This is a genomic window from Rhodococcus sp. APC 3903 (assembly GCF_030407755.1).
In the GTDB taxonomy this organism is placed as follows: domain Bacteria; phylum Actinomycetota; class Actinomycetes; order Mycobacteriales; family Mycobacteriaceae; genus Rhodococcus_F; species Rhodococcus_F erythropolis.
Window position 1 is genome coordinate 225037 of record NZ_JASDCV010000006.1, and the last position, 57671, is coordinate 282707.

Consider the following 57671-nt stretch of genomic DNA (forward strand, 5'->3'; position numbering starts at 1 on the left):
CCGGCAACCTGCCAACCGGAGAGGTAGATGGCCTTCAGGCCGGCGCGAACCTGCTGCACAGCCATGTTGCCGGTAAGTGCACCGAGGGAGTTGATGTAGTCCTCGTTGTTCACGAGATCCCACAGGATCTCGGATCCGCGACGAGCGAGGGTCTGCTCCTCGACGACGGTGCCCTGGAGCTTGACGACCTGATCGGCCGTGTAGTTACGAGTAACGCCCTTCCAGCGAGGGTTGGTGTCCCAATCCTGCTGGAGCTCAGCTGCGGTCTTCGGGGTGCCGGTGGTCGACATCAAGACTCCATCTCTTTGATCTGCTGGTCCGGCCTGTTGTGAGCAGTACGTGCGTACTACTTCACATACTTGCCAGGCCCTTCTTGTGTACTTACCGAGAATGGCACATCGAAAAAGTGCCGTCTACCTGTTGCTAATGCCAATCTTCGCTACCTTTTCAACACACTTTGCTAAGTCTGTGAAGATTCCTACACGGCTGGTACTACCCAATCGGACAGGTTCCGTACTGGCGAGTAGCAAAGAAACCGCAGGCTGTGAACGAAATGCACTCAACTCCGCCACTTGCGAATTCCGGCAGTTCGCGCGGCACTCGGAACAGGCCCATCCGCTACTTCGGAGCCAACTTCACGACTCGCAAGTGACCGCAATCACTTCGTGGCAACAGGCTTCGCTCGGGCAATTCCAGGGATCTACCCGCCAGAAAGCCACAGACAACCCATTCGCCGGCCATATGCTGTCGAACCATGACTTGTCGTTCGACGCCCCCGACCGGGCGATAAAGCGGTGCCGGACAACTATCAGCGGCCACCGAACAACCAGGCATGGTCGCAATCCGGTCCACAGCCGCCGCAGTTGGGCTACCGGGCCGCGCCGCAGTCGTATCCCCCGCCCCAGGGATTCCCGCCTGCACCGCCACGTGGAAATCCGCCGCGGCGTCGGCCCGGCTGGGTGATTCCGGTATCCGTAATCGGAGTCATCACTGTGTTGGCTCTCTTCGGCGGGCTTGCCTGGGTCCTCTGGCCGAAGGACGTCCCAAACTCAGCCGCCGGTGGCGCGGCCCAGACCACCATCACCGCCGCGAACACACCCGGCACCACGACAACCGCTCCCAGCACGACATCCCCGACGACCACACGCGCCGCGAACTTCCCCGCCGGTGCGTCCGCCTGCCCCGGCGGGCAGCCGGCCGGAAGTTACAAGGAGTCCGCGACAAGTGGGGGCAAAACTTCGTGCGAGTTTGCCGAGGCAGTTCGGATCGCCTACGGAAACTCCGGTGCCGCCGGTGCCTCCAGCACCGTGTCCGCACGTAGTCCGGTGACCGGCAAGGAGTACACGATGGCATGCAAGGTGACCTCCGGCATCGTCACCTGTACCGGCGGAGACAACGCGGTTGTGTACTTGCGCTGACGGGCGCAATTGCGGCATCGGCAACCCGGTGCGTGTCGTTCCAGTGTCGCACTTACGGATCCTCCGATAGCGTGACCGCATGCCTCTGTACGAGTTTCGCTGTACCGGCTGCGGCCCGCTCGAGCGGTCGTTCGCGATGGCCGAAGTGCCCCAGTCGATCCGTTGCCCCCAGTGCAGTCTCGAATCGAAGCGTGTTGTCTCGTCTCCCCGTTTGAGCCACCGCTCGTCAACCGCGATGGGTTTACTGGACAGCACTGCCCGATCAGCTCACGAGCCTGCCGTGGTCAGTGGGTCACTACCGGGCCGCGGCCGACAATCTGCCCCGACGACGTCCAATCCGTTGCACCGCAAGCTACCTCGCCCCTGAGCGTCCTCACCGCGCGTCCTGGCCGTGAGTCCCGATCCGACACGAAAGTCCTGCCGCCACGAGTTTTCCGTTTCTTCGAGAATGAGGAGTGCATATGCCTGAACTGCTGTTTCCACTCGATTCCGCCAAGAAATTCACCGACCAGGCGATCGTCGGCCACAATCGGTGGCACCCGGACATCCCGGCGGCGGTGACGGTGAAACCCGGTGATGCGTTTCGTGTCCATTGCCGCGAATGGTTCGACGGCGCAATACACAACGACGACTCGGCCGACGACATTCTCAATGCACCACTGACCACGGTCCACACGTTGTCCGGCCCCTTTTCCGTCGAAGGCGCAAAGCCCGGCGACCTCTTGATCGTCGACATCTTGGATATCGGGCCTATCCCCCAAGAAGATTCGGGTCCGTTGGCCGGCCAAGGCTGGGGGTACACGGGCATCTTCCCGCGAAACAACGGCGGCGGCTTCCTCACCGAACAGTTCCCCGACGCGTACAAGGCCGTCTGGGATTTCTCCGGCCAAACGGCGACGTCGCGTCACATTCCGCACGTCTCGTTCACGGGCATCGTCCACCCGGGACTCATGGGCACGGCTCCGTCGGCAGCCTTGCTCGCCAAGTGGAATGCCCGCGAGGGCGCCCTCATTGCCACCGATCCCAATCGGGTTCCCCCGCTTGCACTTCCGCCCGAGCCCCGCGATGCAGTACTGGGAACCTTGACCGGTGACGAGTACACCCGCGTGGCCGGCGAGGCGGCTCGCACCGCTCCCCCGCGTGAGAACGGCGGAAACCAGGACATCAAGAACCTCACCAAGGGCAGCCGAATCTTCTATCCGGTGTTCGTGGACGGTGCGAATCTGTCGGTCGGCGATCTTCACTTCTCCCAGGGCGACGGTGAGATCACTTTCTGCGGTGCCATCGAGATGGGCGGCTTCATCGATCTTCGTGTGGACATCATCAAGGGCGGAATGGATACCTACGGCGTTTCCGAGAACGCCATCTTCATGCCGGGCAACACGGATCCGCAGTATTCCGAGTGGCTTGCGTTCTCGGGCACTTCCGTCACGTTGGACGGCGAACAGAAGTACCTGGATTCACATCTGTCCTACCAGCGTGCGTGCCTGCATGCGATCGAGTACCTGACCAAGTTCGGGTACGCGCCGGAGCAGGCGTACCTGCTGCTGGGTGCGGCACCGATCGAGGGCCGCCTGTCTGGCGTCGTGGATATCCCCAACTCATGTTCGACGGTGTATCTCCCGACTGCGATCTTCGACTTCCCCCTCGCACCCTCGTCGAGCGGACCGTTCCAGATCGATCCCGGAATCGGCGCTCCGCGTTCGGAGAACAGGGTCTAGGCCTCCGGCCCCGTGAGTGGTTGAGGAGTGTGAGGACTCCTCAACCACTCACAGGGGGTACCGGTGCGAATTCTGCAAACCCACCTTTGCGAAGCCGGACTGTCACTCGTATCCTGGGAAAATGTCGAAAACCTTTGTCGGTGTCCGGCTCCGCCAACTGCGGACCGAGCGCGGGTTGAGTCAGGCTTCGCTGGCCAAGACGCTGGAGATCTCGGCAAGCTATCTCAATCAGATCGAGCACGACGTCCGGCCACTCACCGTGCCGGTCCTCCTGCGAATCAGTGAAGTCTTCGGCGTCGACACCACCTTCTTCTCCCCACAGGACGACACGCGCCTGATCGCGGAAATGCGTGAAGTTGCCCTCGATCAGGAGATGGGCATCGACGCCGACGCCCACGAAATCGCGGAGATGGTCTCCACGCACCCGGGCCTGGCCAAGGCGATGGTCAACATGCATCGCCGCTTCCGCAACACCACGGCGCAACTCGCCGCAGCGACGGAAGACCGCTTCTCGGACGGCAGCGGCAGCGGTTCGATCACCATGCCGCACGAGGAAGTGCGCGACTACTTCTATCAGCGGCAGAACTACATTCACGATCTCGACACCGCGGCCGAAGAACTCACTGCCCGGATGCGCTTTCATCGCGGCGACGTCGCCGGCGAGATCGCCAGGCGCCTGGAAACCGTCCACGGCGTGCAGATCGTTCGACGAGTCGACCTGGGCGAGAACATACTTCATCGTTACGACCCGGATACCAGGGTCCTGGAAATCTCCGCACGGCTCTCCGGCGGGCAACAGGTCTTCAAGTTCGCGACAGAACTCGCGTACCTCGAGCACGGCGATCTGCTCGACTCGTTGGTGGCCGAAGGCAACTTCACCAGCGAAGCGTCGGTCTCCCTGGCGCGACTTGGATTGGCCAACTACTTCGCGGCGGCCACCGTGCTCCCCTACAGCCAGTTCCACGACGTCGCCGAGGACTTCCGGTACGACATCGAGCGCATGTCCGCCTTCTATTCCGCGAGCTACGAGACGATCTGCCACCGCCTCTCGACCCTGCAGCGCCCCAAACTTCGCGGGGTTCCGTTCATGTTCGTCCGTGTCGACCGTGCCGGAAACATGTCGAAGCGTCAGTCCGCCACCGGATTCCACTTCTCCACCAGCGGCGGTACGTGCCCGCTGTGGAACGTCTACGAGACGTTCTCATATCCGGGCAAGATCATGCCCCAGATCGCACAGATGCCCGACGGCCGCCGATACCTCTGGGTTGCTCGCACGGTCGAACGTCGAGCGGCTCGATACGGACAGCCCGCAAAGATCTTCGCCATCGGATTGGGATGCGAGATTCGACACGCCCACCGACTCGTCTACAGCGACGGTCTGGATCTGGACGAGTCGAATCCGGGAACGCCGATCGGCTCGGGCTGCCGTGTCTGCGAACGCCTCAACTGTCCGCAGCGTGCCTTCCCGCCGTTGGGTAAAGACCTCGACATCAGCGAGCACCGGAGTTCGATTTCGCCTTACGTGATTCGCTGACCGCGCTAACGCACGTAGTTGCGCAGGAACGCGACTGTGCGATCGAACGCGATCATCCCGTCCACGGTATCGAGGTCGAACTGATATTCGTGGTCCAGCGCAGGCTCGTGATCTTCGGGGTAGAACAGTGCGTCTACTTCGACGCCCAGATCGGCGAGCCGTTCTGCCATGGGTTTCGACTGGCTGGCGGTCAGCGGGTCGACATTTCCGCCGGTGATGAACGTCGCTGGAAAGTCCGAGGTCACATGGCCCAGTGTCGACATCTGACCCACTGCAGTCGACCCGTCGAAGTCCCTCGTTCCGAGATACCCCCACAGCGACTGCTTGTCGACGCCCCAACCGAAGTACTTCCCCTGTGACAGCAGCGGTTTCAGATCGAAGACCCCACAGTCGAGGACAACTCCGCGTATCTGCTCGGGACGTAATGCCGGCTCCACACCCATTTCCGACGCGTAATCAGGGCTGGTCATGACCGTCGCCAACTGACTGGACAACTGCGCGCCTGCCGAATCTCCCGCAAGAAAGAGATTGTTCGAATCGACATGCAACCTGTCCGCATTGCTCACGATAAATCGATACGCGTCGTTCAGTTGATTCACTGCGGTGGGGTAATACGCATCTGGTCCCAGTGAGTAGTCCACCGAAATCACTGTGAAGCCTTGATTTGCCAACAGTTTGTAGTAACCGTCGGCATCAGTTCTCGATCCTGATATCCAGCCACCCCCGTGCACCCAGACCACCGTGGGTAGCGCCGAAGTGGACTCCGACGGGTAGTAAACGTCCAGTTGTGCATCGTCGTCGCCGTCGCGGTACGACTGATCGAGAATCGAGACGATTCCTGACGGTGCATGCCTGTCGAGTTGTGCGTGAGTCGCTTCGGAGCCACCCGCTGACATCCACCGTACGAGGAGAACTCCTGGCCACGGACTGACGATTGCCGCGGTTACCCCGGACAGCAGAATGACGACGAATACCGCCGCGATTCCGACAATGCGCCTTCGCCGTCTGTCGGGGGAAGACGCGCGCACAACAACTCCTGGGGTCGGATCGGATTCACCCAGGCTAGACCAAAAGGACTAGTCGAGAATTCCCCGGCAACACACCCGCGGCGCTTTGTCTGAAATGACCATTTCTTCAGCGTCTCAGCATCATCCGACAACTAGCTGGTGTGTGCGTCGAGAAACTGAACCGTGCGATCGAGGGCAGTGAGACCGTCGGCATTGTCCAGATCGAACTGATACTCGTGACCGAGCGCCGGAACGTGATCGGCCGGATAGAACAGTGTGTCGACCGCAACTCCCAACCCCGTCAATTTGTCAGCCAACGGTTTCGACTGAGAATCTGTCAAAGGATCCGCGTTGCCGCCGCTGATGTAGGCAGGCGGAAATTGAGCGCTGACGTAGTTCAAGGTCGACATCTGATCCGCTGCGTCGGTACTCATGAAGTCACGCACGCCGGTATACGCCCAGAGGGACCGATCAACCCCCCAACCGATGATGCCGGGTCCGCCGACCATGTTCCCGACGTCGTAGATTCCACAGTTCAGGATTACTCCACGTAACTGATCCGGCCGCAGCGACGGGACCACGCCCACACGGTTCGCATACGCGGGATCAGTGATGAGAGTGGCGAGCTGACTCGAGAGTTGCGCTCCCGCAGAATCACCGGCGAGAACGACCGTCGTCGGATCAACATGCAGCCGTTCCGCATTCGCGACGACGTACGCGTGAGCGTCGTTGAGCTGCCGCACCGCTGTCGGATAGTGGTGCTCAGGTCCGAGTGAGTAGTCCAGGGACACAACGGTGTAGCCACGAGAGGCCAGCAACTCGTAGTACGGCGCGTAGTTGGACTTGCTTCCCGAGATCCAGGCACCGCCATGAGTCCAGATCACCGTAGGCAATGCGGTCGTCGTCGCTGCGGGAAAGTAGACATCCAGGTATGCGTCGTCGTCATCGGCGCGGTACTGCTGGTCCTTGATCGAGTCGACGCCTTCGGGCGCGTGCTTCTCGAGCGCCTCGGTGACTTTCACGGCATCACGATCGAAGACCCATCGTACGGTGAGTGCGCCAGGTCTCGGGCTCAGAACGAAGGCCAGAACCACGGCTCCGACCAGAACGAACACAATTGCCAGAGCCCACAGCAAGCGCCTGCGCCACCGATGCGGTGAAGGGTTCGTCATCGGGTTTCCTTCACTCTCGGCAAAATGTCCGGATCAGCGTAACGCGACGCCGGTACTGTCAGGCGCGATCAGCCGAGTTCAGCGATCCGCCGCTGCGCGAGTGCCTTGACTTCGCCCTTGGCTACTTTGCCGCCTGCCGCCATCGGCAATTCGGCGACCGTCATCACGTACTCGGGTATGTACTCGCGGGTCACTCCTCGGCTCTGCAGCCAGGCGGTCAGGTCCACCGAACTCAGATCGTCATCGGCGGACACGACGACCGCACAGACCTTCTCACCGAACAGCGGATCGTCGACTCCGACCACGGCGACCAGTTCCACCGAAGGATGCGCGCGCACGTACTCCTCGACCTCGACCGCGGAAATGTTCTTGCCGCCTCGAATGATGATGTCGGCTTTGCGCCCGACCACACGCACCCGCCCGGTCTCGTCGATCTCGACGATGTCGCCGAGAAGCATCCAACCGTCGTCGGTGTACAACTCGTCGTTTGCATCGACGTCGCCCCAATAACCCTGGCACATCAGCGGGCCGTTGACCGCAGGCTGACCGCGACGGACGGAGCCGGTCACTTCCTTTGCCGCATCGTCGAATACACGAACTTGCATGCGATCGATGACGTGGCCGCACGTCTTCAGTCGGGTATCGGAACCGTCCGAAACCGTCGTCACCGAGACGGCGCCGGTTTCGTTTGATCCGTAGAACTGCAGGACAGCCGCTCCGGTACGTTGTTCGAAGGCCAGTGCCTCCGAATACGGCACGGCTTCACCACCGGTGAACATGAAACGAAGTGACGAGAGATCGGCCGATTCCGCGGCCTCCGAACGCAACAGCATCTTGAATTGTGTACTCACACAATTCAAAGCAGTCACCCGTTCGCGCTCGATCAACTCGATCATCACCGAAACGTCGAAGCGTTCCATGACGACATTGCGAGCACCGAGTAGCGCCGGCAGGAAATGCGAAGTCCAGAGGCCGAATCCGAAAGGTGCCGGAACCGCACCGAGGAACACCTCATCCGGACCGATCGCCGCCGCCTCGGCGGCAATCTCGGAGAAACCAACCCAACGATCCTCGGTTTGTGTGACCAGTTTGGGTAGGCCCGTTGTGCCGGACGTCGAGTTCAGCATCGAAACGGCTGACGTGACAAAACACGGGCTGGTTGCGGGGAACTGCTTTAGTTCGACCGACAACGAGGTGAGTTCGCCGTTTGCGCTCACGCGTTCGAAACTCACGTCGGCGCGTTCGTCGGCGAAGACGACGTCCAGTCCGGGATGCTCTGCCCGCAGACTCGCCACGAGTTCGGCGGTATCGACGCCGCGCAGCGTGCGTGTGGTGACGAGAACGGAGGCTTCCGAGCGGGCGATCAGATGAGAGATCTCGCGAATGCCCGAGCGCGAACCGATTCCGACGGCGACGCGGCCGGTACGAAATGCTGCGCAGAGAGCCGCATGGAATACAGCGGTGTCGGGGAGCAACACGGCTACATGTCCGTATCCCTCACCAGCTAGATCCAGCGCCGACGCGATCGCATCGGCAGCCGCGTCGTACTGTTTCCACGACACCCTCGATTCCGGAGTGACAAAGGCGGTTTCGTCCGGGATGGTCTCAGACCAATGCCTGACCATTTCGCTGATGCTGACGCCGGCGAACCGGTCCGGATTCGTGGCGAATTCACCGACGGTGAAGTCGAGTGTCTTCGTTTCAAGCATGATCGTGGATCATCTCCCGTCGGCGCTGAGTACGCCCATCGATTGTTTGTACGCGTTGTCCAGTGTCGCTGCGGAATCGCATTCGCGGACGAGTTCGCCGCGCTGCATGACATATCCGCGGTCGACAACCGATTTCAGTGCAGTAAGTGCCGGTTCCGTCACGATGACGGTCACACCCTCGGCGGCCAGACCCCCGACCAGCGCTCGCAGCTCCGCGACGATTTTCGGTGCCAGTCCTGTCATCATCTCGTCGAGGAGCAACACCTTCGGGGTTTCCAGAAGGGCCCGCCCCAGAACCAACATCTGCTGCTCACCACCGCTGAGGACCCCGGCATAACTCTCGGAGCGTTCACGCAGGATCGGGAACCTCTCGAAAGCTGTTTCCACGGCATCGGCTTTCAATCCCAGCAGGTCTGCGCCGACGCGTAGGTTCTCGCGAACGGACATTCGCATGAACAGTTGCCTGCCTTGGGGTACGTAGGCAAATCCGCTGCGGACACGATCCAGTGCCGATAATTTCTGGATCTCTCGACCATCGAATTTGATTGTCCCGGTGGCGGGAACCGAGCCGTAGATGGATCCCGCCAAGCTGGTCTTGCCTGCACCGTTCGGCCCGACGATCGCTGTCACTTCACCGGCGGGGGCGACAAGGGAGACTTCCCGGACGGCGACAGCGGATCCGTATCGAACTGTGACTCTGTCGAGTTCGAGCATGTCAGGCGCCTTCCTCGTATTCGGAACCGAAATAGACTTCTCGCATCGCGTCGCTGGCCAAGCACTCCTGCGGTGGTCCGTAGAACGCCACTGATCCGAAATTGAGCAGCACGATCTTGGTGGCGAGCGCCGCGATGAGATCGACGTTGTGATCGACCAGGACTACTCCCTTGCCCTGCGCGGCAATCGATCGCACGGCACCGGAGATGGCAGCGATGCCGTCGTGATCCGCGCCGGCAAACGGTTCGTCCAACAGGAGAACATCGGGTTCGGTCGCCATCGCCCGCGCCACCTCGACCAGACGCTGCGCCCCCAAACTGAGATCCCCGCAAGCACTCTCGACGTCGGTGACCGAGTATCGCGCAGCAATCTCCCGGGCCCGCTGTGCTGTCCGGTCCCAGTTCTCGAAAGGTCCTTTGATCGCCCACCACAGCGAGTGCAGAGGTGAGGTGATCTTGTGCCCGTACAGTCCCGGGATGATGTTGTCGACGGCGTCGAGTTCCGCCGCGAGCTGCGGATGTTGAAACGTGCGCGAGAGCCCTTGCCGTGCACGGCGCTCCGACGGCCCGGTCAAGGGAGCACCGGCGAGCGCGACGGTTCCGGAGTCTGCTTGCTGTGTGCCGAAGATGCAGTCCACCAGTGTGGTCTTGCCTGCCCCGTTCGGGCCGACCAGGCCGATCACCTCTCCCGGTCCGACGCTGAACGAGACATCGTCGACAGCGCGGACGCCGCCGTAGGACTTGTGGAGCCCGCTCACTTCGAGTAGCCGCGTCATCGATTGCCACGCTCCTTGTACAGACGGTTCATTCGACCGAGAACGTTCTGACTCCACCCGATCACCCCACCAGGCGCCACGATGAGGATCACCAGGACGGCTCCGGCAAGCAGGAGTTCGCCACTTCCCTGGTAGCCGGGCATGTTCAGCGTCACGATCACCACGATCAATGCACCGAGCGGAGCACCCCACGCCGAGCCGCGACCGCCGATGATCGGCATAAAGATTGCAAGGAAAACAATACTGAGAGTGAAGGTTTCAGGAGTGACAGCTTGCACCGACACGGTGAACAGCGATCCGCCGGTCGACGCGATCGCGGCACCGATCGCCAGCGCCACAACGGTCAGGTGCGCAGGATTGACGCCGGAAGACCGTGCGACATTACGATTGTCGCGGGCAGCTTGCAACATCAGCCCCCACACCGATTTCCGAAGTCGATCGACAGCGACCGCGATCAGACACACGAACAAGATCGCGAACACGACCAATGCGTAGCGCGGTGGCTCCCAGCCGAACATCGTCACAGTCTCGACGCCCGAGACCCCGGCCGACCCGCCGGTGAAACTCGGCCCGTCGATCAACCAGTGCTCGAAAGCGATACCGAACAACAAGGTCACAGCGGCAAGGTAGAAGCCGGAGAGTTTCTGCGTTGCCAAGCTGAGGAGTACTGCAACCGCTGCAGCGGCGAGGGCGCCGAGAATCCATCCCCACCACATCGACAACCCGGTCCGAACCGAGATCAGCGCAACGGCATACGCGCCGATCGCCGCATACGCGCTGTACGCCATCGACAGTGATCCCGCGAGCACGAATGGCACGTACATGCCGAGGGCGATCAGCGAATACGTCGCAGCGAGGAACACCAGATCCTGTCGGTACAGACTCGGCCCCATCCACAGCAGCACGGCAGCGACCACGACCACGGTGATCAGCGCTTCCCGTGACACAGCGAGCATCCTCGTCCGGGAACTGCCGGCCGGAGTGGGCGGATTTGACGTCAGCGGACTGGTAGAAAGCGAGGCCATCAGACGCGAACCTTCCTCGAGAGCAAGCCTTCCGGACGGAAAGCGAAGAACACCAGGGCAATCAACAGAATCGCGGTTTGAGCAGCACTCGCACCGAAGTAGTACGGGGCGAATACCTGGACGACGCCCAACACCATTCCGCCGATCAGCGGAGCCCAACTCCGGCCGGTACCACCGATGACGAGTGCGATGAATGCCGTCAGCGTCCATGACAGACCGCTCGTGAACTGAACACCGGCCTTGGGAGCGAACAGAAGTCCGGCGACGGCGGCGATCACACCCGCGAGGGTGAACGCGATGAGGCGTACCCGATCCACCGGCAAGCCCAGGACTCGGGCGGCATCCGGACTGTCGCCGACGGCGCGAAGCAGACGGCCCGAGGTGGACCGGTTCAGCCACAGTCCGATACCGACGAAGATCACTGCAGTTCCGACGACGAGTACAACGGTCGAACTGTCGACGGTGGCACCGAGCACCGATATCGGATCGAAGTCGAAGATCTTCTGCCCGGGAAGTGGTGTTCGGCCGAAGACAGTGCCGGCGAGCTGCTGGATCCCGAACAGTACTGCGGTCACAGCCACCAACGCCGGTAGTTCCCCACGACCCGATCGCTTCTGAACCTGTTTGACCACAAGCTTTTCCGTCAGGATCGACAGCGCCACCGCTACCGCGATCCCTAGCGGCATGGCAATCCAGAGAGCGAGCCCGTAATTGATCGCGACCCAACTCGACGCCAAGGCCGCAGCCATCGCATACGGACCCATCGCAAAATTGAAGAAATCGGCGCCGACCACCACGAGATACATTCCGAGGGCTATCAGTGAAAAGAATGCACCGATCTCGATGGCAGCGAGCCACAGTTGTGCGTCTGTCATGTCAAGGCTCCTCGGTTATCCACACGGGGGTTGGTAGGAATCCCACGGATGGGCCGGCTTGTTGTCCTCACCGAATTCGACGAGCACCAGTCCGCAGAGGCTGTCCGGAGCCAGGTGATCCTGCGAGGAGAACGACAGTGTCAATCCGTCCTGGCCGAAGCTGGCGGGAAGTGCCGAAACCTGTTGAAGAGCATCACGAACGGCCGTCCGATCTCGGTGGTCGCCGGCAATTTCGATTGCCTCGGCCAACATCATGACGGCGTCGTACGCCTGTGCGTCGTAGGCAGTCAGTTGATAATCAGGCCCCTTCACCGCCTGCACCTTGCGACGCAGTTCGGCGGTTCTCGGGTTGTTCTCACTGAGCGAGCCCATGTACACCATGCCGCTCAACGCCTTCGGGTCCGCCAAAGCCCAAGATGCGGGCTGGTTTCCGATGGAAGCGAGTGAGAAGCGTTGCGTCTGTGGGGTGATCTTCGACAAGGTGTTGTGCGCGAGGATTTCGAAGTGCCCGCCGATACTGGCGACCAGAATCGCGTCCGGTTCGGTTTCCGCGAGACGTGAGACCTGTGCGGTGATGTCCGCGGCATCGACCGGCGCCTTTTCGACGCCCGTCACTCTCGCGCACTTCTCGAGCGCCGGCCGCAGGGTCTTGATGATTCCGTCGATGGACGCACTCGCGTCACCGAGAAATCCCAGGGACTTGTACCCCATCTTCTCGAAAGCCCCGCAGTACACCTGGGCGTACTGCTTCAACGAGTTCGGAATCATGAACGAGAAGTCGTTGTCGGGCGCCGAGGCAAAGGCGTCGCTGAGAACGACCGGAGCTATCGCGGGAATCTTCGACTGCTGGAGAATCGACTTGGCCTGCAGCACCGACCCGCTGCCGGTGGCGAGGATGACCGCACTTGATCCGTGATCGACCAACTTCCGAATGATCGACGGGGTCTTGGTGGGACTGCTCTCGTCATTCTCGACAACCAATTCGACCTGCTTGCCGTTGATTCCGCCGGCCTGGTTGATCAGGTCGACAGTCATACGCACGGTCTTGCCGGCGATCGTGCTGTACGACGCACCGGGCCCGGTGGAGTCCTCGTCCAAACCGATGACGATGGTGTCTTCGGGAATGACACCGGCAGATGCGCACGCGCTCGCCCCGAGGACCACTGCCGCGCAGACGGCAATCGCCTTTCCGAGTCTCACATCAATCTCCCGTCCAAACTCTGCTTGGTAAATCAAACAAGCGCTTGATTTATGAGTGTGGACAGAAGTATGCACTGGGTCACACCGATAGTCAAAATTCGAACTACACGCGCAGAAACTGCGGTGTTATGGCTTCTGCAGCTGCCGGATCGAGGAGCTGAGTTCGCGAATGACGGACTTCAATTCGTCGACATCAGAGCGGAGTTCGGCAAATTCGGAGGCAGGAGATACGGTCTGCGCTTCCTTCTTCGCCGTGCGCCGCGCAATGCGTGCCACCGGCTCGCCGTCGACGGAACGTGCGGCGAAGCCGTCCAGGAAAACCGAAATCAGATTGCGCTGCAGATCCTCCGCCAACTCGGAAAGCTGCGGGCGATACTGCGCGACGGTGGACCAGACGGATTCACGCAGGAGACGGTGAAACTGTTCGGGATCGATGTCTTCCCGAAACTCCGCGTCGGCAATTCCGCGAGCGATAGCCGATCGCCAGTAGCTGTGTGCCTTCTGAACCAGGATGGTGATGGGCGCGTCCGCCGGTTGCGACGAAAGTATGGCTTCTCCCTGATAGACCTCCGTGGCATACGGGTGATCCACCGCCGATGCAAAAGACACCGAGACCATCGTTGCCAGGCGATCTCGGGCCGAACCTCCCGACTCGATCGAGTCTTCGTACCTGACGTTGAGGTCTTCGAGAAACCGGACGACGATCTCGTTGGCTATCGCATCCTTGGAGTCGAAGTAGTGGTAGAGGCTGCCGGAGAGAATCCCGACTTCGTCGGCGATGTCGCGTACCGTCGTCGCGGCGATTCCCCGCTCACTGAACAGCTTGGCCGCATGAGCGAGTATTTCGTCCCGTCGGGTCGAGCGCACGAGAAGATCCTTCCGACGTTCCGATCGTCAAGCGAGTGCTTGATCAATTTCTCGTCGATGCTAACACCGCACCCTCGCTGACCTGCGGTGTGAGGTCCTGGACATCCAATCGAAACACCGGACACACACTTGTCACCGACAGTCATTCCACCGCAACAACTTCCACCTACTCTGTGCACTCGACGAATACAGCGTTGTATACGCACTCCGGATACAGATCTGTCAGAGCCATTGTCTGCCAGAGCCATCGACACGAAAGGCCCGTACATGCGAACCTTCTCGAAGCGCACCCTTGCCGCGCCGGCCGCTCTCGCCGCGCTGGGCTTGGTTCTCACCGGCTGCGGAAGCAAGGCGACAGACACCGCATCGGGAGATTCGACGGCTACGTCGTGCGTCGACACCTCGGGGGACACGATCAAGGTCGGTTCTCTGAATTCACTCTCGGGCACCATGGCCATCAGTGAAGTGACGGTCCGCGACTCCATCTCGTTGGCGGTGCAGGAGATCAACGATTCCGGCGGTGTGCTGGGCAAGAAGATCCAGATCGTGGCAGAGGACGGCGCGTCGGAGCCGACAGTGTTCGCCGAGAAGGCCGAGAAACTGATCAGCAGCGATTGCGTCGCAGCAGTTTTCGGTGGCTGGACTTCCTCGAGCCGCAAGGCCATGCTGCCGGTGTTCGAGGACAACAATTCCTTGCTCTACTACCCGGTCCAGTACGAGGGGCTGGAAGATTCGAAGAACATCTTCTACACGGGTGCAACGACCAATCAGCAGATCATCCCCGCTCTGGATTACCTGAAGGAGAAGGGCGTCAAGTCGCTGTATCTGGTCGGCAGCGACTACGTGTTCCCGCAGACCGCCAACCGCATCATCAAGGCGTACGCGGCAGCGAACGGCATCGAGATCAAGGGCGAGGATTACACGCCATTGGGCTCGACCGACTTCTCCACCATCGTGAACAAGGTCCGCACAGCCGACGCCGATGCCGTGTTCAACACACTCAACGGTGATTCCAACGTCGCGTTCTTCCGTGAATACTCGAATGTCGGCCTGAAGCCCGCCGACATGCCCGTCGTCTCCGTCTCCATTGCGGAGGAAGAGGTCGGCGGTATCGGAGTCCAGAACGTCGAAGGCCAGCTGACGGCGTGGAACTACTACCAGACCATCGACTCCCCCGAGAACAAGAAGTTCGTCGAGGCGTACAAGGCGAAGTTCGGCCAGGACAAGCCCACGTCCGATCCGATGGAAGCGGCATACACCTCCGTCTACCTCTGGAAGAACACAGTCGAGAAGGCCAACTCGTTTGCGGTCAAGGATATTCAGGACAACGCCGACGGTGTGACCTTCCAGGCACCCGAAGGACTCGTCACCATCGACGGCGACAACCACCACATCACCAAGACTGCCCGAATCGGCGAAATCCGTTCCGACGGACTGATCTACACGGTCTGGGATTCGGGACAGCCGATCGAGCCGGATCCGTACCTGAAGAACTACCCCTGGGCCGAGGGACTCGGCAGCTGATCGACGAAAGGCGGAATTGACGGAATCGACGAGTAGAGAGGTGGAGCGTCTGTCATGGATGTTGTGATCGGACAGTTGTTCACGGGTTTGAGTATCGGATCGATTCTCCTGTTGGCAGCGTTGGGATTGTCTCTCACGTTCGGGCAGATGGGTGTCATCAACATGGCACACGGCGAGTTCATCATGGCCGGCTCGTACACCGCATACGTAGTGCAGCAGGTGATCTCGAATGCAACGGGATCGTTGATCATTTCTCTGCTCGTCGGTTTTGTCGTCGGCGGACTGATGGGTGTCGTGCTCGAAGTGGTACTGGTATCGCGGATGTACCACCGACCCCTCGACACCCTGTTGGTGACATTCGGCGTCGGGTTGATTCTTCAGCAGTTGGCGCGCGACATCTTCGGCGCGCCCGCGGTCAATGTTTCGGCGCCGAGCTGGCTTTCGGGCGGGGTCGATATTTTCGGCGCCGTGGTACCGAAAACCCGCATCTTCATTCTGGTGTTGGCGATCGCAGCGGTGATCGCGCTTTCGGTCGCACTGAAGCAGTCGTCGATGGGTCGACGCATCCGGGCCGTCGTGCAGAATCGCGATCTGGCCGAGACGAGCGGAATCTCCTCTCGTCGTACGGACATCACGACCTTCTTCCTCGGTTCCGGACTCGCCGGCGTCGCGGGTGTCGCGTTGACGCTCATCGGTTCCACCAGCCCGACCATCGGCCAGTCGTATCTGATCGACGCCTTCCTGGTTGTTGTCGTCGGCGGTCTCGGTCAGATGAAGGGAGCCGTGATCGCAGCCTTCGCCCTCGGCATCTTGAACTCGTTCATCGAGTACTCGACGACAGCGTCGATCGCGAAGGTGATCGTGTTCGTCATCATCGTCGTCTTCCTTCAAGTTCGGCCGCAGGGCCTGTTCGCAGTCAAGACGAGGAGCCTCGTATGAGCATCCTGAACAAGTCCCGAATTCGGGTGTGGGGCGGTTTTGCACTTGCCGCGATCGTGCTGTTCGCCATCGCCCCGGCTGTGCTCTCGGACTTCAGGCTGTCACTGTTGGCCAAATTCCTGTGCTTCGCCATAGTCGCTGTCGGCATCGGCTTGGCCTGGGGCAGAGGCGGAATGCTCACGCTCGGCCAGGGCGTCTTCTTCGGAATCGGCGCATACGTGATGGCGATGCACCTCAAGATCGCCGATGCCGAACTCAAGGGCGACGCGGTACCGGACTTCATGTCCATCGCGGGCAAGACCGAACTTCCGGGATACTGGCAACCGTTCGCCTCGCCATTCGTGGCGATCTTCGCCATCCTTTTCCTGCCGGCCGCTGTTGCCTTTCTCCTCGGACTCGGTGTGTTCAAGCGGAGAGTCAAGGGCGCATACTTCGCGATCCTCTCGCAAGCACTCGCCGCGGCTTTCGCGATCCTCCTGATCGGCCAGCAGTCGATCGGTGGCAGCAACGGCCTCAACCGCTTTCGCACCTTCTTCGGTTTCAACCTCAACGATCCGGCGAACAAGCAGATGTTGTTCTTCATCGCCGCCGGAGTTCTTCTCGCATCGGTCGCTCTGATTCGCCAGCTGATGAACTCCCGATACGGCGAACTCCTCGTCGCCGTCCGCGATCAAGAGGAGCGCGTACGTTTCCTCGGATACGATCCGGCGAACATCAAACTGGTCGCCTACGTGACCGCGGCGTTCCTCGCCGGTATCGCCGGTGCGCTGTTCGTTCCGATCGTGGGCATCATCTCCCCCGCCGACGTCGGGATTGTACCGTCAATCGCCTTCCTCATCGGGGTCGCGATCGGTGGCCGCGCAACGCTTCTGGGTCCGGTACTCGGTGCGATCGGCGTCGCGTGGGCGCAGTCGACATTCTCGGAGAAACTCCCTTCGGGATGGATCTACGCACAAGGGTTGATGTTCATCGTCGTGGTCGGGTTCTTCCCGGCAGGTGTGGCCGGATTGTTCGCCCTGATGCGCCACCGCAAGAAGCGTGAGACCCCGGCCGACCCGCCGGTCAAGGTCTCCCAACCCGAACCAGTGGAGGTGTCGTCATGACCAACACAACCGCCACCAGCGAACCCACACCGGCACTGGGCGGCAACGCCGGAATGTCGTCCGAGTACCTCGAAGTACGGAACCTTTCGGTCAGCTTCGACGGTTTCAAGGCCGTCGACGGCGTCGACTTGACCCTCATGCAGGGCGACCTCAGGTTTCTCATCGGCCCGAACGGGGCTGGAAAGACAACGTTGGTCGACGCCATCACCGGACTCGTTCCCGCGACGGGTTCGATCACGAAGTCCGGCGAGCAGTTGCTCGGCAAGAAGGTTCACAAGATCGCCCGCCTCGGCGTCGGTCGAACCTTCCAGACGGCAAGCGTCTTCGAAGAACTCTCGGTGCTGCAGAATCTCGACATCGCGGCGGGAGCCGGTCGATCGGCGTGGAACCTGCTCCGAAGGCGCAAAGGTGTGCTCCCCGAGATCGAGGAGGCTCTGGAGACAACCGGCTTGGAGCACCTCAGAGACACTCCCGCGGGCATTCTGGCGCACGGGCAGAAACAGTGGCTCGAAATCGGAATGTTGTTGGTGCAGAACTGTTCCGTGCTACTACTCGACGAGCCCGTCGCTGGGATGAGCCTGGAGGAGCGCGAGGAAACCGGAAACCTTCTACGGCGCATCGGCGGTGCACGAACCGTCGTCGTGGTCGAGCACGACATGGACTTCATGCGATCGTTCGCCACGTCCGTCACAGTGCTCGCCGCTGGGAAAGTACTCGCCGAAGGAACTGTGGCGGAGGTTCAAGCCGACCCCAAGGTGCAAGAGGTCTATCTCGGCACAGCCGCTGCCGGAACCGATCTCGGCGCCGACACCGAACCGACCCCGGAGGACTGAATCATGCTCGAGCTCGTCGACATCCGCGCCGGCTACGGACGCACCGAAGTGATCCACGGCGTTTCCCTGCTGGTTCCCAGCGACGGGGTTGCGGCAGTCATGGGTCACAACGGAGCAGGCAAGACCACCTTGCTGCGCGCCGCCGTCGGTCTGATCAAACCCACACGCGGAAAGGTACTTCTGAACGGAGAGGACATCACCGGACTACGACCGAGCGCCCGCGTCGCTCGCGGACTTGCCTACGTACCGCAGGGTCAGCAGTCGTTCGGACAACTGACAACTGCCGAGAATCTTCGGGTGGTCGCCGACGGGCGCAAACGCGGAAAGGCACTCATCGCAGAGGCATTGGATCTGTTTCCCGCGCTCACCACACTCCTCGACCGTCGCGCAGGACTTCTCTCCGGTGGGCAGCGACAACAACTTGCCATCGCCCGCGCCTTGATCACCGAGCCCAAGATCCTCATCCTCGACGAACCAACCGAGGGCATTCAGCCCAACGTGGTCGCCGAAATCGAAAGAACCGTCATGGAACTCACCGAGCGCGGCGATCTCGGTGTCCTCCTTGTCGAGCAGCACATCGGTTTCGCGCTCCAATCTGCTCAGCATTACAGCATTCTCGCGGCCGGACACGTGACCTCGACCGGTGAGGGCGGCACCACGTCCACCGAGGCGGTTCGTCGAGCGATGGCAATCTGACATGAGTGTGCGGCCGCCGCTGCGCGAACAGGTTTACCGGTCGATCCGAAACGATCTGATGTCCGGTCAGATCGCGCCCTCGGAACGACTGGGCGAGGAACGCCTGGCCCATCTCTACGGTGTCTCGCGAACACCGGTGCGCGAAGCGCTCGCAAAGTTGGAATCCGACGGGCTGGTCGAGCGCGACGAACATGGACTCTTTCCGTACCGACCGCACCTCGACGAGTTGGGTGGACTCTACGAGCTGCGCATACTCCTCGAGGTGCACGGGCTTCGTCGGGTACTCGACGGTGAGGCCCACGCTCATGATCGAGACGCGCTCGGTTCCGAGCTCGACAAGTGGTACGCATTTCTCAAACAGATGCCGGTACCGGACGCCGGTTTCGTGACGCTCGACGAGGAGTTCCACATCGCGCTCCTCGCCTCGTCCGGAAACCACGCGTTGGTCGACGCCTTGCAGGCCGTCAACTCGAAGCTGCGCCCCGTGCGGATGTTCGACTACCTGACTCCCGACCGCATGAAGGCCACCGTGGAGGAACATATCTCCGTCGTCGAACTGGTTCTGGACGGCAAGATTCCGCAAGCCCACGAGGCGCTGGTATCGCACATCGACATCTCTCGTGCGGTTGTCCTCGACCGTGCTCGTCAGGCCCTCTCATTGGCCGCCATGGCCAATGCCGTGCGTAACTGATCAGCGTCGTGTCGCTGAGTTCAGGGTGACGACTCCGGTGACGTGGTCTCTCGTCAGGGGGATCCTGAGGTACTCCCCCGGTGCGGTTGGCTTCGGGCCGAGTTCAGAACCGGGGACCGTACCCGTTGTGCCGTCCGAGCATTCGACTGCAACTTCGCTCGTGTAGTCCGCATCAGGCGCAACGTCGCAGGTGAGTCCGTCATCCGTGGTGAAGGCGGAGATACTCGAACCGACGGGCCCCTGGATTACTGTCCCGATTGGGTCCGCCGGAGCCGGTGTACTCGTGGTTGGTGTAGCCGTCGTTGTCGGCGTTGTCGGCGTTGCTGTCGATGTCGGCGTTGCTGTCGATGTCGGGATTGCTGTCGGTGTCGGCACAGACGCGGTGGTCGTCATCCCTGCAGTGTTCTCAGCTGCCGTGGTCTCAGCTGCTGTGGTCTCAGCTGCTGTGGTCTCAGCTGCTGTGGTCGAAGAAGTCGTCGATGATGGGGGTTCGCTCACCGAAGTAGGCGTCGGGCTGACCGCACGCGCAGCAAATCCGGTTGGGAGGCTCAGCGGCGTGACCGGGTATGTCGCGTTGCCAATTCCGCATTGGGCCGTTACAAGATTGAACGTCACGTTTGTGGTGCCCAGTATCTGCGCCCCCAGAATCGCAAAAGCTGCCATCGAAAGACTTACGCTCAGCGTCGATTGCGCCGTTGTTGCCGTGGACGTTCGCGTGCTCACGAGCTTGATGTTCGTGTATTGAATCGTCGCCAAGCCAGCGGCGTTCACAGTGGCGTCCGCCCCTGTCACCGTCACCGATGCGTTCTCGGCAGGCTGTGGAATCGTGAGGACGCGAGATCCCACCGTCACCTGATTCGTGGGGCTACTCGCCGATACCGATGCCCTGTTCGAGGTATCGCACGCAGCCCCTGCCGTAATCGGCGATGCCACAGTGACTATCGGCGCACTGACCAGATCAATCCCCAGTAGGGACAGCAAGTTCACTGTCACGGTCATCGAGGTGAGTGTCGACGTCGCATCGGTATCCGAAACAATTGCCGACTGGCAGCGGCCGCTCGCAGGCTGCCCGACCGAGTAGGCAGCGCACGACGAGATCGATCCGGTCCGGGACAACGAGTTGACGCCCAGCAGCTTTGCAACCACAAGATTGGTTGTGTCCAGGTCTTTTCCAATCGTGTTCTGTTGTGAGACACCTTCGAACATCGAACTGCCGAAAAGATCTATCACGATTCCGCCACTGGACAACCCGAGCCCGCCGGCGCCTCTGCCGTACCCACTCGTCGTCCATGAACCGGTGGAAATCGGACCGGTCACGTATTCGGAGTCTGTCCACGCCGCTTCGGTCTCTCCGAACAGTGGGTGAGACGAGAAACCGGAGCCCAGAACAACCGCAACTGCCAATACGATGACTGAGAACAGGTGGCGACGCTTCATTGCCTCCCGCCGTCCGGCGGTAGAAGAACCTGAATGGGTTCGGTTTTCGGGTCGGCCAAGTCGGCATCATCGTCGCCATCGGTATTGCGCGGCCAGAATACCGCGACCACCAAAGCGGCCATGGTCAGCGTGATCGCCCCCAGCACAAGAGGATTCGAGAAGTAGACGATCACCCGCGCCAATCCCGGAACGTGCCAGAGCACCTTTCGGACCGTGGTGACCTCGTATACCGCGGGATCAGCCGAAGCGTTGGCATCACCCTTGAGATCGAGAATCGTGATGCCGTTGTCCTGGGTACGAGCGGAGACGACCCGGTGGGTCACCGGCAGTTCGGACACTCCCCGATCGACGGTGACGACGTCGCCCACCTCGACGGAATCTGCCGGTACTTCCCGTACAACTGCCAGAGATCCGGTCGGAATGGTCGGCGACATCGATCCGGTCTTGAACATGATCAGTGTGATGTCGAAGGCGACGGCACAGATCACCAAAGCGATACAAACAACCCCACCGGCAGCGAGAACCTGAAGGATGCAGTCCCCGATGATCGTGGGGACCGAACGCTTCTTCGTCCGGGCATGTGTTGCCCGGGCATGTGTTGGCATTGCAGCTCCTTCAGGGTGTTGCACTGAACTGCCAAGTGGGAGTTGCCGTTTTACCGATCAACGCCGAGTTACTCCAATTAGCCGAGGTTCCGGGCAGCGAAATCTCGAAGCACAGCGCCACCGCGGCGCCCGGGGACGCTCCACCGGCGGGTAGCGCGATGGCCCCGACTGCGGAACCAGTTGAGAGCGACGGAAACACCGTCGCACTTCCCACCACGAATTGTGGTGTTCCCGTGGAGAAGGCTGACGCATCACAGGTCGTCGACTTGACCACCCGATACCGAAGCGCCGACGCCAGAGTGGAGTCACCGGCAACCGTGGCCGCCTGCAGAGTGACGGATGCTGCCGGCGAGACCGGCACTGTTCGAAGAGATATCGGGCCGTACGAGAACGCACCGGGGCGAATCAGGAGCGCCGAGGGTGTGTACGTGAAAATGCCAGGGGCACTGGATGCATGCGACGACCATCCACCGCCGACGTTCGACTCGATTCCGAAGGTTCCGGTGCGAAACGATGCATCGCCCATCGTGCTGTCCACCCAACTGGCAGCCACGGTGGTTGCACCGATACCCAGGACGAGTCCCGAGGCCGCCAGTGCGTACACCTGACGCATTCGCCGTGTGACCACGCAGGCGTCAGGGGGTGGACTGGCCGGTGAACTGCCAGAGCAAGCGCCCGGTGTCCTTGCCCGACACGATCGAGGGGTCGACTCCGGCGGGCAGCGTGACCGCGAAGCACAGTTCGACCGGCACACCCGTGCCTAGCAAGGCGACATCCGACCCCGAACCTGCCGTCAAGGCCACCGGACTAGCTGTCGTGCCCACCCATGCTGTGCCTGCTCCAATTCCCGCCGCCGTGCAGGCCGTGGAGGAGACACCTCGATACACCGAGTACCGCAGGGCGGGTTTGAGATCGGCATCACCGCCCGTCGCACCGAGTAGTTGTACCGTCGCGCCGAAAGTGCTGGCCGTGGGACCGATCCGTAGCGCTACCGGCGCATATACCGTCGTTCCGGGTGCGAGTGTGTTGAATCCCGTGCTGAATTGGAAGTGGCCGGCGGAAGCGTCGACTTGATACTCACCCCAGGTCGTCAGTCCGTCGAAACTGCCCTGGAGATTCCAACTTCCCGTCTTGAACTGCGCGTCGCCGAAAACATTGTCTGTCCACGCTGCCAAGGTGACAGCGGCGCCGATACCGAGGACAAGTCCTCCGGCTAGTAATGCACGTACTTTGCGCTTGTTTACAGCCTTCCGATCAGTGGCCATGCTGGTCTCGATTCACTTGGAATGCGAAAGAACCTCCGATTCGGGAAATCTAGCCCCCACTTTCACCCGAAATATTCGAAATGACCGAAATTGAGACAAAGACTTGACGCCTTCTCCTCCTCGCCGCCATCTGTGGGCGTTGACCAGGGGGAAATAGGAAAGCCGGCCAGATGGTTGCACCTTCCAACGACGCTTGCGTTCTATTCGCTGAGAAAGGCTCCACCTCCATGGCCGTACCACTTTCCATCCTCGACCTCGCCCACATCGGGGACGACGAAACCGCCAAAGACAGCTTCGACGCCAGCGTGACCTTGGCGCAGCGTGCCGAGGAGTGGGGCTACAAGCGAATCTGGTACGCCGAGCACCACAACATGGGTTCCATCGCGTCTTCGGCAACCAGCGTTCTGATCAGCCACGTCGCCGCGAACACCAGCAAAATCCGCCTCGGCGCCGGTGGAATCATGCTGCCCAACCACGCACCGCTGACGATCGCCGAGCAGTTCGGCACCCTCGAGACTTTGCACCCCGGTCGAATCGATCTCGGTCTCGGCCGCGCGCCCGGTAGTGATCAGAAGACGATGCAGGCTTTGCGACGCGACCCGAGTTCTTCGGACAGCTTCCCGCAGGACGTACTCGAGCTTCAGGGCTACCTCGGCGACACCTCGCGCGTCCCCGGAATCAATGCCGTTCCCGGTAAGGGCACTCACGTTCCGCTCTACATTCTCGGATCGTCACTGTTCGGCGCCAAGCTCGCCGCGATGCTCGGCCTGCCGTATGCATTTGCCTCGCACTTCGCCCCCAACGCCCTGCGCGACGCCGTCGCAATCTACCGACGCGAGTTCAAGCCGTCGGAGCAGTTGGCGGAGCCGTACGTCATCGCCGGCGTCAACGTCATCGCCGCCGACACCCACGAGCAGGCTCAGCAGGACTTCCTCGCGGCCAAGCGTTCGCGCGTCAGTCTTCTTCTCGGGCGTGGACGTAAATTCACGGACGACGAAGCGGACATGCTGCTCGACTCCCCCGCCGGTCAGCAGGTTCTGCAAATGACCAAGTACAGCGCCATCGGCACGCCCGCCGAGGTGCGTGCGTACCTCGACGAGTTCACCGAGCATGCGCAGGCCGACGAGCTGATCACGGTGTCGACCGGCACCAACCGCGAGGCATGGTTGCGCACGTTCGAACTCCTCGCCGACGTGAGCGATCTGGTGCCCGCCTAAGCTGCCGGTATGGGCGATCCATCCCGTCGCGGGTTCATCTCGGTACTGGCCGTACTACTTTCGACGGGTTGGGCCGCCAACCACTTTGCTTCGCTCATCCCGGTTCTCCGGGTGGACGAGGGCCTTTCGCATACCGTGCTCGACGGTGTTTTCGGTATCTATGCGCTCGGACTCCTACCCGGCCTGTTGACCGGTGGAGCACTGTCGGACCGCGTCGGCCGAGCTGTACTCGTCCTTCCCGGAGCACTCATAGCCTCGCTCGGAACCTTGATTCTTCTTCTCTGGCACGACGCGCCCGGGCTCATGGTCGGGCGCCTCGTAGTCGGTATCGGTGCCGGTCTGGCAATCGGCGCCGGTACCGCGTGGGCGGCTGACCTTCGCGGCAAGTCCGGAACCGTGATGGCGGGTGTCGCACTCACCTCAGGTTTTGCACTGGGACCACTGTTTTCGGGTCTGTTGGCACAATTTGCCGCCTTCCCACTCGCTACGCCCTTTGTCGTCTCGGCCGTCTTGTCGGTGGGTTCGGTTGCCGCGGCAGCTGTGTGGAGTCGTACTCCTGCTCCCACCAAAGCTGCGATGTTCACACAGATTCCCGACCGCGCAGAGCGGTCGGGAACCGGTGTGAAGGTCGCACTGCTCTGGGCACTTCCGTTGGCGCCATGGGTGTTCGCCAGCGCAACAGTGTCTTTCGTGACCATGACGGCCAGGCTCGGCGACCGCTACTCAGGTCCTCTCCTTCCGGGTTTCGCCGCGGCGCTGACTCTGAGTGCTGGAATCCTGGTTCAAACCGCTGCGCGCCATCGCAATTGGGGTCCTCAGGCCGGCACGGTCGGCGCCGCACTGGCGGCACTCGGATACTGCCTGGTCGCAGTCGGCGGCGCGCACCCCGCGCTCGGGTTGTTCATCGTCTGCGCGCTCGTCCTCGGTACGGCCTACGGACTGTGTCTGCGTGAGGGACTGCTCGACCTCGAGTCGCTGGCTCCCCCGGCCTCGCGGGGCGCTTTGACCGGGATCTTCTACGTCGGCACCTATCTCGGATTCGGACTGCCGGTGCTACTGGTTGTCATCGAACCCACGATGGGTCCGTCACTGCCGTTGGTGATCCTCGCCGCTGTTGCCGCCGTCGTTGCCGTGGTCCGATTCCGTCGATTGCGGTCGACCCAGGCTTCCACGTCACATCCGCGTCTCGAAGCCGCATCGGTCTGAACACCCGTTCGGACGGAGTTGGCGGTACTTGCAGTCGCAGCTACCCGGCGGTGTTAGCGTCGGAGGACCAGAAGGTAACTGCGTAGGGACACAGCACATGGGTAAGAGCGAGGCGGGCAAAGCCGAATCGGGCAAGAGCAGTGCCGACGATCTGACGGGTCGGCGCATCCTGATCACCGGTGCTGCCCGTAATATCGGTTCTTTGCTGGCCAGACGCCTGTACGACCGTGGTGCGTCCGTGGGACTGCTCGGCCTCGAGCCGGAACTTCTCGAGCAAGTCGCCACTTCCTGCGGCCGCGCGCCGTGGCAGTTGTGCGATGTCGCCGACCCCGAGCAGGTATCTCGCGGCGTCGACTACATCGCCGAGAAGCTGGGAGGCATCGACGTCGTCGTGGCCAATGCCGGCGTCGAGGCGAACTCGTCGATCCTCGGCGGAGACGTCGAAGACATGCGTCGCGCAGTCGAAGTCAACCTCATGGGCACGTACTACACCCTGCGCGCAGCCGGTCCCCACATCAGTCACGAAGATGGTTACGCCCTGGTGGTCGCCTCGGCCCACGGCGCGGCGAAGCACCCGTTCCGCGGACCGTTCGGTGCTTCGCGCGCCGGTGTCGAAGCGTTGGGCGACGCGTTGCGCCTGGAAATGAAACACCTTGGTACCAAGGTGGGCGTCGCGTATATCGGAGACATCGACACCGATACCACCGCACTCTCTTTCGACGGCGCTCGCGGAACCCTCGCCAGCGCCGGCACCACGACCGTCGCTGACGCCGTCGACGCGTTCGAGCGCGGTATCGTCGGCCGGAAGTCACGCGTACACGCGCCCCGCCGCAGCGCTGCGGTTCGCCACATCGCGCAACGAGCTATCGACCTCCGTCCCTCTCACATCCGTGGAGTCGCATGAACCCCCGCATCCCGCCCGGCCGATTCAAGGACCTCGGTCCGATCAACTGGGGAATCTGGCGTGTCCTGTCGAAGGCTGCCGGGGCACCCGATGCGCATCTGTTCAGCACCTTGGGGCGCACGGGTGGACTCTTCCGCGGTTGGCTGCACTACTCCGGCTCACTCATGCCCGGCGGCAAGATCTCTCGCCACGACACCGAACTGATCATCCTGCGGGTCGCGCACCTGCGGGACTGCGGTTACGAGATGGATCACCACATCAGGCTCGGCCGCAAAGCCGGAATCGACGCAGAAGAACTGGCCCGAATCATCGAGGGCCCTGGCGCTTCCGAGTTGAGTCCGCGTCACCGTGCGATCTTGACTGCGGTCGACGAGTTGGTCACCACCAAGGACATCACCGACAACACGTGGGGAACGCTCTCGCAGCATCTCGACGATCGTCGGTTGATCGAATTCACCTTGCTGGTCACTCAGTACGACGGCCTGGCCACCACGATCGGAACCTTGCGGGTTCAGCGCGACTTCTCCTGAAGTTCCGCGGCGGCCGTAACTCAGCTCTTACCCGAAGACATCTGGACGAAACACCTGATCAATAGCGTATACAGGTATGTCGACAGGGATGAATACGGCGCCGGAGCCACTGCGTGAGGTGGTCTACCGGGAACTACGCACCGAACTGGTCAACGGGACTATCGGGTTCGATCAGCGCCTGACGGAACCGAAACTCTCCACGCGTTTCGGCATTTCTCGCACACCAGTACGGGAAGCGTTGACGATGCTGTGCGCCGATGGACTCCTGCGCCGGGAAGAATACGGGTTCTCCGCCGTGCGCCCGAGCATCCCGCGGATCCGAGATCTGTACGAGCTCCGAATCACTCTGGAACTACAAGGAATTACCCGGGCGATCGCAGATCCGACGATCCGGCACGACCGAACAATCCTCGACGACGAGTTGGTGCGGTGGCGTGCCCTAGCTCTCGATCCGCCCGCTCAGGAACCGGGGTTCGTCGAACTGGACGAGGAATTCCACGTCGCCGTACTGAGGGCGTCGGGAAACAATGAACTGGTCGCGTCGCTGCTGTCGGTGAATTCCCGTATCCGGCACGTTCGGATGTACGACTTCATGGTCAACGGCCGCATCGACACCTCGATCGCGGAGCACATTCGAATCCTCGAAGAACTACGTGCCGGCAATCTGCCCGAGGCCCGCACGCTTTTGCACCAGCACATCGGCGAGTCTCTCGACGTCGTCCTCGACCGGGTGACCCGCGCGATCACCGCGCTCTCACTCGCCAACATCACGGACTGATCGGAGCAGTACACACCATGACCATCGCAGCAGAAGTTTTCACCCCGACAGCCCGGGTCGAGCAGGCATTCCAGCGGATCGAGGAAGTAGATCGCCCCGAAATCTGGATCACGTTGCGCCGCAAGGAAGATGTGCTTGCCGATGCCGCCTCGGCCGAAGCCAGACTCGCCGCAGGCGAGCACCTTCCCCTGGCTGGGCGCCTGGTCGCCGTCAAGGACAACGTCGACGTCGCCGGTCTGCCGACCACAGCGGCGTGCCCCGAATTCGCTTATGCGCCGGACGAAACTGCCAGTGCCGTTGCGCGGTTGATCGAGCACGGAGCTGTTGTTCTGGGGAAGACCAATCTGGACCAGTTCGCCACCGGACTGGTCGGAACGCGTAGTCCGTACGGAGCCGTTCGCTGCGCCTGGGACGAGAAGTTGATCTCGGGCGGTAGTAGCTCCGGATCCGCCGTCGCTGTCGCGCTGGGGATTGCGGATATCGGAATCGGCACCGACACTGCCGGTTCAGGCCGGGTGCCGGCAGCGTTCCACGGGATCTACGGACTCAAGCTCTCGCTCGGCGTCATTCCCGTCCACGGAGTAGTGCCCGCCTGCATCGACTACGACGCTCTGACGGTGTTCGCCGGCGACCTCGAATCGGCAACCGCGGCAGCGGCAATCATGGTCGGCCACGAACCTCGAGATCCCCGCAGCCGCGTCTGGCCTTCCGACGTTCGTCTCGCGGCGGCGCCGAATCCCCGCGTCGCCGTCCCCCGAATCGAGGATCTCGCTCAACTGAGCCCGTCGTATCTGGCAGCATTTCAGGACACTGTGACAGCTCTGGTAGCCGGCGGCGCCGAGACCGAGACCGTCGACATCTCCGGACTGCTCGACGCGGCCCGATTGCTCTACGACGGCGCCGTGGTGGCGCAGCGGTACGCCGCTGCCGGCGAGTTCCTCGAAACTCGTCCTGCCGGAGCAGATCCCGCGGTGTCCGACATCGTGCTCGGCGCGAAGCACCCCACCGGATACCAGCTAGTCGACGATCTCGACGCTCTCACCCGCGCCAAGGCTGCCGCCCGGGAACTCCTCGCAGGGTTCGACGCCCTACTGCTTCCCACCACCACCGAACATCCGACCATCGCTGCCGTGACCGAGGATCCATTCGGAATCAACCGCCGGATGGGAACTTTCACCAACTTCTGCAACCTGCTCGACATGGCGGCCGTCGCGGCGCCCGGACACCGCACTGCCGAAGATCACCCGTTCGGCGTCATGTTCGTCGTACCCGCTTTCGACGACCAGATCGCCATCGACCTCGCCGCACGACTCGGTGATGTGCCTTCACCCACCCTCGTCAATACCGGAATCGACCTCGCAGTATTCGGCGCTCACCTGCGCGGGCAACCCCTCAACACACAGTTGGTCGACCTCGGCGCGCGGTACGTCGAAACCGTCACGACCTCGGATGCCTACCGGCTCTTCGCTCTCGACACGACGCCACCGAAGCCCGGCCTGGTACGCCGTGGCCCTGGACTCGGCGCACCGGTCGTCGGCGAGATCTTCCGGATCTCACCGGCCGGCCTGGGAACGTTTCTCGCCGCCTTGCCCGCGCCGATGGCGCTCACCAGCGTCGAGTTATCGGACGGCAGAACGACAGTCGGTTTCAGCTGCACTCATGACGCCGTAAACGGCGCAGCTGACATCACCGGCTACGGCGGTTGGGCCGCGTACCTCTCTCGCTGACAGTCAGGGCTTGCAGATTCGAGTGACGGCCTCGCGCACCACTTCACGGCGGCGCGCGATCTCGTCGGCGTCGACGTTCTGGTTGTCGGCCACACCGGGGGCCACTACCCAACCGAACACGAGGCCGAACAGCATCGTGATCAGGTCCTGGGGGTCCCAGTGCTTCGAGATGAGGCCGTCTTCTTGAGCCTTGCGGATCGTGGCCATTCGCGGAACCCAGCTGGAATGTTCCTCGGCCAGCTTCTTCATCCGTGGTGCCTCACCCTGCAATTGACCCCAGATCATCATCCGTTGAATCTGTGGTTTGGCGAGCATTGCGTCGAACAGTTCGACGGCATGCGCGGGCATGTCTTCACCGGTGAACTCGACGGACTCCATCGCCTGCTCGAAGTCGACGTCGAGCACCGCGTGGAACAACGCGACCTTGTCACCGAAATAGGCGTAGAGGCGCTCCTTACTGGCGTTTCCGTTCTTCGCAATCCGATCGATGCGCGCACCGGCAAGCCCGTAGGTACCGAATTCTTCTTGCGCAGCGTCGAGGATTCGCTGTTTCGTCGCGGTCACGTCAGTGGGAGCCATAGTGATGATGGTAACCGAACGAACTATTTCGTTTGACTCACCTGAGAAGGCTGGAATACCTTTTTCCAATGACCACCACGTCCCACGTCGACGGCGGCACTCTGCCACCGATCCCGGCTGTCTCCGAGAATCCGAATCATCAACGTCGCTGGCTGGTGCTCTGCATCGTCGCGTTCGCTCAACTCATGGTGGTGCTCGACGGCACCATCGTCTCCATCGCCCTACCGGCAGCCCAGGAGGAACTGGGCATCAGCGACCTTGACCGCGCGTGGGTGGTCACGTCGTACGCCTTGGCGTTCGGTGCGCTGCTGCTCCTCGGCGGACGTATCGCCGACTACTGGGGCCGAAAGCGATCCTTCATCGTCGGCATGGCGGGCTTCGCGGTTGCCTCCGGCATCGGCGGCATCGCGCAGAGCGGTATCGAACTGTTCATCGCTCGCGCCGGCCAGGGCGTCTTCGCAGCATTGCTCGCGCCCGCTGCGCTGTCGATGCTCACCACCACCTTCATCGGAGAGAAGGAGCGCGCCAAGGCTTTTGCCGTCTACGGCGCGATCTCCGGCGGTGGCGCTGCCATCGGCCTGCTCCTCGGTGGAGTGCTGACGCAGTACGTCGACTGGCGTTGGTGCCTGCTCGTCAACATCCCGATCGCGCTGATCGCCATCGCTGCAGCCGTCCCGATTGTCAAGGAAACCAAAGCGCACGGCGACACGAGCTACGACCTTCCCGGCGCTGTCCTCATCGCCCTGGGTCTCGGCTCACTGGTCTACGGGTTCACACGCGCCGAGCACGGCTGGGGTCAGGCGGACACTTTGCTGTTCATCGCTCTGGGCCTGGTCTTCCTCGCGATCTTCGTGGTCGTCGAGAGCCGCAGCAAGAATCCGCTTCTACCGCTGAGCGTTCCGTGGCATCGTGATCGCGGCGCTGCTCTGATCGGCTCCATGTTGGTGGGCGCCGCCCTGCTCGGCGGCACGTTGTACCTGACGTTCTACCTGCAGATCGTGCTCGGATTCAGCCCGGTCATGGCCGGCGTCGGATCGCTGCCGATGGCATTCTTCATCGTCTTGGCGTCGACCATCGCAGCGCAGTTGTCTACCAAGATCGGCCCCAAGCCGCTCATGGTCGCCGGCCCGCTGGTGGCAGCGGTAGGACTGCTCATGCTGACCCAGATCGAGGTACACAGCTCCTACTGGACGCACGTGTTCCCCGGCCTCGCGATCTTCGGCTTCGGACTCGGTCTACTGATGGTGCCGATGCAGAACCTCGCACTGATCGGCGTTCCCGACCACGACGCCGGCGCTGCCAGTGCCCTGGTCAACGCCACCCTGCAGATCGGCGGCGCACTCGGAACCGCACTGTTCACCACGATCTACGCTTCGGCCAAGTCGGCCTTCACCGCCGACAACGCGGCGCCGATCCCGCCGGAAGGCATTCCTGTCGACATGTCGAATGCGACCATCCCGACCGGCGATCAATTGGCACTACTCCCCCAGCCGGTACAGGACTTCGTCGCCTCGATGACGGACTACTTCTTCGGCGCCGAGGTATCCGGATACTCGGCCGCATTCGGTTGGGCGGCAATCCTGTTGGCGATCATCGCACCGGTAGTGCTGGTTCTGGTCGGCGCCAAGAAGGGTGATCTGCCCGCCGAGGGTGCAGTCCACATGGGGTAACCCCCTGTGCGCCTTTATTAACCGCCCGCGGTTAATAAAGGCGCACAGCAGGTCAGGCCTTCCTCAACACCTCAGCCACCGGAGCGCTGCTGCGGCCGATCAACTTCTGCAGGTCACCAGACTCAGTGTCCAACGCCCCCTTGGCAATTGCAGCATCGGAATCCGCGAGAATCTCTGCGACCGGGGCAGGCAGGCCGACGCTCTCGAGAATCCCCTTGTATGCGTCCTCGCTCACGAACTGGTACGCGACAGGCTTGCCGGCAAACTCGCTGATCTTCTCGGCCAATTCGGCGTAGGTGAGCCTCTCGTCACCGCCCAACTCGTACACTGCGCCTTCGTGACCATCGGTGGTCGCGACTACTGCTGCGGCGTCGGCGTAATCCGCACGCGCCGCAGCCGCGATCTTGCCTTCCGCTCCCGCACCGACCAGTGCGCCGCGTTCGATCACACCGGCCAGGTCGTTGGTGAAGTTCTCCCAGTACCAACCGTTGCGCAACAGCGCGAACGGAATACCGCTCCGAGTGAGCACGTCCTCGGTCGCCTTGTGCTCGGCAGCAAGCTTCATCGGCGTGTCCTGAGCATTCAAGATGCTCGTGTAGGCGATGAATCCGACGCCGGCAGCCTTCGCCGCGTCGATGATGTTGGTGTGTTGCGCGAGCCGTGACCCCACTTCACTTCCCGAGATCAGCACCAGCTTGTCGACGCCCGCCAATGCGGTTTCCAACGCCGAGGCATCGGCATAGTCCGCTTGACGTACAACTACTCCGCGGGCGGCGAGGCTTTCCGCCTTCTGTGGATTGCGGACGACTGCGACGATGTCGGACGCGGCGGTTCCCCGCTCGATCAACGACTCGACTACCAGTTGTCCGAGGTTTCCGGTTGCGCCGGTGACTGCAATGCTCATGCGAACTCCCGATCCAGGTTGAAGCGTAAATGCGTTCTGCAACCATCATGCACTTATTTTTCGTAAGTGCAACACGTCGAGTTAGCGCTATGGGATCGTGCAGTAGTAGCCTGGGTTCATGACCAGCACCGACTCACCTTCACGTGCTGCCCAGACCCCTGATCCGAATGCCGACGTCGTGGACCCAACGCTCGAGGCTGACGTCTTCGCTCGCGGGTGCAACTCTCGGGCGGCATTGCAGAATGCAACCGGACGCTGGGGCGCACTCGCGCTGGCGGCATTGAACGAGGGCCCGTACCGGTTCAGTGCCCTGCGCCGACGCGTCGACGGAGTCAGCGAGCGCATGCTCTCGCAGACCCTGCAAACACTCGAGCGGGATGGCCTCGTGCACCGTGAGGTACTCGAAACCATCCCGCCCAAAGTGGAATACAGCCTGACCGAACTCGGCGCCGACGTCGCCGCAAAGATCACGGCCCTGATCGAACTACTCGAGTCGCAGGTTCCGAAAATCGTTGCGTCACAAGCGTCGTACGACGCTCGGAATCAGCTCAACTTGTCCGAAAGCTGAGCGATGAACTCGTCGAATGCGTAGGGAACGCTCAGCACCGTCGGAGCGGACGTAGCCATCGCGTAGTCCATTCCGACCAGACGAACCAGACGGCCGTTCGACACCGAGGTCATGTTCGCGAACGGACCGAAGGACATCAGCTTGTCCAGGTTGGTGCCATCGGCGTCGACGAGAATGAAGACGTCGGCGTCGAGTGTGTCGATGGATTCCATGCCCACGGACACCGAACTGTCGCCGGAAGTGCACACTGCGTCGACACCGGGCGAGGTCTTCACCCCGAGCTGGCCGAGAAGACGGATCCGCGGGTCGGTGCCGCAGAAGACGATCAGGCCCTCGTCGGTGCGCATTGCATACGTTGCGGTTTTGCCCTGGAACTGTGGGTGATCAGCGGCCTGCTTCTCGAAGTACGCCCCGGTCTCGTCGATCAGCGTCTGAGCCTGCTCCGGCTGTCCGAGCGCTGCACCGATCATGCTCATCTGCTTGTCCCACGCCGTATCCCACGGCTGGTCGGGGAACGCGACGGTCGGCGCGATGTCACTGAGACGCTTGTACTCGCCCTCGTCGATGCCGGAGTAGACGGCGAGGATCACGTCGGGATCGAGCCCGAGGATCTGCTCGAACGGGATATCGGGATTGGTCGTCATGAGAACGGGCTTGGCACCGTTCAGACGCGAAGCGTCCCAGGGCAGGATGTTGTTCTCGATGCCGTCGCCGGAGAAGCTCTCCATGGCGACCGGAACCTTGTTCAGCGCGATCACCGCATCCTGGCCACTCCATCCGATGGTCACGATGCGCATAGGCTCCGCGTCGATCGTCGTCGAACCGTAGGCGTGGTCGACGGTCACGGGGAACGCCCCCGCCTCGGCGGCACCCGAAGCTTCGGTGTCCGATCCGGAGTCACCTGAGGTTCCACAGGCGGAGAGCGTCAGCGCGACGCAAGCCGCGAGCAGTACGGAACGAGTTTTCATGAGTGGTCCTTCGAAAGCCGGATGGTCGACTCGGGACGCTAATGCGTTGCGCGCCTACACCCCGACTCGAAGGCCTCAGATGGCGGTTTCGCAACACAACTCGACACAAAAGACGAAAAACCCCGTGCGTCTTTCCGGTAGTGCGAACTACCGAAAAGGCGCACGGGGCCGAAGGCCCTGCCGTCAGAAGTTGATCATGTGGCCGGCGAGGCCGTGGATCGCTTCCTGCAGTGCCTCACTGAGTGTGGGGTGGGTGTGGACGTTGCGTGCCAACTCGTTGACCGTGAGGTCCCACTTCTGGGCCAAGGTCAGCTCGGGCAGCAGTTCCGAAACGTCCGGTCCGATGAGGTGCCCGCCGAGCAGTTCGCCGTACTTCTTGTCGGCGATCAGCTTGACGAAACCGGTCGGGTCACCGAGACCGTGTGCCTTGCCGTTGGCAGCGAACGGGAAGTTCGCGACCTTGACGTCGTAGCCCTCGGCCTTGGCCTGCTCCTCGGTCAAACCGAACGAGGCGACCTGCGGCTGGCAGAACGTCGCACGCGGCATCATCCGGTAGTCACCGAGTGTCTGCGTCTCCGCGCCGCCGATGGTCTCGGCAGCGACGACAGCCTGAGCTTCTGCGACGTGCGCGAGCTGCAGCTTGGCGGTGACGTCACCGATGGCGAAGATGTGCGGGACGTTGGTGCGCATGTAGTCGTCGATCGCGATGGCGCCGCGATCGGTCAACGCGACACCGGTGTTCTCGAGACCGAAGCCCTCCACACGCGGTGCGAAGCCGACGGACTGCAGAACCTTGTCGACGACCACGGTCTCGATCTCGCCGGACTTGTTGTCCTTGATCGAGACGGTGACCTTGCTGCCGTCGTCGCTGATGGACTGCACAGCGGCACCGGTCTTGATGGTGACGCCGAGCTTCTTGTACTGCTTGGCGATTTCCTTCGAGACGTCGGCGTCCTCGTTGGGCAGTGCCCGATCGAGGAACTCGACGATCGTGACGTCGACGCCGTAGTTCTTGAGGACGTAACCGAACTCCATGCCGATCGCGCCGGCACCGACGATCAGGATCGAACCCGGAAGGTCACGGGTGAGGATCTGCTCTTCGTAGGTCACGACGTTCTCGCTCAGCGAGGTGCCGGGCAGCAGCTTGGTGTACGAACCGGTCGCGATGATCGCGTTGTCGAACGTGATCGTCTCGGTGCCACCCTTGCTCAGCTCCACGCTGATGGTGTTGGCGTCGACGAACGTGCCCTTGCCGTCGTACTCCGGGATCTTGTTCTTCTTCATCAAGAAGTGAATGCCCTTGACTCGCCCGTCCGCGACCTTGCGGCTGCGATCGAAAGCGGAGCCGAAATCGAAGGACACGTCTCCGGACATGCCGAACGTCTTCGCTTCTTTCGTGAAGATGTGCGCGAGTTCGGCGTTACGGAGAAGCGCCTTGGACGGAATGCAGCCGACATTCAGGCATACACCGCCCCAGTACTTCTGCTCGATGATGGCGGTGCTCAGGCCCAGTTGTGCCGCGCGGATAGCAGCGACGTACCCACCGGGGCCGGCTCCGAGGACAACGACGTCATAGTGTGAGGTCACGATTCACCAGGGTAGTCCTGCATCGTTTCGCTGTCCCCAGATGGTCGCATTACCCGTCGGTAGCCCACACTTCTCGGGCAACTCGGGCGAAATTTCCGCCGTACACGGCCTCGATCGACGGCTCGTCGAAGCCCCGCTCACGCAATACCTGATCAAGTGTCAGCACGTCCTCCGGAGGAGTCCACTGCAGTGGCCCCCACGCGGTGTACGCCTCGGAGAACGACGACGGGTTCTGCTCGATCTCTTCGCGGAAGTCGTCGGCGTCGAAGGAGAAGTCGGAGCCGATCCCGACGTGATCGATGCCGACGAGTCCCACAGCCTCTTCGATGTGGTCGGCCATCGCGGACAGCCGAGCCTGGTCGTCATCCGGTCCGTTGACGCCGAGGAATATGCCCACGCCGTTGATCCCGATGACGCCGCCGGTCTCCGCACACGCTCTGGCCTGATCGTCGGTGATGTTGCGCGGATGCTCCCACAACCTTCGGAGGTTCGAGTGGCTGTAGATCATTGCTCGCTGGGTGATAGCTGAGATGTCCAACCCCGTCTGTACCGAACAATGTGAGCCGTCGACCGTCATTCCGACGCGATTCATCTCGGCAACCAGGTCACGGCCGTATCCACTCAACCCCGTGTCCGCCAGGTCCAAGCAGCCGCAGCCCGCAGCGTTCATGTAGTTATACGTCGGCAACATCGAGCGGACTCCGAGGTCGCAGAAGTACGAGACGTTGGCCAGGTCTCCCTCCAGCGGATTCGAGTCCTCCAGGTCGAAGGCCAGGGCAATTCCGCCCGACTCCTGAATCTCGACGACGCCGTCGACGGTGAAGACAGGGGTTATCTCCGGGAACTCGACCCGCGCCTGCCACGCGAAACTCTTGGCGATTGCCGTCGAGTCCGCGCGAGTCTGCGGCGAGTAACCGACGTTCACCGAAACGTAACTCCCCGCTGGGCGCTGATATCGGAGAAGATCTTCGACAGACGCGTTCGACTGCAGAGGTAGGCAACAATGTTGTTCCCATAGTGGATATGTCCGGTTCACTCACTAATCCCGTCGATGATCAGGGAAATTCACCTGAAACTGGTCGTACGTTCAGCAAATCTCTGGTTCACTGGCGGATAACGCACCGATGCGGTAGAACTTACAAGACTCACACGCCCTGTACCTATCGACAGAGCATGTACCCAGCATGAATTCCCGTACGGGAACAGCAACAAAGGACCGTTCACTCCTGGGCGGATTCGAAGGAATTTTAGGTGGAGGTTTCTGAACGTATGCGTGCTCGCACTTTCAAGCGTGGCCGTCTGGTCGCCGCTGTAGCCGCAGTATCCGTGCTGCCGATGCTGATCAGCCCTGCAGTGTCGTCCGCAGGCGGAGATCCGTCGACCACCACGGCAACTGTTGCCAAGGCAAACACAACGGGTTCCAAGCTCTCGAGCCGCACGGACAACGGGCGCATCGCCACCATCAAGGTGCACTCACCTTCCATGGGACGCGACATTCCGCTCGAGGTCATCCTCCCAGCAGACGGCAGCGAACCCCGCCCGACGCTCTACCTGCTCAACGGTGCAGGCGGCGGCGAAGACCGGGCGACGTGGCAGCGCCAGACCGACGTCAACGAGTTCTTCGCTGACAAGAACGTCAACGTCGTCACCCCGCTCGAAGGTGCATTCAGCTACTACACCGACTGGGTGAACGACGACCCGTCCCTCGGCCGTCAGAAGTGGCAGACATTCCTGACCCAGGAACTCCCGCCCGTCATCGACGCCGAGTTCAACACCAACGGCGTCCAGTCGATCTCCGCGATCTCGATGACCGCGACCTCGGTCCTCAACCTCGCCATCGCAGCTCCGGGCCTCTACAAGGGCGTCGGTGCATACAGCGGATGCGCCGAGACCAGCACACCGGTCGGCCAGTCCTCCATCGAACTGGTTGTGGGCATGCGCGGCGACGCTGACGTGACCAACATGTGGGGCCCCCTCGACGGCCAGGGCTGGATCGACAACGACCCCGTCGTCAACGCCGAGAAGCTCCGCGGCACCGAGCTCTTCATCTCCACCGGCTCCGGACTCCCCGGCCCGCACGACACCCTGAACAACGAGGCGATCAACGGACAGGTCGGCACACTCGCCAACCAGGTGATCGTCGGCGGCGTCATCGAGGCAGCAGTCAACTACTGCACCCACAACCTCGCCTACCGCCTCAACGATCTCAAGATCCCGGCCACCTTCGACTTCAAGCCGACCGGCACCCACTCGTGGGGCTACTGGGAAGACGATCTCCACAACTCCTGGCCGATGCTCGCTCGTTCGATGGGCATCTGACCGAAATCGTTCCGACTCGACCCCGCTCCCTGCACTTCCTGGAGCGGGGTCGAGTGCTTGTCTGGGCCGATTCGGGGGTTGATTCGGGGGTTAATTCCGGGGCCAATTCAATTGTCAGGCAATCGAATCGCGTCACTTTCTGCGCCCGCTCTGCTTTACTGACACATAACAAAAAGTGAACCTGTTCCAGTAAGGGCTCACAGGCACTTCGATCCGTTCCGGATCCGAAGACATTCAGGTGGAGGATCCGAACGTATGCGTGCTCGAATTTTCAAGCGTGGCAGTGTGATCGCAGCTCTCGCAGTGGCCACGGTGCTGCCGATGCTGATCAGTCCGGCGACAGCTTCTGCGGGCGGTGACACGTCCGGATCGCACGTCGTGAGCAACACCAAGACCGGCGACCGCAAGGTCACCATCTCGGTCTTCTCCCCGGCGATGGATCGCAACATCCCGCTCGAGGTCATCCTCCCAGCAGATGGCAGCGAACCCCGCCCGACGCTCTACCTGCTCAACGGTGCAGGCGGCGGCGAAGACTCGGCGACCTGGCAACGCAAGACCGACGTCATGAACTTCTTCCAGGACAAGAACGTCAACGTCGTCACTCCACTCGAAGGCGCATTCAGCTACTACACCGACTGGGTGAACGACGATCCGGTTCTCGGTCGCCAGAAGTGGCAGACGTTCCTGACCCAGGAACTCCCGCCCGTCATCGACGCCGAGTTCAATACCAACAAGGTCCAGTCGATCTCCGCGATCTCCATGACCGCGACCTCGGTCCTCAACCTCGCCATCGCGGCTCCCGGCCTCTACAAGGGCGTCGGCGCGTACAGCGGATGCGCTGAGACCAGCACCCCCGTCGGTCAGAGTGCGATCGAACTTGTCACAGGTACCCGCGGCGGAGCTGACATCACCAACATGTGGGGCCCGCTCGACGGTCAGGGCTGGAAGGACAACGATCCGGTCCTCAACGCCGAGAAGCTCCGCGGCACCGAGCTCTACGTCTCCACCGGCTCGGGACTCCCCGGCCCACACGACACTCTCGCCAACCCCGCGATCAACGGTCAGGTCGGTGCGCTCGCCAACCAGGCGATCGTCGGCGGCGTCATCGAGGCAGCGGTCAACTACTGCACCCACAACCTCGCCTACCGCCTGAGCGACCTGAAGATCCCGGCCACCTTCGACTTCAAGCCGACCGGCACCCACTCGTGGGGCTACTGGCAGGACGATCTCCACAACTCCTGGCCGATGCTCGCTCACTCCCTGGGCGTCTGACCCGATTCGTTCTCACTCGACCCCGCTCCAGTGTTTCGGGAGCGGGGTCGAGTGCTGTCGGGAGCGAGCAGTAAGAATGGACGTATGACTTCCGATCAGCAGCCCACCACCGGCGACGACCCCTACCTCTGGCTCGAAGACGTGACCGGTGAGTCTGCACTCGATTGGGTCCGTCAGCACAATGCCGTGACCGAGGAGCAGCTCACCGACAACGAGCGCTTCGATCGACTGCAGAGCGACGTGCGCGAGATCCTCGATACCGACGCGCGAATCCCCTACGTCCGCCGTCGAGGTGAGTTCCTCTACAACTTCTGGCGCGACAGCACCCACGTTCGCGGATTGTGGCGACGCACGACGTTCGATCAGTACGTCACCGACGACCCGGAATGGGACGTCCTCGTCGACCTCGACGCCCTGGCCGAGGCCGAGGGCGAGAACTGGGTCTGGAAGGGCACGCAACTTCTACGGCCACACCGCAACCGTGCATTGATCAGCCTCTCCCGCGGCGGGGCAGACGCGGCGGTCGTTCGCGAGTTCGACATCGACAAGCGCGAGTTCCTCGCTCCCGAGGGCGAGAATCCCGGCTTCTACCTTCCCGAGGCCAAGACCGACATCGACTGGATCGACATCGATACCGTCTACGTCGGAACGGATATCGGACCGGGGTCGCTCACCGATTCCGGATATCCCCGTCTGGCCCAGCGGTGGAAGCGCGGCACTCCCCTCTCCAGCGCCGAAACCGTCTACGAGGGCCAGGCCACGGACGTGGCCATCTCGGCTTCGCACGATCCGACGCCCGGGTTCGAACGAGACTTCGTCACTCGCTCGGTCGATTTCTACAACTCTCAGCATTTCGAAGTTCGCCCCGACGGTGAATTGGTGCTCGTGGACGTCCCCGAGGACGCCGGGATCTCGATTCACCACGAGTGGTTGTTGATCCGCACCAAGTCCGTGTGGGCCGTCGAGGACACCGAATATCCGACCGGCGCACTGCTTGCCATCCGTTACGACGATTTCCTTGCCGGCTCACGAGCACTGACATCGATCTTCGAACCCGACGCACATTCCTCGCTCGAGCACTACACCTGGACACGCGATCATCTGATTCTGGTGGTCCTGACCGACGTGCGCACGATGCTGCGAATCCTGACGCCGGGCGAAAACGGCTGGGAGGATCGACCTTTCGAAGGGCTTCCAGAACTGACCAGTATCGAAATTCTCGACACCGACCCCGATGTCAGCAATGAATACTTCGTCAACTCGAGCGGATACACCTCCCCTGCAACTCTTTTGCACGGCGTGATCGGCGAAACCGAACCCACTGCCCTCAAGCAGGCTCCCGCGTTCTTCGACGCCGAGGGCATCACCACGGAGCAGTTCTTCGCCACCTCTGCCGACGGCACCCAAGTTCCGTACTTCGTGGTGCGTAGTCCGCGTAGCGAGCCAGGCCCTACCCTGCTCTACGGGTACGGCGGATTCGAGATCTCGCTGACACCGTCGTACAGCGGTTCTCTGGGCCGTGCCTGGCTGACGCAGGGCGGCACCTATGTGATTGCGAACATTCGTGGTGGCGGCGAGTACGGACCCGGTTGGCACACACAAGTTCTCAAGGCCGGTCGCCACAAGGTGCACGAAGACTTCGCTGCCGTCGCGAGAGACCTCGTCGATCGCGGAATCACGACCCCGGATCTTCTGGCAGCTCAGGGCGGAAGCAACGGCGGCCTGCTGATGGGCATCATGCTGACCAAGTACCCCGAACTCTTCGGCGCCATCGTCTGCCAGGTCCCGCTGCTGGACATGCGCCGATTCCATCTCCTCCTGGCCGGCGCTTCGTGGATGGCCGAATACGGTGACCCCGATGTCCCCGAGGAGTGGGCATTCATCTCGGAGTACTCGCCGTATCAGAACATCGACGCCGCCGCGTCGTACCCACCGATCCTGATCGCGACGTCCACCCGCGACGACCGCGTCCACCCCGCGCATGCCCGCAAGATGGCCGCACGGCTGGAAGAGCTGGGCAAGCCGGTGCTGTATTTCGAGAACATCGAGGGTGGCCACGGCGGCGCCGCGGACAATGCTCAGCTGGCCTTCAAAACTGCGCTGACCTACGAGTTCCTCTGGCAGAAACTCGGCTGATCTTTCAGCGGTCGCGCAACCACGCGACGACGCGCTCGCTCACAGCGGTGGGATTGCGTATCCAACCGTTGTGACCGAGTGGTTCGCCGATGTGCGTCATCGTCACTTGGGCCCCGGAGAGCTTGTCCACCAGGTTCTTTGCCGACCGGCGTGGAGCGAGATCGTCCCCTTCGATCGTGATCGACAGAACCGGCAAGGTCAGGCGAGCGATCCGCTCCTCGTAGTCGATATCCGCACCGACGGGTTCCATGCGACCGGTCCTGGCGAACCGGGCCCAATCGGTGATCAGTACTTTCGACTGTCGACCGAAGCCGCCGACGTTGACCCGGTCTCCAGGCCAGAAGCCGGCGATGTTGGCTGTCACCGACATCGCGGACGAACCCAGATAGAGTCCGGGCGCACGGATTCCGGGGAATCCGCGGTGATACGGCGATCCGGAGGCAACCAGGATCAGTCCGCCGAGCCGGCCCCGAATCCTGGACGCGTACATCACCCCGATCTGGCCGCCCATGCTGTGCCCCATCAGAAATGGTGTGCTGGCCGGGAACCGCTCGCGCACTACCTCGAACGTCGCCGGACAATCGATCGAGACCAGTTCCTGATATCCGAAAGCACTCGACGCGCTCGGGCGCGGTTTGCTGTCACCTTGGCCGCGCAGTTCACCGATGGCCGCGTTGAAGCCGGCTTCGACCAGGGCCTGCGCCACCGGATCGTAGAACCCGGCGGGAACTCCGAGCCCGGGCAACATCACCACCACGGGTGCGTCGTCGTTCGGTCCGGGAAACAGACGGATCGGGGTCACGGTGCCGTCGGGGAGTTGGATCGGTACGGTCTCCATTCAACTCACACTAACCACCCACGCCGCGGATGGGCAGAGCCCACGCGCCGACTATTCGAGGCTTCCCACGATCAGCGGATCCGGAGTACCCACGATCTCGTAATCCTTGTTGTCGTAATCGAACTGACTGAGCACGTGACGCATCGCGTTTATCCGCGCGCGTTTCTTGTCATTGCTCTTGATGACGGTCCACGGAGCGGTGTCGGTATCGGTGAACCGAATCATCTCTTCCTTCGCCGCCGTGTACGCATCCCACTTGTCCAGAGAAGCGATGTCCATCGGCGAAAGCTTCCACTGCCGAACGGGATCGACCTGTCTGATCGCGAACCGCGTGCGCTGCTCCAGCGGTGAAACCGAGAACCAGAACTTGATCAAGCTGATGCCGTCGTCGACGAGCATCTGCTCGAACAACGGCACCTGGCGCAGAAAACGCTCGTGCTCCTCGTCGGTGCAGAAGCCCATGACCCGCTCGACCCCGGCCCGGTTGTACCAAGACCGATCGAACATCACCAGTTCCCCGGCTGCGGGAAGGTGCTGCACATAGCGCTGGAAGTACCACTGCGTCGACTCGCGAGCCGACGGCTTCTCCAATGCGACGACCCGTGCGCCGCGAGGATTGAGGTGCTCCATGAATCGTTTGATCGTTCCGCCCTTGCCGGCGGCGTCGCGTCCTTCGAACACTATGGCGTGCCGTGCGCCGGTTTCCTTCGACCAGTTCTGCAGCTTGAGGAGTTCGATCTGCAGCAGACGCTTGGACATTTCGTACTCGTCCCGAGGCATCCGTGCGTCGTACGGGTAGCCCTCCCGCCAGGTGTCGACCTCGAAACCGTCCGGCGACGTCAGCAGCACCGGATCGTCGTCGTCATTGTCGTCGACGGTGAAGGCGGCGGTGTCGGCCAGATCGACGGCGGTCGAGAGATCCGCGAAGGCGCTGAGGAACGGTCGGCGTTCTGCTAAATCGGTCACCGCCGACAAGTTAGTCTCCCGCAGCAACTGTTCGGTGAAGCTGGGATGAACTACCGGGGTATGACACGGCGGCCTCAAAAGATCAGGGTGCAGATGGGGGTCGTCCCCGATGGTGCGCGGCGCCATCTCGCTTCAGAATTGAAGCATGACATTCGAAAGCAACACACCTCGCCCCTTCACCCGTTCCAACGACAAGAAAATGTTCGCCGGAGTGTGCGGCGGAATTGCAGATTACTTCGGCGCCGACGTAAATCTTGTCCGTCTACTCGCGGTTATCGCCGCTATTTGCACGGGTGGAACCGCGGCTTTGGTATATCTCGCCGCCTGGATGCTCATGCCGTTAGGTTGAGAATTCCGGCAATTGACATGGCGAGAATTACGCGCCGACAAAAAGGTATTTCGGGGCCTACGCGCCAACACGAGCAGGCCCCGAAATCGACAATCTACTTGGCGGCCTTCAACTCTCCACCGCTGAGCGCAGCGAGGGCCTCGAGACCCTTGACGGCCAGGCCACTGACGCTGCCCAACCCCTGACCGATGATCGCACCGACTGAGCCGGCAGCGTCCATGACAGATCCTTCAAGCATGACGTTCTCCTTTAGATGTTCAGTGGTTCACTTGGGACGAGCAAATGACGCCGATCAGAAAACTCAGGGAACGACAGGCGGCGTAAAGCTGAGGGTGTCGAGAGATCCGAAGATTCCACCGGCGGTGTCAGCCAGTGAACCGAAGAGGTTTGCACCGACATTGTCCAATCCCAGCAGCATTGTCAGCAAAGCCTGCATCGGTGCACCGTCCCCATTCGGACCACCGAGAATATCCATCAACGAACCCATGTTCAGCTCCTCGCGTAGGTGATTCTTTTTACCGTCGGTGACGATTATCGAACCAGTCCGGCGGTAGACACTCGACGTGTCGACAGTCACATTAATCCGCGAGATAACGACTCGACACCACTACGGACAATTACCTTAACTAGGATGAATTCGACAGAAATTTCCCGAACACAAATCGTCGATTCACCACAAGTTCCGACGCAAGTTGCTCTTTATCGTTCGCCTACCTCACGATTTTGGTCAGAAACTGCCTGCAAAAGCGTCGTGAACCCCACCCGCAACAATTCGACGTAGTGCTCGATATCCGGCATCGTCTCTTGCGAGACGATGACATTGAGCGTCAGAGAACCTCCACGCGCGGCAATGAGGAAGTGGCGCAGAATGTCTCCGTCGACCGGCGCCTGCCCACCGAGAACTGCCACCGCCGGCGCACCTTCGAAAACGTTGCCGTCAACTGATACCGGGACATTGCTGATCGTCGTGTTCTGAATGACCTTGTGCGAAGGGTCCAGCTTGTTGAGCCGACGCGAGAGACCGGTGAGTCTGAGCAGAGCCGCAGGCGAAGTTTCGATGCGCGTGCCGTAACGACGGACGGCTGGGTGTGAACTCCGCCCTTTGGCCCTCAGCGCCGAATCTCTGATTCGTGTCAGCCGCTCGACCGGATCTTCGACGTCTGTGTGCAGATCGACCGTCAACAGCGCCAGTTGGTTGGCCGACTCCCATTCGGCTATCTTCCGCATCGATCGGGGAACCATCGCCGCCAACCCACTGGCCGATTTCTCGCCCTTCTCCGACAGGTATGCGTCGAGAGCACCGGCGACGACGGTCAGGAAGATGTCGTTGACCGTCACGCCCGGAACGGCCGCTCGGATCGCCTTGATGTCTAGGCCGTCCAGCGTCAGGAAATCGATCGTGATGTCTCCGCCCAACACGCCGTTGAATCGGGTCGGTAGGCGGTCGGCCGAGTACGTAGGTAGCTCTCCGGCCTCTTCCGCCTCCCGAACCGTCTCGGCCGCAACCTTTGTCACGGACAGACCCCGGCCGAAGCGGATCGCCTGGCCGGGCAAACCGACGACCGTGCGCCCGATCAAATCCAGCGACGAAAGCCCCGAACCGGCACGCTTCGTCTCCGGCTTCGGCGGACCGGAGAACAGAAGGTTGGTCAGATCGCGGATCGCCAGACCGTCACCGGCTCCGTGGTGGGTCTTGAGCATGATCAGCGTCAGATTGCCCGGCAGCTCGTCGATCCCGTGCACTCCGGTCATGACGTGCAACTCCCAGGGCGGCCGGGACAGGTCCATCGGCTCCCCGAGCGAGCGCCCGAGCAATTCACGAACCGGCGCCCACCCGGCAACAGGGGCACGATGGACGTGCACGTGATCATCGACGTCGAAATCGGCCGGGACCCAATATGGATAGTCCAGATCCAGCGGAACTCGCTGGAGGCGACTCGTGAACAGTGGCCAGTACCCGAATCTTTCGGTGATCCACCGAACCGCGTCGTCGTGCGTCATCTCTGCGAGCGGATGGCCCGTAGTGTCGAAGAAGTAGGCGCAGACCATGTGGCTCAGATGTCCGCCGGACTCGTTGTAGACGAACTCCGCGTCTCGCGGTCCCATCTGAGATACCGCGGCTGGCAACGAGTTCCGAAAGATCATGCATGCCCCTCAATTCCGACGCTGAACGAATGTCCGAATTGTAGCGAGCTGACATGCAGATCCTCTGGGTTCTGCTCGGAATCGTTGGGTATCACCAAATCCAGCAATCGGAAAAGGTGCCTGCGATTCCGATCGATCAGGAGGCAACCTCTTGGTCAGGTGAATCCGCAGTCTGCATCGCGGCTGCCGCCGCCAAATCATCGAAACTTGCTCGCAGTAGTTCGATGTAATGGTGGAGATCGGGCATGGTCGCGGTATCCGCGATGACGTTGAGGGTCAGTCCCCCACCTGCTGCGGCGACCATGAAATGCCGTAGCCCGTCCCCGTCGATAGGCGCTTGCACTGCAAGCACAGCCGCGCCCGGGGCGCCGGCAAGCGTCAACCCTTCGACCGAGAGAGGAATGTTACTCACCATGGTGTGCTGGTAACGCGGTCGATCGAGGCTGTGATCGTTCTGCTTGCGCGCATACGCCATCAATCTCATCAACGGCGCCGGCGTGGTCTCGACTGCGGCCCCGGCACGCCTGACCGCGGGATGGGACGTGCGCGCCTTCTCCGACCGTGCCGAACTCGAAATGAGCGCCAACCTCTCCAACGGGGACTTGACCTGGGTGTGCATATCCACCAGCAGAGCCACCAACTGATTCGCCGACTCCCACGCTTCGACCTTGCGTACCGAGCGAGGAACCATCGCGATCAAGGAATCTCGTGGCCGTTCGTCCTTTTCCGTGAGGTAGCGCGTCAGAGCACCTCCGACGACGGCGAGCAGAACGTCGTTGACAGTGGCACCGGGCACCGAATCCTTGATCGCACGGACCTGCTCCCCGGACATTGTCATCGGTTCCAGAGAGGCCACTCCACTCACCTTGCCGTTGAATCGAACTGCAGGCCTCTCGTTGAGGCTCTCCACCCATTCTCCTGCCCTCTTCGCAGCGTCAGCATCTCTCTGAGCGCGTCGGTTGCCTGGTACCTGCCTTGCGAAGCGATATATTCGGCCGGGAAACCCCAGTAGCGACTTGGTAAATATCCTCGCTCGCACAAACGGCACAGGCGGTTCGGACCCAGCCTGCTGCACCTTGCCCGAAAAGATAGTTTCGCCCAACGTCCTGATGGCGATACCGTCAGCTGCGCTGTGGTGAGACTTGAGCACCACCGCCGTCAGTCGGCCCGGCAATTCTTCAAGTCCCTCCAAACCTACGAAGAAGTGCAGTTCCCACGGCGGACGACGCAGGTCCATCTTCGTCGTCAACAACGCGCTCAACGGCTTTTGCAGTGCTGCCCATCCTGTGTCATCGATCTTGTTGACGTACACGTGCTTTCGCACGTCGAAGTCAGGGTCTGTCACCCAGTAGGGATGGTCCAGTCCCAACGGAGTCCGTTGGACTCGTTGAGTGAACATACGATCACATCCAAGGCGTGCGGTAACCCAGTCCACTGCCTGTTCTGCCGTGAATTCCGCGCTTGGGTGCAACGATGTCTCGAAGAAGTACACAGCGATCAGATGGTTCAGGTGACCAGCGCCCTCGTGATAGATGAATTCGGCATCGCGTGGGTTCAGCTGCGCCATCCTTACGCCTGACGTGTTGGACGCGCCCATTGAACTCCTTGTATCGCGGCTGGTTGCCCGCACATTCGCCTGAGTGCAAAGCTTGTGACTATAAATCCGGTGATTGCAAAACCAATGGTCCCCGAAGCCACAGGGCTACGGGGACCATAGTTTCAAGCAAGTGCAGGTTCGCCTGACTGCTCCGCTACGATGCTGTCCTCGACAACCGAACAATATGATGCAGTCGCTGGAGTGATCACGGCTTTTGTGGAGGATCCTTGATGATCTTGCTTCCAGTGGAAGTTAGACCAAGCATGCTCGATACCCACGTGATCATTCCGGTTAAATAAGTTTGCAGCATGACCGATTCCGTTCTTCTATGGCGTGGGGGAGGACGACAGCGCGTTCAAATACTTCACAAACGTGCCTACGAGATCGATCGATCCGAAATCGACGATCTTGGACAGGTAGTCCAGGAAGAGATCGAACATCTTTTCTCCTTCTCCTTTTACAGGCCGGCTACGGAACCGAGGACCGATTGGACGCTGCCCGCCGCAGCCTCACCGAGCGCACCGCCCATGTTGAGGCTTCCGGTGATCGACAAGAAGATTCCGTCAACGACCTTGACCAAGTAGAACAGTGGATCCACCAGGGATCCGACGTCAACGCTTGCGAGCGCACCTATCAAACTAGCTGTGTCCACCGTATTTCACACTCCTTGAGATTGATTTCGTTCACTGGGTAAAGAAATTCACTTCTCAGTCGACGTTCGGGAACCACCCGAAGTCAACCGAAGCCATAAACGGGGTAAACAAAGCCACCCCGAGAATGTTTTTGATCAACCCCCCGGCCTCGCCTTCGAGAACATCCGCAATCGATCCCAGATCCATCATTCACTCCTGTCATCAAGAAACATTGGAAGAAGAACTTGCAGGTGCCGTCAACTGAGGTCGATTGCCGAAACCAACGATCCGGTGACCCCGTCGATTCCCGGCATGAGCGAACCGGACCAGACGTTACCCAGCAGGTCGGTGAACAATGCCGCCGTTGTCTGCAGGAACATGACGATCATATTGAATCCCACGCTTTCGATTGGCCGCGAATACTCACGGAACATTTACATTGGAATGCTTGATGCAGCCCACAAAGAACCGGTCCAAGTAGCAATTAAAGAATCTCTGTCGAACGATGTAACCGAGATCCTCCGGGGTTGGTGCCCACTTTCCGCGGCTGTGACTGACATCAAGGTAGTGCAATAGGATCCGGTTTGGGTGCCTTTTGCCCAAGAATTTCAGATGGATCTGAAACCTGTTCCATATTCGCAGGTCTAGCGTCCAAGACGCCTGAAAATCGAGAAAAATGGAATAGCAACCGGAATGCACGTCGTCCGAAAGGCTTAGTACTTGAGGGTATTCAGAACAGAATTATCCACCAAAAGAACTAGAGGTATCCGCACTTCACAGGTTAGCGGAGGCGAACAATCGGGACGGAAAATATCAAACATCCTTCAACATTCGGATAGGTGAAGCTTCTCGTTCCCCACCTTCTCGATACACCTGTTACGCCATGAGGTTGTCCACACACACGCGGCCATCCACAAAGTGGCTTCTGAATCCGCGTCGTCAGGCCCTTGCCGCCACAGTGCATACGTGGAAGTTGTCACGAGAAACCAGTTGCTCGAGCAGGGCACCTCGAGCAGTTCGATCTCCCGATCCACGCGGTCAGGGCGACTCCATCGAATCCTGCCGTCGGTGTACTCCACCGAAGAACCTGGATACTTCGAGCGTTGCGTCGCGGTCACACTGTGGAAGCCCGAGGCCGTCCTCAGCCATACCAGCGCGGCCTGGCTGTGGGATCTCCTGCCGGAGGAACCACGCTTCGTCGAGGCCACCGTGGCTCCCAGCGTCCGAGCAGGCAGTCCGCAGTGGGTACGGCTTCACCGACGAACAGGAGTCTCGACGGATGAGTGGATGGGTTTACCGATCGTGCCGATCGAGCAGTGCTTCATCGACGTCGCGACCACTTTGCCACGCCCGGAACTCGAGGCCTTCTTCGACGCGGCGGTATCGACCCGAGTGCCGTGGAAGTCGATAGCCCAACTGTGTGATGCGAGCCGCGGCAGGCACGGGATCCCCGCCGTACGCGAACAACTCCGCACCTGTTGCCCGCTCACTCGTTCGGAACCGGAGCGAGCAGTCGCCCGTGCGCTGACTGCGCGCAACGTCCACCTGGAGATCAACGCTCGGGTCGGACCCTACTTCGGCGACCTGGTCGACACGCGAGCCCGGGTGATCGTGGAGATCGACGGGCGCGAATTCCATACCGACCCCGCAACTTTCAACAACGATCGACGGCGTCAGAACGCACTCGTTCTCGACGGATGGATGGTGTTGCGTTACTCCGCCGCCACCGCGATGGCCCATCTCGACGCTGTGGCGGACGAAATCATCACAGTGGTCCGAAGACGCCGACACAACCGGACGTAAGCGCGGGCGTAAACGCACACAGCATCGAGCGTGCAACGGGAAACCGCGATCGCGTCGCAGTAGTGGACAAAAATGCCCGCATTTATCTCCAGACAAGCAAAAGCCCGGCCCACCGAATGGTGGGCCGGGCTCTAGGAGCTAGGTGGAGATGGACTCAGAAGTCCATGCCGCCCATGCCGCCGGTCGGATCGCCTGCAGGCGCTCCGGCCTTCTCGGGCTTGTCAGCGACAACGGCTTCGGTCGTCAGGAACAGAGCCGCGATGGACGCTGCGTTCTGCAGTGCCGAGCGGGTGACCTTGACCGGGTCGTTGATGCCTGCAGCGAGCAGGTCGCCGTACTCGTTGGTCGCAGCGTTGAGGCCGTGACCTGCGGGCAGGTTGGAGACCTTGTCCGCAACAACGCCGGGCTCGAGGCCTGCGTTGAATGCGATCTGCTTGAGCGGAGCGGACAGTGCAACGCGAACGATGTTCGCGCCGGTTGCCTCGTCACCTTCGAGCTTGAGGTCGTCCAGTGCGGGAGCTGCCTGGAGAAGTGCAACGCCACCGCCGGCGACGATGCCCTCTTCGACGGCTGCCTTTGCGTTACGCACTGCATCTTCGATGCGGTGCTTGCGCTCCTTGAGCTCGACCTCGGTAGCAGCGCCGGCCTTGATGACTGCAACGCCGCCGGCCAGCTTGGCCAGACGTTCCTGCAGCTTCTCACGGTCGTAATCCGAGTCGCTGTTCTCGATCTCGGCGCGGATCTGGCTGACACGACCGGCGATTGCGTCGGCGTCGCCGGCACCCTCGACGATGGTGGTCTCGTCCTTGGTGATGACGACCTTGCGTGCCTGGCCGAGGAGCTCGAGGCCTGCGGTCTCCAAGGAGAGTCCGACCTCTTCGCTGATGACCTCGCCACCGGTGAGGATGGCGATGTCGGCGAGCTGAGCCTTACGACGGTCACCGAAGCCGGGAGCCTTGACGGCAACAGACTTGAAGGTGCCACGGATCTTGTTGACCACGAGGGTGGAGAGAGCTTCGCCCTCGACGTCCTCGGCGATGATCAGGAGCGGCTTGCCGGACTGGATGACCTTCTCCAGCAGGGGCAGCAGGTCCTTGACCGTGGAGATCTTGGAGCTGACGAGCAGGATGTACGCGTCTTCGAGGACGGCTTCCTGACGCTCTGCATCGGTGGCGAAGTACGCCGAGATGTAGCCCTTGTCGAAGCGCATGCCCTCGGTGAGCTCGAGCTGCAGGCCGAAGGTGTTGGACTCCTCGACCGTGATGACGCCTTCCTTGCCGACCTTGTCCATAGCCTCGGCGATGAGCTCACCGATGGACGGGTCGCCGGCGGAAATACCGGCGGTAGCAGCGATCTGCTCCTTGGTGTCGATCTCCTTGGCGGTCTCGAGCAGGCGAGCTGTGACAGCCTCGACAGCCTTCTCGATGCCGCGCTTGAGGCCGAGCGGGTTCGCGCCGGCTGCGACGTTGCGCAGGCCTTCACGGACCAGAGCCTGTGCGAGAACGGTAGCGGTGGTGGTGCCGTCGCCAGCGACGTCGTCAGTCTTCTTGGCGACCTCCTTGACGAGCTCGGCGCCGATCTTCTCGTACGGGTCGTCGAGTTCGATCTCCTTGGCGATGGAAACACCATCGTTGGTGATCGTGGGGGCGCCCCACTTCTTTTCGAGAACGACGTTGCGACCCTTGGGGCCCAACGTCACCTTGACAGCGTCGGCGAGGGCGTTGAGGCCTCGCTCGAGGCCACGACGTGCCTCTTCGTCGAACGCGATGATCTTTGCCATTGCGAAGTGATCCTCCGGATAGGGGGTGACACACAAGGTGACCGCTCGTCGGGTCACCTCATCGGCACAAGGCGACCGTTTGACCAGTCACCTCATTACACGGGCGACCGATTTGCCTGGTCACCCATCTACGCCTGTGGTCTAGTCAGTGCCCGCGACGGACGACCGGGGGTGTCTATGGTTCCCGGTCTCACTGCCTCGACCTGGCACTCACGGTTCGCGAGTGCCAACTGCATTTTTAGCACTCGAGCGTGCCGAGTGCAAGGTTGAGCCTCAGCCCGCGATGCAGAACTGTCCGTTACTCAAATTGACCGCAAACGAGAGCACTCCGACGCAGTCGACGCCGTTGGCATCGGCCGTAGCGCCCGCTCCGTAACCGGCGATGGCGAAGGTGACGTTGCCGTCAGCCGCCCCGGCCCGCGCGATACCGCCGCCGAGCGCAAATGCCTGCGCCTGACCGTTACCGCGAGAAGCCCCCAGCGCGGTTCCGAAGCCGTTTGCATATGAATTGGAGTAGCCGTTGTCGGCGGCGACGCTCACAGCGGTACCGCTCTCGGCAGCACCGGCCTGCGAACGGCCGGCTCCGACGGACTGCGCGCCGCAGCTCGCGGTCTCTGAGACCTGGATGTCATTGGCCGACGGCGGCGAGACACACGTGACGGGGGCTGCCGAAGCAGCTCCCGCACCGGTCAGCGCCAGCCCGGCGGCGAGCCCCATACCTACAGTCATCACAGCCCCTGTTCTCGCCAGGCGGCCCCCCAACCGACTACTGGAAATTCCGCTGACTCGAGAGGATGAGCGACGGAACCAGACTGACGAGATCAAGGGCATAGAAAACTCCTTCGTGGAACAGGTTCATTGGATTCGGGCGCGAGAGTACCCGCTCGAGTGAAGTCCGTCACCCCCGCCTGGTCAAGCCTCGAGGACGACCCCGAGAAGGGCCGGAAGATCCGCGACCGAATCGATGACATGATCAGGCTTCTGAACCGACAGGTCGAGCACTGTTTGCCGAAACTTGCCTGTGCGCACCAGAACTCCGGTCAGGCCGACCCGCTGTGAGGAGAGGACGTCCCCGATCAGGTCGTCGCCGACCATCACCGTCGCCTCAGGTTCGACATGCATCAGCTCCGTGGCTGTCAGGAACCCCGTGAGAGACGGTTTACCCACTGCGGCGATATTTACACCTGCCACTTCCTCGAAGCCCGGCAAGTACGTTCCGGTGTCGATCCGAAGGCCGTCTACGGTCTCCCACATCATCCCGCGGTGCATCGCGACGACGGGCACACCGGCGAGCAGAAGTTCGAGCACTCGGCTCAGCGCCTCGTGGCTGAACTCCGGGCCGGCGCCGCCGAGAATCACGACCTCCGGATCGGCGTCGTCGAATTCGATTCCCTCGAGATCGGCAGACACGTCACCGTGATTGAGGACCCACGCCCGCGCGTCCGGATACGTCGCCCGCACGTACTCCCCTGTGAGCCTGGCGGCAGTAACTATCTGGCTCGCCTCGACCTCGATACCGGCGTCGCACAACCCCTGCGCGATGAGCGTCGAACTGCGCGAGGTCGTGTTGGTCAGAAATCCACAGGCCAATCCGCGCCGCCGAACTTCGCGTACCGCTTCCCCTGCTCCCTCGATCGGCTGCCAGGACGTGAGCAGGACTCCGTCGATATCGAACAGAACACCTTCGATGTCGGCCATTGCACCAGCCTATATTCGCCATCGAGGTCCTGCCGAGGCGTCGTAACCCGAAATCCGTCGATCGCTCAGTAGGCTCCCACCCATGGACCTGCGCGACGACGACCTCTTCTCCGTTGCCGGTTCTCTGGCCGAATTGCTCGGCGCTCCCGTCACGATCGAGGACGAGAACTCGACTGTCCTCGCGTACTCCGGCGGCGAGCAGGCCGTGGACGAAGCTCGCATCGGCACGATCCTCGGCCGGCAAGTACCCAGCCGATTCCGCCAATTACTCTCCGATGCAGGAGTATTCGATCGCCTCCACCGAGAGAGCGACCCAATCTACGTCGACCTCGAAGACCCTGCGATCACTCCGCGCCTGGTTATCGCAGTTCGCGAGAACGATCACCCCGTCGGCTCGATCTGGGTTGCACTCGCCGGAACACCGACGCCCACACAGGAATCGATACTTCGATCCGCGGTATCTGTCGTGGCCGAGAGAATCGCCTCGGAGCGTGACCGGGTCGACAGCACACGCCGTCGCCAATCCCAGCGCGTCCAAGCTCTGATCGGCGGTGGCGAACCCGCATTCCGCGCCGCAGACGACTTGCGGTTGGCAGGCCCGCTCACCGTCGTCGCCGTCGGAACCGTTGCGGGACCACTGCCGGCGGGACTGGTCGCCTCTTTGAGCTTGTACCTCGACACTCTGGCCGTCGACGCCGTTGCCGCTCAACTGTCCGAGACCATCTACCTTGTCATCGCGACAGACGAGACCAACGCTCGCCGATTGTCCGCCGACTTCCTCACGCGCGCCCGTGGTCGCGAATTCCTGGCAGTGGCCGTCGGCCGGACCGTGAAGTCTGCAAGCGAATCACATCTTTCGCGCTCGGACACCGACCATGTTCTCGGAGCGCTTCGTCATGGCCGGTCCGGCGGAACCGTCGCGGGAATGAGGGACACGTTGGCCTCCGTTCTCGCCCTGCACGTCGCCGACATCATCGACGGACTCGGCGACTCCACACCACTCGGAAGCCTCGAACGTCACGACTCTCAGCACGGCAGCGATCTGGTCGCGACGGCAAAGGCCTTTCTCGAGCACGGCGGTGACGTGGCGAATTCTTCTGCCGCACTGCATGTTCACCCCAACACGCTCCGCAACCGTCTGCGTCGAGGCAAGGAGATGTGCGGCGTCGACCTGACCGACGCCGACACCCGCTTGATTCTGATGCTGCAGTTCAAACTCGCTCGCTGAGCAGGCGCGGCGGTGCGTTGTGCGAATCCACAACGAGGTAGCTCCGACGATGGCCGAACGGCCAGTCCTTTTGCCGCCCCCGCGATTCATGCTTGAGAGAAGAGCCGGATGTGACCGGCGTCTCGGTTCGAGCAGAGTCTGTAGAAGGAGTGCGTCATGGGAACTCGTCTGAGCCCCGATCGTGTGGTCGTGGTCGGTGCGGGTGTTGTCGGATTGTCGACGGCCTGGTTCTTGCAGGAACGTGGAGTCGAGGTCACCGTCGTCGATCGCGACGGCGTCGCAGCCGACGCGAGCTGGGGCAACGCCGGTTGGCTTGCCCCCGCATTGACGCTTCCGCTGCCCGAACCCGCAGTGCTCCAATACGGCTTGCGCGCGATGCTCAGCCCGTCGTCCCCGGTGTACGTGCCACTGACCACCGATCTGAAGCTGATTCGGTTCCTGGTCGGGTTCGCGCGCCACTGCACGCCGTCGAAGTGGCAGGAAGCGATGTCGGTCTACACCGAGGTCAACCGAACAGCCTTGGGCGCGTACGACGAACTCGCCGACGGTGGCGTCAAAGAGCTGACCCGCCTGGCCGATCCTTTCCTCGCCGCGTTTGCGTCCGAGAAGGACCGACAGACCTTGGTGGACGAGTTCCATCACGTCGAGGCCGCGGGCGGCGAGGTCGACTTCGACCTCCTCGACTACGACGCGATTCATTCGCTCGAGCCTTCACTCGGCCAGGGTGTGAAAGCCGGTTTGCGCCTGCGCAATCAGCGTTTCATCGATCCCCCGTTGTTCGTGAACTCGTTGGCGGACGCGGTTCGTGAACGCGGTGGAGAAATCGTCAGCGGTTTCGACGTCACGCAGATCGACGATCGGGTCGGCGGAGTCACTGTTCGCAGTGCACACGGTGATTCACGCGACGGTGACTCCGTAGTCATCTCGAGCGGTGCCCGCTTGAACAAGCTCGCAGCACCGTTCGGTGTGCGCAAACTGGTGCAGGCCGGACGCGGATACAGCTTCAGTGTCAAGCCCGAGCACCTCCCCAAGAACCCTGTGTATTTCCCCACCCAGCGCGTCGCATGCACTCCGTTGCACGATCGCTTCCGAGTGGCCGGAATGATGGAATTCCGCAGCCCTGACGCGCCGCTGGATCCGCGCCGCGTGCAGGCGATCATCGATGCGGCAAAGCCGATGCTCAGCGGCATCGACTGGACTGCGAGGGAAGAGGAATGGGTGGGATCACGACCGTGCACTACCGACGGCTTGCCGTTGATCGGAGCCACGAAGTCGCCGCGGGTGCACGTCGCCGGTGGTCACGGGATGTGGGGAATCGCCCTGGGTCCGTTGACCGGAAAGATGGTGGCCGACTCGATGACCGGCGCTCAGACGCCGACCGTCATGCGCCACTTCGATCCGCTGCGCTGACAGCCGGTTTCACCCACTTGTAGTACGCGCCCGTCAGCAGAACCAGCCATCCGGCACCGACGAGCAAGGCAACTCGGGTGTCGGCGATGACGCCGAGCAACACGATGACAAAAGCCAGGAACACGATCGCGAAGATCTGACCGTACGGCCACAGCGGCACTGGAAACTTCAGTGCCGCTGTTTCGTCTGCACTCATCTGAGCGCGGGAACGGAACTGCGAGAGCAGGATCATGATCCAGACGAAAATGGTGGCGAAGGTCGCCAGCGAGGCGATGACGAGGAACACCTGGTCCGGGATCAGGTAGTTGAGCAGTACTCCCACCAACAGGGCACCGGTCATGATGACAACGGTCATCCACGGAACACCGTTGGCGGAGACTCTCTTCATCACCTGCGGGGCCTGGCCCGCATGCGACATTCCGAACATCATGCGACCCGCACCGAAAACGTCGCTGTTGATGGCGGACAGGGCAGCGGTGATGACAACGATGTTGAGGATCGATGCGGCCGTTCCCAATCCGAGGTTCTCGAAGATCTGGACGAACGGGCTGTTGTCGGAGTTGATGGTCTGCCACGGAATGATCGCCATGATGACGGCGAGGGTGCAGATGTAGAAGAGAATGATGCGCACCGGGACCGTGTTGACGGCTTTCCTGATGGTCTGCGCCGGATCCTCGGCTTCGCCCGCGGTGATACCGATGATCTCGGTGCCGCCGAACGCGAACATGACGATCGCGAAACACGCGACGAATCCGCCGAAGCCCGTCGCGAAGAACCCGCCGTCCGACCAGAGGTGGCTGATTCCGGCATCGGTGTCGTGAACGCCGAATCCGAACACGATGATCGCGATGCCGCCGGCGATCATCGCGATGATGGCGGTGATCTTCACGAGCGTGAACCAGAATTCCAGTTCGCCGAACACCTTGACGCTCAACAGGTTTATCGCGCCGATGAAGAAGACGACAGCCAGAACCCAGATCCATCTCGGTACGTCCGGGAACCAGAACTGCATGTACAGGCCGAAGGCAGTGACGTCGGCAAGGCACACGATCACCATCTCGAACGTGTACGTCCACCCGGTCATGAAACCGGCGAGTGGTCCGAGGTGCTTGTTCGCGTACTCGCTGAACGAACCGGAAACCGGGTTACGGACCGCCATCTCGCCGAGCGCTCGCAACACCAGGTAGACCGCGATACCGCCGATCAGGTAGGCCAGGAGCACCGACGGGCCGGCTCGTTTGATGGCCTCGGCGCTGCCGTAGAACAGTCCGGTTCCGATGGCTGATCCGAGGGCGATGAAGCGGATATGGCGCGCTGTCAGCCCTCGCTTGAGGCCATCCTGCGTCGCGGCGTCGCTGTTCACTTCTCGGTACTCCAGTCGGATGGATCGTCATACGTGCGCGAACCATTGTCCGCTACCACCGCGCGTGTTCCCGCACGACCCTGTTGGACGGCCGTACAGTGACCTGACACACATGGTCCATTGACGGATCGCTTACGATCGACAAAAGTGTTTGTAACTTTACGTAGCATCAACTCGACTGGAGAGACTGTGTCCAACACCCTCGAAGCAAGCATCGACATCGACGCATCACCGCAGGACGTGTGGGCAATCGTCGCCGACCTGCAGCGCATGGGCGAATGGAGCCCCCAGTGCAAGGTGATGAAGGTAATCGGCGGGACCGTGCGTGAGGGCGCCAAGACGATCAACGTCAACCGCAAGGGCCTGCTGGTCTGGCCGACGTCGTCG

Annotated in this window: 58 protein-coding genes (2 of these 58 only partly in view); 28 read left to right on the forward strand and 30 right to left on the reverse strand. The window is 61.6% G+C overall.

Annotation, left to right across the window (positions count from 1 at the left end; translation table 11 throughout):
* Positions 1–290, reverse strand: the start of a protein-coding gene (gene aceA, locus QMA15_RS11055) for an isocitrate lyase (protein WP_003941533.1). The gene continues 1000 nt to the left of window position 1, outside the view; the window shows 290 of its 1290 coding nt (coding positions 1–290); it begins with the start codon at positions 288–290; the stop codon falls past the left edge of the window.
* A gap of 504 nt (positions 291–794) precedes the next feature.
* Between aceA and QMA15_RS11060 the strand changes: the two genes are divergently transcribed.
* The 4 genes from QMA15_RS11060 (at position 795) to ramB (ending at position 4673) form a co-directional block, all read left to right on the forward strand.
* Positions 795–1418: a serine/threonine protein kinase gene (locus QMA15_RS11060; protein WP_244891388.1), complete on the forward strand. Its 624-nt coding sequence runs from the start codon at positions 795–797 to the stop codon at positions 1416–1418.
* 79 nt (positions 1419–1497) lie between these two features.
* Positions 1498–1785: an FmdB family zinc ribbon protein gene (locus QMA15_RS11065; RefSeq protein ID WP_029254816.1), complete on the forward strand. Its 288-nt coding sequence runs from the start codon at positions 1498–1500 to the stop codon at positions 1783–1785.
* 94 nt (positions 1786–1879) lie between these two features.
* Entirely contained in the window at positions 1880–3139 is a 1260-nt protein-coding gene (gene fmdA, locus QMA15_RS11070; RefSeq protein ID WP_019744435.1) for a formamidase, read from the forward strand.
* A gap of 121 nt (positions 3140–3260) precedes the next feature.
* Positions 3261–4673, forward strand: a complete 1413-nt coding sequence (gene ramB / locus QMA15_RS11075) for an acetate metabolism transcriptional regulator RamB (RefSeq protein WP_019744436.1) — start codon at positions 3261–3263, stop codon at positions 4671–4673.
* A gap of 5 nt (positions 4674–4678) precedes the next feature.
* On the opposite strand, the gene QMA15_RS11080 is transcribed toward ramB, so the two are convergent.
* The 9 genes from QMA15_RS11080 to QMA15_RS11120 all read right to left on the reverse strand — a co-directional run bounded on the left by QMA15_RS11080 (position 4679) and on the right by QMA15_RS11120 (position 14017).
* Positions 4679–5701, reverse strand: coding sequence for an alpha/beta hydrolase (locus tag QMA15_RS11080; protein WP_019744437.1), 1023 nt, complete (start codon positions 5699–5701; stop codon positions 4679–4681).
* Between the two features lie 131 nt (positions 5702–5832).
* On the reverse strand, positions 5833–6852 hold the full coding sequence (locus QMA15_RS11085; protein WP_019744438.1) for an alpha/beta hydrolase: 1020 nt from the start codon (positions 6850–6852) through the stop codon (positions 5833–5835).
* A 68-nt stretch (positions 6853–6920) separates the two neighbouring features.
* Complete coding sequence (locus tag QMA15_RS11090) at positions 6921–8561, reverse strand: class I adenylate-forming enzyme family protein (RefSeq protein WP_029254814.1); 1641 nt, start codon at positions 8559–8561, stop codon at positions 6921–6923.
* A 9-nt stretch (positions 8562–8570) separates the two neighbouring features.
* Positions 8571–9275: an ATP-binding cassette domain-containing protein gene (locus QMA15_RS11095; protein ID WP_019744440.1), complete on the reverse strand. Its 705-nt coding sequence runs from the start codon at positions 9273–9275 to the stop codon at positions 8571–8573.
* Position 9276: 1 nt separating this feature from the next.
* On the reverse strand, positions 9277–10050 hold the full coding sequence (locus QMA15_RS11100) for an ATP-binding cassette domain-containing protein (protein WP_029254813.1): 774 nt from the start codon (positions 10048–10050) through the stop codon (positions 9277–9279).
* Positions 10047–11075 carry a branched-chain amino acid ABC transporter permease gene (locus QMA15_RS11105; RefSeq protein ID WP_019744442.1) on the reverse strand — a complete coding sequence of 343 codons (1029 nt, stop codon included), beginning with the start codon at positions 11073–11075 and terminating at the stop codon, positions 10047–10049. Before QMA15_RS11105 ends, QMA15_RS11100 begins: the two co-directional genes overlap by 4 nt.
* A complete protein-coding gene (locus QMA15_RS11110; protein WP_019744443.1) occupies positions 11075–11950 on the reverse strand; it encodes a branched-chain amino acid ABC transporter permease in 876 nt (291 codons plus the stop codon). The genes QMA15_RS11105 and QMA15_RS11110 overlap by 1 nt, the downstream gene beginning before the upstream one ends.
* Before the next feature lie 15 nt (positions 11951–11965).
* A complete protein-coding gene (locus tag QMA15_RS11115) occupies positions 11966–13150 on the reverse strand; it encodes an ABC transporter substrate-binding protein (RefSeq protein ID WP_290284441.1) in 1185 nt (394 codons plus the stop codon).
* A gap of 126 nt (positions 13151–13276) precedes the next feature.
* Positions 13277–14017: a TetR/AcrR family transcriptional regulator gene (locus tag QMA15_RS11120; protein ID WP_019744445.1), complete on the reverse strand. Its 741-nt coding sequence runs from the start codon at positions 14015–14017 to the stop codon at positions 13277–13279.
* 267 nt (positions 14018–14284) lie between these two features.
* Between QMA15_RS11120 and urtA the strand changes: the two genes are divergently transcribed.
* From urtA to QMA15_RS11160, 8 genes are all read left to right on the forward strand, one after another.
* Positions 14285–15541, forward strand: coding sequence for an urea ABC transporter substrate-binding protein (urtA, locus tag QMA15_RS11125; RefSeq protein ID WP_019744446.1), 1257 nt, complete (start codon positions 14285–14287; stop codon positions 15539–15541).
* A 54-nt stretch (positions 15542–15595) separates the two neighbouring features.
* On the forward strand, positions 15596–16480 hold the full coding sequence (gene urtB, locus QMA15_RS11130) for an urea ABC transporter permease subunit UrtB (RefSeq protein WP_003941514.1): 885 nt from the start codon (positions 15596–15598) through the stop codon (positions 16478–16480).
* Positions 16477–17583 carry an urea ABC transporter permease subunit UrtC gene (gene urtC / locus QMA15_RS11135; protein ID WP_019744447.1) on the forward strand — a complete coding sequence of 369 codons (1107 nt, stop codon included), beginning with the start codon at positions 16477–16479 and terminating at the stop codon, positions 17581–17583. The genes urtB and urtC overlap by 4 nt, the downstream gene beginning before the upstream one ends.
* A complete protein-coding gene (gene urtD / locus QMA15_RS11140) occupies positions 17580–18416 on the forward strand; it encodes an urea ABC transporter ATP-binding protein UrtD (RefSeq protein ID WP_019744448.1) in 837 nt (278 codons plus the stop codon). Before urtC ends, urtD begins: the two co-directional genes overlap by 4 nt.
* Before the next feature lie 3 nt (positions 18417–18419).
* Entirely contained in the window at positions 18420–19112 is a 693-nt protein-coding gene (urtE, locus tag QMA15_RS11145; protein WP_003941544.1) for an urea ABC transporter ATP-binding subunit UrtE, read from the forward strand.
* A 1-nt stretch (position 19113) separates the two neighbouring features.
* Positions 19114–19803, forward strand: coding sequence for a GntR family transcriptional regulator (locus tag QMA15_RS11150; RefSeq protein WP_019744449.1), 690 nt, complete (start codon positions 19114–19116; stop codon positions 19801–19803).
* A 283-nt stretch (positions 19804–20086) separates the two neighbouring features.
* Complete coding sequence (locus QMA15_RS11155; protein WP_134998258.1) at positions 20087–20548, forward strand: hypothetical protein; 462 nt, start codon at positions 20087–20089, stop codon at positions 20546–20548.
* A 114-nt stretch (positions 20549–20662) separates the two neighbouring features.
* Positions 20663–20884, forward strand: a complete 222-nt coding sequence (locus QMA15_RS11160) for a hypothetical protein (protein WP_125461331.1) — start codon at positions 20663–20665, stop codon at positions 20882–20884.
* A 352-nt stretch (positions 20885–21236) separates the two neighbouring features.
* On the opposite strand, the gene QMA15_RS11165 is transcribed toward QMA15_RS11160, so the two are convergent.
* Genes QMA15_RS11165 through QMA15_RS11175 form a run of 3 tightly spaced genes read right to left on the reverse strand, consistent with a single transcriptional unit; the run spans position 21237 to position 23110 of the window.
* Complete coding sequence (locus tag QMA15_RS11165) at positions 21237–21845, reverse strand: signal peptidase I (RefSeq protein WP_019744451.1); 609 nt, start codon at positions 21843–21845, stop codon at positions 21237–21239.
* Between the two features lie 10 nt (positions 21846–21855).
* Positions 21856–22473 carry a hypothetical protein gene (locus QMA15_RS11170; protein WP_020906724.1) on the reverse strand — a complete coding sequence of 206 codons (618 nt, stop codon included), beginning with the start codon at positions 22471–22473 and terminating at the stop codon, positions 21856–21858.
* A gap of 7 nt (positions 22474–22480) precedes the next feature.
* A complete protein-coding gene (locus QMA15_RS11175) occupies positions 22481–23110 on the reverse strand; it encodes a SipW-dependent-type signal peptide-containing protein (protein WP_019744453.1) in 630 nt (209 codons plus the stop codon).
* Between the two features lie 227 nt (positions 23111–23337).
* Here QMA15_RS11175 and QMA15_RS11180 point away from each other — a divergent pair, with 227 nt between their 5' ends.
* The 6 genes from QMA15_RS11180 (at position 23338) to atzF (ending at position 29472) form a co-directional block, all read left to right on the forward strand.
* A complete protein-coding gene (locus QMA15_RS11180; protein WP_020906723.1) occupies positions 23338–24327 on the forward strand; it encodes an LLM class flavin-dependent oxidoreductase in 990 nt (329 codons plus the stop codon).
* 9 nt (positions 24328–24336) lie between these two features.
* Positions 24337–25533, forward strand: coding sequence for an MFS transporter (locus QMA15_RS11185; RefSeq protein WP_279163246.1), 1197 nt, complete (start codon positions 24337–24339; stop codon positions 25531–25533).
* Between the two features lie 97 nt (positions 25534–25630).
* Positions 25631–26437: an SDR family NAD(P)-dependent oxidoreductase gene (locus QMA15_RS11190; protein WP_021343376.1), complete on the forward strand. Its 807-nt coding sequence runs from the start codon at positions 25631–25633 to the stop codon at positions 26435–26437.
* The gene (locus QMA15_RS11195) at positions 26434–26967 is read left to right on the forward strand and encodes a carboxymuconolactone decarboxylase family protein (protein ID WP_019744457.1); all 534 of its coding nucleotides are present in this window, start codon (positions 26434–26436) and stop codon (positions 26965–26967) included. Before QMA15_RS11190 ends, QMA15_RS11195 begins: the two co-directional genes overlap by 4 nt.
* 76 nt (positions 26968–27043) lie before the next feature.
* Positions 27044–27745 carry a GntR family transcriptional regulator gene (locus QMA15_RS11200; protein WP_019744458.1) on the forward strand — a complete coding sequence of 234 codons (702 nt, stop codon included), beginning with the start codon at positions 27044–27046 and terminating at the stop codon, positions 27743–27745.
* Between the two features lie 17 nt (positions 27746–27762).
* Positions 27763–29472, forward strand: coding sequence for an allophanate hydrolase (gene atzF / locus QMA15_RS11205; RefSeq protein ID WP_279163245.1), 1710 nt, complete (start codon positions 27763–27765; stop codon positions 29470–29472).
* A 3-nt stretch (positions 29473–29475) separates the two neighbouring features.
* Here atzF and QMA15_RS11210 read toward each other — a convergent pair whose 3' ends face one another.
* Positions 29476–30051, reverse strand: coding sequence for a TetR family transcriptional regulator (locus QMA15_RS11210; RefSeq protein WP_019744460.1), 576 nt, complete (start codon positions 30049–30051; stop codon positions 29476–29478).
* A 68-nt stretch (positions 30052–30119) separates the two neighbouring features.
* Between QMA15_RS11210 and QMA15_RS11215 the strand changes: the two genes are divergently transcribed.
* On the forward strand, positions 30120–31721 hold the full coding sequence (locus QMA15_RS11215) for an MFS transporter (protein WP_279163244.1): 1602 nt from the start codon (positions 30120–30122) through the stop codon (positions 31719–31721).
* 52 nt (positions 31722–31773) lie between these two features.
* Here QMA15_RS11215 and QMA15_RS11220 read toward each other — a convergent pair whose 3' ends face one another.
* The gene (locus QMA15_RS11220) at positions 31774–32625 is read right to left on the reverse strand and encodes an SDR family oxidoreductase (RefSeq protein ID WP_021343373.1); all 852 of its coding nucleotides are present in this window, start codon (positions 32623–32625) and stop codon (positions 31774–31776) included.
* 118 nt (positions 32626–32743) lie between these two features.
* Between QMA15_RS11220 and QMA15_RS11225 the strand changes: the two genes are divergently transcribed.
* On the forward strand, positions 32744–33193 hold the full coding sequence (locus QMA15_RS11225; RefSeq protein ID WP_007735410.1) for a helix-turn-helix domain-containing protein: 450 nt from the start codon (positions 32744–32746) through the stop codon (positions 33191–33193).
* Here the strand turns inward: QMA15_RS11225 and QMA15_RS11230 are convergent.
* The 3 genes from QMA15_RS11230 to QMA15_RS11240 form a co-directional block, all read right to left on the reverse strand.
* Entirely contained in the window at positions 33169–34161 is a 993-nt protein-coding gene (locus tag QMA15_RS11230) for an iron-siderophore ABC transporter substrate-binding protein (RefSeq protein ID WP_019744462.1), read from the reverse strand. The two genes, QMA15_RS11225 and QMA15_RS11230, sit on opposite strands and share 25 nt — an antisense overlap.
* Positions 34162–34344: 183 nt before the next feature.
* Positions 34345–35748: a dihydrolipoyl dehydrogenase gene (gene lpdA, locus QMA15_RS11235; protein WP_003941477.1), complete on the reverse strand. Its 1404-nt coding sequence runs from the start codon at positions 35746–35748 to the stop codon at positions 34345–34347.
* A 49-nt stretch (positions 35749–35797) separates the two neighbouring features.
* Positions 35798–36784 carry a membrane dipeptidase gene (locus QMA15_RS11240; protein WP_290284464.1) on the reverse strand — a complete coding sequence of 329 codons (987 nt, stop codon included), beginning with the start codon at positions 36782–36784 and terminating at the stop codon, positions 35798–35800.
* 233 nt (positions 36785–37017) lie between these two features.
* On the opposite strand from QMA15_RS11240, the gene QMA15_RS11245 reads away from it, so the two are divergent.
* The 3 genes from QMA15_RS11245 to QMA15_RS11255 all read left to right on the forward strand — a co-directional run bounded on the left by QMA15_RS11245 (position 37018) and on the right by QMA15_RS11255 (position 41475).
* Positions 37018–38067, forward strand: a complete 1050-nt coding sequence (locus QMA15_RS11245; protein ID WP_290284535.1) for an alpha/beta hydrolase family protein — start codon at positions 37018–37020, stop codon at positions 38065–38067.
* A 255-nt stretch (positions 38068–38322) separates the two neighbouring features.
* Entirely contained in the window at positions 38323–39339 is a 1017-nt protein-coding gene (locus QMA15_RS11250) for an alpha/beta hydrolase family protein (RefSeq protein ID WP_046378180.1), read from the forward strand.
* A gap of 84 nt (positions 39340–39423) precedes the next feature.
* Positions 39424–41475, forward strand: coding sequence for a prolyl oligopeptidase family serine peptidase (locus QMA15_RS11255; RefSeq protein ID WP_290284468.1), 2052 nt, complete (start codon positions 39424–39426; stop codon positions 41473–41475).
* Between the two features lie 4 nt (positions 41476–41479).
* Here the strand turns inward: QMA15_RS11255 and QMA15_RS11260 are convergent, their stop codons facing one another.
* Together QMA15_RS11260 and ppk2 are read right to left on the reverse strand one after the other, a co-directional pair.
* Positions 41480–42313 carry an alpha/beta fold hydrolase gene (locus QMA15_RS11260; RefSeq protein ID WP_290284470.1) on the reverse strand — a complete coding sequence of 278 codons (834 nt, stop codon included), beginning with the start codon at positions 42311–42313 and terminating at the stop codon, positions 41480–41482.
* 51 nt (positions 42314–42364) lie between these two features.
* A complete protein-coding gene (gene ppk2 / locus QMA15_RS11265; protein ID WP_024487730.1) occupies positions 42365–43279 on the reverse strand; it encodes a polyphosphate kinase 2 in 915 nt (304 codons plus the stop codon).
* A gap of 145 nt (positions 43280–43424) precedes the next feature.
* Here ppk2 and QMA15_RS11270 point away from each other — a divergent pair, with 145 nt between their 5' ends.
* A complete protein-coding gene (locus QMA15_RS11270) occupies positions 43425–43628 on the forward strand; it encodes a PspC domain-containing protein (protein ID WP_003941534.1) in 204 nt (67 codons plus the stop codon).
* Positions 43629–43722: 94 nt separating this feature from the next.
* Here the strand turns inward: QMA15_RS11270 and QMA15_RS11275 are convergent, their stop codons facing one another.
* The 6 genes from QMA15_RS11275 to QMA15_RS11300 all read right to left on the reverse strand — a co-directional run bounded on the left by QMA15_RS11275 (position 43723) and on the right by QMA15_RS11300 (position 48403).
* Positions 43723–43866: a hypothetical protein gene (locus tag QMA15_RS11275; protein WP_003941503.1), complete on the reverse strand. Its 144-nt coding sequence runs from the start codon at positions 43864–43866 to the stop codon at positions 43723–43725.
* Positions 43867–43929: 63 nt separating this feature from the next.
* The gene (locus QMA15_RS11280) at positions 43930–44205 is read right to left on the reverse strand and encodes a hypothetical protein (RefSeq protein WP_003941513.1); all 276 of its coding nucleotides are present in this window, start codon (positions 44203–44205) and stop codon (positions 43930–43932) included.
* A gap of 122 nt (positions 44206–44327) precedes the next feature.
* Positions 44328–45773 (reverse strand): wax ester/triacylglycerol synthase domain-containing protein, encoded by a 1446-nt coding sequence (locus QMA15_RS11285; protein WP_290284476.1) that lies wholly within the window; start codon positions 45771–45773, stop codon positions 44328–44330.
* Between the two features lie 136 nt (positions 45774–45909).
* On the reverse strand, positions 45910–47370 hold the full coding sequence (locus tag QMA15_RS11290) for a wax ester/triacylglycerol synthase domain-containing protein (RefSeq protein WP_031331810.1): 1461 nt from the start codon (positions 47368–47370) through the stop codon (positions 45910–45912).
* Positions 47371–47827: 457 nt separating this feature from the next.
* Entirely contained in the window at positions 47828–48022 is a 195-nt protein-coding gene (locus tag QMA15_RS11295; protein WP_054825594.1) for a hypothetical protein, read from the reverse strand.
* Between the two features lie 237 nt (positions 48023–48259).
* Entirely contained in the window at positions 48260–48403 is a 144-nt protein-coding gene (locus tag QMA15_RS11300; RefSeq protein ID WP_153212751.1) for a hypothetical protein, read from the reverse strand.
* A 565-nt stretch (positions 48404–48968) separates the two neighbouring features.
* On the opposite strand from QMA15_RS11300, the gene QMA15_RS11305 reads away from it, so the two are divergent.
* Complete coding sequence (locus QMA15_RS11305; RefSeq protein ID WP_290284484.1) at positions 48969–49805, forward strand: DUF559 domain-containing protein; 837 nt, start codon at positions 48969–48971, stop codon at positions 49803–49805.
* A 154-nt stretch (positions 49806–49959) separates the two neighbouring features.
* Here QMA15_RS11305 and groL read toward each other — a convergent pair whose 3' ends face one another.
* The 3 genes from groL to QMA15_RS11320 form a co-directional block, all read right to left on the reverse strand.
* Positions 49960–51585: a chaperonin GroEL gene (gene groL / locus QMA15_RS11310; RefSeq protein ID WP_003941476.1), complete on the reverse strand. Its 1626-nt coding sequence runs from the start codon at positions 51583–51585 to the stop codon at positions 49960–49962.
* Positions 51586–51858: 273 nt separating this feature from the next.
* Positions 51859–52416 (reverse strand): DUF6764 family protein, encoded by a 558-nt coding sequence (locus tag QMA15_RS11315; RefSeq protein WP_019744475.1) that lies wholly within the window; start codon positions 52414–52416, stop codon positions 51859–51861.
* A gap of 81 nt (positions 52417–52497) precedes the next feature.
* On the reverse strand, positions 52498–53283 hold the full coding sequence (locus QMA15_RS11320; protein WP_019744476.1) for an HAD-IIA family hydrolase: 786 nt from the start codon (positions 53281–53283) through the stop codon (positions 52498–52500).
* A gap of 82 nt (positions 53284–53365) precedes the next feature.
* Here QMA15_RS11320 and QMA15_RS11325 point away from each other — a divergent pair, with 82 nt between their 5' ends.
* Together QMA15_RS11325 and QMA15_RS11330 are read left to right on the forward strand one after the other, a co-directional pair.
* On the forward strand, positions 53366–54511 hold the full coding sequence (locus QMA15_RS11325; protein ID WP_003941492.1) for a helix-turn-helix domain-containing protein: 1146 nt from the start codon (positions 53366–53368) through the stop codon (positions 54509–54511).
* 156 nt (positions 54512–54667) lie between these two features.
* Positions 54668–55921 (forward strand): FAD-dependent oxidoreductase, encoded by a 1254-nt coding sequence (locus QMA15_RS11330; RefSeq protein ID WP_290284490.1) that lies wholly within the window; start codon positions 54668–54670, stop codon positions 55919–55921.
* On the opposite strand, the gene QMA15_RS11335 is transcribed toward QMA15_RS11330, so the two are convergent.
* Positions 55893–57284 (reverse strand): amino acid permease, encoded by a 1392-nt coding sequence (locus QMA15_RS11335; RefSeq protein ID WP_019744479.1) that lies wholly within the window; start codon positions 57282–57284, stop codon positions 55893–55895. The two genes, QMA15_RS11330 and QMA15_RS11335, sit on opposite strands and share 29 nt — an antisense overlap.
* Before the next feature lie 189 nt (positions 57285–57473).
* Here QMA15_RS11335 and QMA15_RS11340 point away from each other — a divergent pair, with 189 nt between their 5' ends.
* Positions 57474–57671: the start of an SRPBCC family protein gene (locus QMA15_RS11340; protein WP_003941500.1), read on the forward strand. It continues 273 nt past the right edge of the window; only the first 198 of its 471 coding nucleotides appear in the window; the start codon lies at positions 57474–57476; the stop codon falls past the right edge of the window.

Bases quoted from the DNA above. Each gene is read 5' to 3' on its own strand.
- QMA15_RS11065 (WP_029254816.1), top strand. From the start codon at position 1,498: ATGCCTCTGTACGAGTTTCGCTGTACCGGCTGCGGCCCGCTCGAGCGG.
- fmdA (WP_019744435.1), top strand. From the start codon at position 1,880: ATGCCTGAACTGCTGTTTCCACTCGATTCCGCCAAGAAATTCACCGAC.
- ramB (WP_019744436.1), top strand. From the start codon at position 3,261: ATGTCGAAAACCTTTGTCGGTGTCCGGCTCCGCCAACTGCGGACCGAG.
- QMA15_RS11085 (WP_019744438.1), bottom strand. From the start codon at position 6,852: ATGACGAACCCTTCACCGCATCGGTGGCGCAGGCGCTTGCTGTGGGCT.
- QMA15_RS11090 (WP_029254814.1), bottom strand. From the start codon at position 8,561: ATGCTTGAAACGAAGACACTCGACTTCACCGTCGGTGAATTCGCCACG.
- QMA15_RS11095 (WP_019744440.1), bottom strand. From the start codon at position 9,275: ATGCTCGAACTCGACAGAGTCACAGTTCGATACGGATCCGCTGTCGCC.
- QMA15_RS11100 (WP_029254813.1), bottom strand. From the start codon at position 10,050: ATGACGCGGCTACTCGAAGTGAGCGGGCTCCACAAGTCCTACGGCGGC.
- QMA15_RS11105 (WP_019744442.1), bottom strand. From the start codon at position 11,075: ATGGCCTCGCTTTCTACCAGTCCGCTGACGTCAAATCCGCCCACTCCG.
- QMA15_RS11110 (WP_019744443.1), bottom strand. From the start codon at position 11,950: ATGACAGACGCACAACTGTGGCTCGCTGCCATCGAGATCGGTGCATTC.
- urtA (WP_019744446.1), top strand. From the start codon at position 14,285: ATGCGAACCTTCTCGAAGCGCACCCTTGCCGCGCCGGCCGCTCTCGCC.
- urtB (WP_003941514.1), top strand. From the start codon at position 15,596: ATGGATGTTGTGATCGGACAGTTGTTCACGGGTTTGAGTATCGGATCG.
- urtC (WP_019744447.1), top strand. From the start codon at position 16,477: ATGAGCATCCTGAACAAGTCCCGAATTCGGGTGTGGGGCGGTTTTGCA.
- urtD (WP_019744448.1), top strand. From the start codon at position 17,580: ATGACCAACACAACCGCCACCAGCGAACCCACACCGGCACTGGGCGGC.
- urtE (WP_003941544.1), top strand. From the start codon at position 18,420: ATGCTCGAGCTCGTCGACATCCGCGCCGGCTACGGACGCACCGAAGTG.
- QMA15_RS11150 (WP_019744449.1), top strand. From the start codon at position 19,114: ATGAGTGTGCGGCCGCCGCTGCGCGAACAGGTTTACCGGTCGATCCGA.
- QMA15_RS11165 (WP_019744451.1), bottom strand. From the start codon at position 21,845: ATGCCAACACATGCCCGGGCAACACATGCCCGGACGAAGAAGCGTTCG.
- QMA15_RS11175 (WP_019744453.1), bottom strand. From the start codon at position 23,110: ATGGCCACTGATCGGAAGGCTGTAAACAAGCGCAAAGTACGTGCATTA.
- QMA15_RS11180 (WP_020906723.1), top strand. From the start codon at position 23,338: ATGGCCGTACCACTTTCCATCCTCGACCTCGCCCACATCGGGGACGAC.
- QMA15_RS11185 (WP_279163246.1), top strand. From the start codon at position 24,337: ATGGGCGATCCATCCCGTCGCGGGTTCATCTCGGTACTGGCCGTACTA.
- QMA15_RS11190 (WP_021343376.1), top strand. From the start codon at position 25,631: ATGGGTAAGAGCGAGGCGGGCAAAGCCGAATCGGGCAAGAGCAGTGCC.
- QMA15_RS11195 (WP_019744457.1), top strand. From the start codon at position 26,434: ATGAACCCCCGCATCCCGCCCGGCCGATTCAAGGACCTCGGTCCGATC.
- QMA15_RS11200 (WP_019744458.1), top strand. From the start codon at position 27,044: ATGTCGACAGGGATGAATACGGCGCCGGAGCCACTGCGTGAGGTGGTC.
- atzF (WP_279163245.1), top strand. From the start codon at position 27,763: ATGACCATCGCAGCAGAAGTTTTCACCCCGACAGCCCGGGTCGAGCAG.
- QMA15_RS11210 (WP_019744460.1), bottom strand. From the start codon at position 30,051: ATGGCTCCCACTGACGTGACCGCGACGAAACAGCGAATCCTCGACGCT.
- QMA15_RS11215 (WP_279163244.1), top strand. From the start codon at position 30,120: ATGACCACCACGTCCCACGTCGACGGCGGCACTCTGCCACCGATCCCG.
- QMA15_RS11220 (WP_021343373.1), bottom strand. From the start codon at position 32,625: ATGAGCATTGCAGTCACCGGCGCAACCGGAAACCTCGGACAACTGGTA.
- QMA15_RS11225 (WP_007735410.1), top strand. From the start codon at position 32,744: ATGACCAGCACCGACTCACCTTCACGTGCTGCCCAGACCCCTGATCCG.
- QMA15_RS11230 (WP_019744462.1), bottom strand. From the start codon at position 34,161: ATGAAAACTCGTTCCGTACTGCTCGCGGCTTGCGTCGCGCTGACGCTC.
- QMA15_RS11245 (WP_290284535.1), top strand. From the start codon at position 37,018: ATGCGTGCTCGCACTTTCAAGCGTGGCCGTCTGGTCGCCGCTGTAGCC.
- QMA15_RS11250 (WP_046378180.1), top strand. From the start codon at position 38,323: ATGCGTGCTCGAATTTTCAAGCGTGGCAGTGTGATCGCAGCTCTCGCA.
- QMA15_RS11255 (WP_290284468.1), top strand. From the start codon at position 39,424: ATGACTTCCGATCAGCAGCCCACCACCGGCGACGACCCCTACCTCTGG.
- QMA15_RS11260 (WP_290284470.1), bottom strand. From the start codon at position 42,313: ATGGAGACCGTACCGATCCAACTCCCCGACGGCACCGTGACCCCGATC.
- QMA15_RS11270 (WP_003941534.1), top strand. From the start codon at position 43,425: ATGACATTCGAAAGCAACACACCTCGCCCCTTCACCCGTTCCAACGAC.
- QMA15_RS11275 (WP_003941503.1), bottom strand. From the start codon at position 43,866: ATGCTTGAAGGATCTGTCATGGACGCTGCCGGCTCAGTCGGTGCGATC.
- QMA15_RS11285 (WP_290284476.1), bottom strand. From the start codon at position 45,773: ATGATCTTTCGGAACTCGTTGCCAGCCGCGGTATCTCAGATGGGACCG.
- QMA15_RS11290 (WP_031331810.1), bottom strand. From the start codon at position 47,370: ATGGGCGCGTCCAACACGTCAGGCGTAAGGATGGCGCAGCTGAACCCA.
- groL (WP_003941476.1), bottom strand. From the start codon at position 51,585: ATGGCAAAGATCATCGCGTTCGACGAAGAGGCACGTCGTGGCCTCGAG.
- QMA15_RS11315 (WP_019744475.1), bottom strand. From the start codon at position 52,416: ATGCCCTTGATCTCGTCAGTCTGGTTCCGTCGCTCATCCTCTCGAGTC.
- QMA15_RS11320 (WP_019744476.1), bottom strand. From the start codon at position 53,283: ATGGCCGACATCGAAGGTGTTCTGTTCGATATCGACGGAGTCCTGCTC.
- QMA15_RS11325 (WP_003941492.1), top strand. From the start codon at position 53,366: ATGGACCTGCGCGACGACGACCTCTTCTCCGTTGCCGGTTCTCTGGCC.
- QMA15_RS11330 (WP_290284490.1), top strand. From the start codon at position 54,668: ATGGGAACTCGTCTGAGCCCCGATCGTGTGGTCGTGGTCGGTGCGGGT.